The following is a 57,671-nucleotide window of genomic DNA, read 5'->3' on the forward strand; positions in this document are numbered from 1 at the left end:
TGACTTCATAGAAGCGCTGGCGGATCTTGCTGTCGTCGTGATGCTCTTCGAGCTTGACTTCCTTCGGGTTCCGAAGGAATTGCTGGCTCAGCTTCGTAATGCCTTCGGGGTAGGTCGCCGAGAAGAGCAGCGTCTGGCGCTCCTTGGGGCATTGGCGCGCCACGGTGGCGATGTCGTCGAAAAAGCCCATGTCGAGCATGCGGTCGGCTTCGTCGAGCACGAGCGTATTGAGCGCGCCGAGCGCGAGGTTGCCGCGCTCCAGATGATCCATGATGCGGCCCGGCGTGCCCACGACGATATGCGCGCCGTGTTCGAGGCTCGCCGCCTGCGGGCGCATGGGCGTGCCGCCGCACAGCGTCAGCACCTTGATGTTCTCTTCCGCGCGTGCGAGACGGCGGATTTCCTGCGTGACCTGGTCGGCCAGTTCGCGCGTGGGGCAGAGGATCATGGCCTGCACATCCTGACGTCGCGGGTCGAGGCGCGAGAGCAGCGCGAGCGAGAACGCCGCCGTTTTGCCGCTGCCGGTCTTGGCCTGGGCGATCAGGTCGTGGCCCGCGAAGGCGATGGGCAGGCTCGCGGCCTGGATCGGCGTCATGTCGACGTAGCCGAGGCGCGTGAGGTTCTCGAGCGTGGCGGGTGCGAGCGGCAACTCGCTGAAGGGCTGGGCTTGCGTAGGAGTGGCTTTGTTTGTCATGACGGGGTCTCGCGCCGGACGGGTGAGGGCGACGCGGCCGTTCGGTAGAAGTGGCGTCGATGCGGGTGGTGCGCGCGCGGTGCGCGCGCGTTCCGGGATTTTAACGGATGCGCGCGCTCGCGCCCGCGCGCGTGCCGCGCGAGGGGGCGCCCACGAGCGCCTCAAAGGACGCCGAAAATCATCGGTTTGATAATCGCGATTTCGCGCAATAATAATCGCCGCATATAGCAATAATGCACGCGCGCGATAAGACTATGATCGTGCTCATAAAGTTTCATCGGCCGCGAAGATTTTAATCTCGCGAAATCGCCTGCAATTAATCCACTTTTCACAATAATCGAATTTCCGCGCTGAAACGGGCGTCGCGTCCTTGCCACACGGCCTATCCCGGCCGATCTGCGCATTACTCCGTATTTCCCATTCGCCACAATGACTTACGGATTATTATTCCGATATTTCCAGATTTAGCAAATAACTGTTACAGCGTTTGCCAAGACGATTTAAAGCCTTTGACACGTAGACTTCGCCCGGGATTGCCGGTGTGGCTCCAATACCCGGAGCCGCGTCAGCGCGGTCTGAATGTCATAAGGAAAGTCATGAAGAATACTTTGATTATCGCGGGCGTCCTCGGCGCATTCGCAGCCTCCGCTCACGCACAAAGCAGCGTTACTCTCTACGGCGCACTGGATGCGGGTATCGTCTACGCGAACAATGCAGGCGGCCACGCCGCATGGAACCAGGGTAGCGGCACCGTCGGCGACACGTACTTCGGCCTGAAGGGCAGCGAAGACCTGGGCGGCGGTCTGCATGCGATCTTCACGTTGGAAAACGGCTTCAACCTGAACAACGGCAAGGACACCGAGAGCGGCACGATGTTCAACCGCCAGGCGTTCGTCGGTCTGCAGAGCGACCGCTTCGGTACGCTGACGCTCGGCCGCCAGTATGACTCGATGGTCGACTACCTGGCACCGCTTTCGGCAACCGGCAGCGGCTACGGCAACAACCTCGCGGCTCACCCGTTCGACAACGACAACCTCGACCACTCGTTCTCGATCAAGAACTCGGTCAAGTACCAGAGCGTCAACTACCAGGGCTTCAAATTTGGCGGCCTGTATGGCTTCAGCAATGACGCCGGCCAGTTCGCGAACAACCGCGCATGGAGCGCAGGCGCATCGTACGGCAACGGCCCGCTGAACTTCTCGGCTGCCTACCTGCAGATCAACAACACGCGCACCGGTAACACGAACGGCGCGAGCTCGGCATCGAACGGCAACAACTTCAACCTGTCGGCTCAAACGCAACGCACGTTCGGCGCAGGCGCGAACTACAACTACGGCCCGGCAACGGTTGGCTTCGTGTGGACGCACACGCAGTACCAGAACCTGATCGCCGGCGGTCAGGGCGGCACGACGTTCTCGATCCCCACGGGCACGAACCTGCACCTCGACAACTTCGAGTTGAACGGCGCCTATGCACTCACGCCGGCTCTCGCCCTGAACGCGTCGTACACGTTCACGGACGGCAAGGTCACGGGTTCGAACGGTTCGGGCGATCCGAAGTGGCACACCGTTTCGCTGACGGCTGACTACTCGCTGTCGAAGCGCACCGACGTCTACGCCGGCGCCGTGTATCAGCACGCTTCGGGCGAACTCGGCGACGCTGGCGCGAACGTTGCGATGATCAACACGCTGTCGCCGTCGACCTCGCAGAACCAGGTCGCCGCAACGGTGGGTCTGCGTCACCGCTTCTAAGCATCGTTGGCTCGCTCCCTCGCGGAGTGACGCAGCGCGGGCACCCGATCGGCCGGTCGGGTCCCGCGCTGCACGCGGGCAAGCTACCCAAGGCCCGCGGTTTCATCCGCTTTCTACCTGAAGCACGACCGGTTCGCGGTGCGTGACGCGCTCATGAGGCGCGCCACGGCTGCGAACCGGTTTTCTTTTGTGGCTCAGAATTTCGCAGCCGCAGCCGCCGGTGCTGCGCTCACAGTTGCGGCGACGTCATTCGACACGTCTTCCGACGCCCCACGCACCCGCGAAACCCACAACACCGCCACGCACGTGAGCGCTGCGGCGATCCAGCCGTTCTGCCCGAAGCCGATGATCGCGCCGTGCGCGCCATTCGTGAGCCACTGGCCGCCCAGCCACGCGCCGATGCCGGTGCCGAGCGCCTGCACCGCGCTGTTGGCGCTCAGGAAGGCGCCGCGCCGCGCGGGCTCGGGAATCGTCGTGAGCAATGCCTGCATCGGCACCATGCGGCCCGACATCGAGATCATGAACAGGGCGAAGAACGCCACGAGTGCGAGGAAAGGCAGCGTGGGCAGATGCGTGACGAACAGCACCGGCACGAGCGAAACGAGCGCCATCACGCGGAACACGCGGCGCTTGCCGTAGCGGTCCGCGAGACGGCCCACCGCGCGCGAGGTCACGAACGTCGCCGCGCCGCCCGCCATATAGAGCCACGAAAGCTGCTGCGGCGCGATGCCGTGATTGCCGACGAGCATCGGCGCGATGAACGGGATCACGAGCATATGGCCGGCCATCATCGTGAAGGTCAGTGCAAAGGCCTTCAGGTGACGCGGCAGCGTGAGCAGTCGCCAGAGGTTCGGCAGCACTTGCGCGAGCGGCGTGCGCTGGCCGAGGTGCTCGGTGAGCGAGGGCACGACGCGCGAGCCCGCGAGCCAGATCGCAACCGAGAGCACGACGAGCAGCATGAACGGCGCGCTCCAGCCGTAATGCGCGCCGAGCAGCACGCCGGCCGGCACGCCCGCGATCGCGGCGATGGAGAATGCCGTCATGATGATGCCCGTGGCCGCGCCGCGCCGCGCCGCGGGAATCACGTCGCTCACGATCGCCATCACGATCGAGCCGAGCACGCCGCCGGTGAGACCCGCGAACGCACGCGCGGCGAGCAGCAGATGAAAGTTCGTGGCGAGCGCGCAGGCGAGATTGGAAAACGCGAAAAGCGCGTAAGTCGCTTGCAGCAGGCGGCGGCGATCGAAGCGGTCGATATACGTCGCAGCAAGGAGTCCTGATAGACCCGAACAGAGCGAATACGCGGAAACGGCCGTCGCGAACGCCGCGGGCGTGATCGCGAACGCGCGCATGATCTGCGGTCCGAGCGGCATCATCACCATGAAATCCATGATGACGGTGAACTGCGTGAGCGCCAGCAGCCAGAGCAGGGTGCGTTCGCGCAGCGATGTGAGAGAAGTGGTCATGTATTGGCTTCGAGCCTGAACGTAAAAAGGCGCGGCAGTATTGCCGCGCCAGCGAGATCGATCAGTCGTCGATCGTTTCGTGGGCCCCCTGCGCGCCGCGGCGCCAGTAGGCGCAAGCGCGAATGCGCTTCTTGTCGACGCCGCGTTCGTTGCACAGATGCGCGCGCACTGCGCGGATCGCCGAGGCTTCGCCGGCAGCCCAGACGTAGCCCTCGCCCGGCGGCAGCCACACTTCGGACACGCCGTCCACGAGCGGGTGCTCCGACTCGCTTTCGTCGCGATAGCACCACGTGGCGTAAAGATCGGCTTCGGTGGGCAGCTCGATGCGGGCCGCGCGATTCGCCACTTCGACGACCACGGCTACACGCGCGCCGGCCGGCAGCTCCGTTAGGCGCCGCTGAATGGCGGGCAGCGCCGTTTCGTCGCCGATCAGCAGATGCCAGTCGAAGCCCGTGGGAATCACCATGGAGCCGCGCGGGCCGCCCACGCCGAGATACTGGCCGGCCTGCGCCTGTGCCGCCCATGCCGTTGCCGGGCCGGCTTCGTGCAGCGCGAATTCCAGATCGAGTTCGTTGGTTTGCGTATCGAAGCGGCGCGGCGTGTAATCGCGCGCGGCAGGGCGCTCGACGCCTTCGGGGAACACGATGCCGTCAGGGCCAAAAGTTGGTAGTACTGGCTTTTCTTCACCGGCGGCGGGAAAGAATACCTTGATGTGATCGTCGAACGACGCCGAGACGAAGTCGCTCAGATCACCCGTGAGCGTCACGCGGACGAGCGAGGGCGAGAGCGCCGTGACGCGCGCCACACGCAACAGTCGGAACTTCAGCGGGTGACGCACACGGACGACTTCGAGTTGGGACGGGTTCTGCATGTATGGCTCCGATGATGTTGGGGTGGCGCGGCGTGGAAGCGGGTTGTCAAATGTCGCTGTTGTCGCTGCCGGTTTCGATTTCCTGGGTGGCGCGCGCAAGAATCGCGGCGATGCGGCGCTGTTCCTCCGGCGCGGCGTCGGTGCGACGCAGCAGCGCGCGCTTGAGCGCGCGGCGCGCCTCGATCAACTCGCGCACCCAGGCGCTGCCTTCGGCCGGATCTTCGCCGGCCATGGCGCGGCGCATGACTTCCATCTTGCGGCCGAAGTGCGTGAGCTTCGCGAGGATCAGGTCCGCGCGTTCGCGGTTGGCCTCGAGGTACGTGCGGCCTTCGGGCGAAAGCTCATAGCGCTTGCGGTTGCCTTCGAGCGTCACGCTTACATAGCCCAGTTCCTCGAGGTACGTGAGGGCTGGATAGACCATGCCGGGGCTCGGGCTGTAGAAGCCGTTCGAACGTGCGTCGAGCGCCTTGATGAGTTCGTAGCCGTGGCTCGGGCGCTCGGCGAGCAGCACGAGCAGCATGAGTTGCAGGTCTTCGGACGTGAACTTGCGGCCCCGACCAAAACCGTCGCCGTCGCCGAAACCGCCGAAGCCGCGGCCGAAACCGTCGCCGAAGCGGTCGCCAAAGTCGCCGGGACCTTCGCCGCCGCGATGGCGGCCCATTGCGTGGCGCAGCGCGTGAAGCGCCTGCATGGCTGGGTGGCGGCCGCCGAAGAAGTCGCGCGGATCGCGCGCGGGATGGCCGTGACGGCCATTCTGACCAAAGTGCGAATGGTGGCGCATAGGGCCTCCTTGTCTGGTGAGTGTCTTAAAACATGTCTTAAGATATATATCGTAAGAGTGTTTGTCAAACAGAATATTTGGGGCTATTGGCGCTTGCGGATTGCCGCAGTGGCTGGCTCGCCATCCGGCGTGGCAGCGTGACGTTCGTTCCCGTTGCCAACCCGAAGGCATTTCGACAGCGGACACGGGAAGGTGAGCGCGACCTGAATCGCGATCTACGCGAGAAGAGCGCTCCTGTGGACTATGAGGACCACATCGGCAACCAGTTGTGCTCGCTGATGCGGGAGCATGACATCCTGCTCGACCTCCGCTCGTTTCGCAGCAAGGGCGAGCCGTTTATCTTTCTTGGGCCACAGAACAACGATGGCATGTTGGAACCGTTCCACCATGCGGAGGCAGAGGGTTCGTTCGCGGCAGTTTTGGGGCCGTCAATCGTCACTCACGGCTGGCTGGAGATTTACGCGGGCTTTCTCGAGGTGCGTGCACGTCATGGATATCCGCGCGGCCCTGTCTCAGAGGGCCGTGGAACGACCGAGTACATGCGCGCAGTTGGAGGGTTCGGCGTGACGGTCGAGTGCGGAACGCACGACGATCCGAAATCGATAGACATTGCCTATGCTGCGATTGTCAATGCTCTCTCCCCTGGGTATGGGTACATTGCCTGCCCATTTCGACACCTCCCGATAAAAGGTTAGGTGTCCGTTTTCACGGGTAAATCTCGGACTACCGCTCCACGTGGTCCGCAGCAGATTTCGCTTGGCTTCAGTCAATAGCGGCGGAACTCATAAAACCCGCGTTCCTGTCTCGTTCTGTTTCGCCGATACGTTGCCTGTGCTTGCCCTGCGCCCATATTGGCGAGGCGAGCAATTCATGACCCGCTTGAACGCTGTGCTGAATGAATTCTCTGATTCATACCCCAGCGCCCGCGCAATTTCGGCAACGGAGTCACGGGAATGCCTCAGCTTGTCCGCGGCGAGCGTCATTCGCCAGCGCGTCAGATAGTCCATCGGCGAGAGCCCTACGAGTTCCTTGAACTTGAGCGCGAAAGCGGTGCGTGACATGGCCGCTTGGCCGGCCAGGGTCTGCAGAGTCCATTTGGTGCCCGGTGCCTCGTGCATTGCATTGATCACCGCGCGCATGCGCTTGTCGGCGAGAGCGAAAAGCCAGCCGACTCCATCGCTCCGCGCGTTGGAAAGCTGCAGCCGCAACGCCTGCACCAGCACCATTGTGGCCAACTGCTGAGCAATAATGCCTCCCCCCGGTTGCCGCTCGCGCAATTCCTGCCTCATGCGCTCAACACACCATCGCAACGTGGAGAGGCCCGGCTCGTCCCGGACATGGATGATAAGCGGGAGCATGTTCAACAGGAGATCTGCCTGGCCATCGGCCAGCGTGAAATAGCCACCAATGCTCAGAAACTCGCCGCCCTCGTTGTAGGTCACGATACGACCGTCCTGCACGTCCGGTAGGAGCGTGCGGAAATCGATTGCTTCTACAGCCATGTCGCTTGCGATTCGAAAGGGCCTCCCTCGCGCAAGTATGAAGCACTCCCCCGCAATGACTTTCACGGGCTCAGGTTCGCCATCTACAAGGACCCAGCACTGGCCCGAAAGAACAGCGTGAAACTTGATGCCGTCGTGTGGACCGAATCGCACGGCCCAATCTCCGCTCGCATCGAAGCCGCCGGACACATAGCTGCGCAGCTTCAGCAACGACAGTACATCCGATAACGGGTCCGTCATAGACAAATTCTGAACGATTGAATGCTAATTCGGTACTTTAGAACATAGATCGTCCGGGTTCAATGCCGTAGCCTGTCCTGGAAACGAAAGAGGAGGTTTGCGATGCGAGTATTTGTTACTGAGGCGACCGGTTGGGTTGGCTCCGCCGTCGTCCGGGAACTGATTCAATGTGGGCATCAGGTCATCGGTTTGGTTCGCTCAGCAGGGGGCGTCGAGAAGCTCGCCGCCGTCGGTGCACGGTCGCTCGTCGGTGCCGTAGCCTGGGCTTACCGCTGGTTTCACCCTCTGCGGAGGAGGCCGCCGCGCATTTCGGATGGTTTGCACCATTCGTGGCAATTGACGCGCCTGCTACAAGTGATTGCACGCGGGCGCTTTTGGGCTGGACGCCTGAGCAAGCTGGCCTCCTCGCCAATCTGACGCAATCCGATTATTTCGGCATCGGATCGGCCGCGTCCTCCCACTGAATTTACACCGAAGGAGCCCGGAATGCGGGTTTTTATCACGGGAGCCACAGGCTTCATAGGCTCTGCTACCGTTCGCAGTCTTGTCGCCGCCGGCCACGACGTTACCGGACTTGTACGCTCGGCGAAGGCCGCCGCTTCGCTGGAAGCCTTGGGGGCTCGAGCTTGCCGCGGGACGATCGAGGACCTCCACGTCCTGCGCCAGGCTGCGGCAACTGCGGATGGCGTCATTCACACCGCCTTCTTTCACGCGCTATCGCAAGCCAGCCTCGGTATTCGTGCGCGCATCGTGTTCGGCGGTCGTCCAACGAATATCGTCGAGCGATTCACGACTGCGGCCGTGGGAGCAGAGCGGCGCGCCATCGAAACATTCGGTGACGCACTGGAAGCAAGAAAAGGCTCGCTAGTCATCGCGTTTCCGACGATGGCGATGGCACAGGGGCGTCGGGCACTTGAAACTGACTCCGCCGATGCCGGTGCGGTGGGCGGGCGCAGGGCGCAATCCGAAAAAGCGGCATTGGATCTCGTCCGGACCGGCGTGAGCGCCACGGTCGTTCGGTTGCCGCCGTCGGTGCATGACGAGACCAGGCTCGGGCTCGTCACGCGGTTGTTCGAGATCGCACGGAAGAAGCGGATTTCCGCCTATCCAGGGGATGGAGGCAACAGATGGGCTGCCGTGCACCGGCTCGACGCCTCGCTGCTATTCCGGCTCGCGCTCGAAAGCGGCGAGGCGGGGGCCCGCTATCACGCTGTGGCCGAGGAGGGCATCCCGTTCCGTAACATCGCCGAGGTAATTGGGCGCCATCTTGACATCCAGGTCATGCCTTTGCCAACTGAAGATGCTGCGAAGCATTTTGGTTGGCTGGCGCCCTTCGTCAGCGCAGATAACCCGGTTTCCAGTCAGGCCACACGGGAGCGACTGGGCTGGGAGCCGCGCCATCCGCAGTTGATGACAGACCTTATGGCTTTCTTGCGCGACGTACGTCGTTAACGTCTCTCGTGCTCCGGACACAGCATGGAGGCACCAACCCTTGATTGCCGTGTAGGTGCAAACGACGGGCCGCCTGACCGGGCCGCCGAAACGGGCTCCACAACAACCAGGAGTAGTTCCGATGCGTTTGACCAGACTGGCGCCGCTAGCCGCGGCTCTTTTCATCGCGTTCGCGCAGTCGGCACAGGCTGAGCGTGTCGACAGCAGCGTGCCGGGGATGCTCTTCGAGCATGACGTCCCTGTGGCCATGAACGATGGCGCAAAGCTGAGCATCAACATCTATCGTCCGGACAAGCCCGGTCGTTATCCGGTGCTGATGCTGATGGGCCCTTATGGCAAAGACACCAGCATGGCCGATGCGCCCGCGTACAAGACGTCGTGGACCAAGCTCATCGCGATGTATCCGGACCTGTGCAAAAAGTCGTCTTGCCGATATATCCGGTTCGAGGCTCCCGATCCGGAGCGCTGGATTCCGAATGGCTATGTCGTTATCCACGCCGACGTGCGGGGCGCCGGCGCATCGCCCGGTGTTCTCGATCCTTTTTCGCCGCGCGAAACGCGAGACTACGCGACACTGATTACCTGGGCCGCGCATCAGCCATGGAGCACAGGCAAGGTCGGTCTGCTCGGTACATCGTACCAGGCAATCAACCAGTATCAGGTCGCCGCTCTCAAGCCCGAAGGCCTCGCCGCGATCCTTCCCTGGGAAGGCGCATTCGATCAATATCGCGAGATCGCTTACTACGGCGGGATTCTCAACGTGGCGTGGGAGTTCTGGTGGGAACATCAGGTCGTGCCTAACCAGAACGGTAATGCCGGGACACCGCTGGTCGATTCCATCAGGGGAGGCAAGGACACCGGCTTACCGCTTTCGCAGGAGCGTCTGAAGGACAACCGCATCGATCCCGTCGGAGCCTTCGCCAGACATCCGTTCGACGACGCCTGGTATCACGAGCGCACACCGGACGGGCGCCGCATCACGGTGCCGTTGCTCGACGTCGCCAACTGGACCGACTGGAGCACTCGAGGTTATCTTGCGGCGGACAGCAACCAGAAGTGGCTGCGCATCCAGACCGGCGACCACTTGACGCCCTTCTATTCGGACGAGGCGCTGGCGCTGCAAAAGCGCTTCTTCGATCATTTCCTGAAAGGCATCGACAACGGCTGGGACCAGGAGCCGCGTGTCGCCGTGCAGGTCAGGCGCCCAGACGGCACGACATGGCGAAACGAGAAGGCGTGGCCATTGCCTGATACGAACTGGGAGCCCTACTACCTGGACGCAGCGAGCGGGTCGATGGATCCGGCGCTCGAAGCCGCGGCGCCAGCTGCGAAATCCTGGCCGGCGTTAGGTGAAGGGCTGACATTTACGACCGCGCCATTTACGAACGAAACGGAGTTCACTGGTCCAATCGCTTTGCGGCTGTGGGTCAGTTCCTCAACGGCAGATATGGACATTTTTGCGGCAGTTCGGCTCCTCGATCCCGACGGCCGTGATGTCACTTTCATGGGAAACAGCGATCCGAACGTACCGCTCGATCTTGGCTATCTGCGGGTCTCGCACCGTGCTGTAGACTTGGCGAAATCCACTGCCTGGCAGCCGGTTCATCCGCACCTTGCTGCCGCGCCGATGACTCCTGGCCAATTGTATCCGGTCGACGTGGAGTTCACGGAGCCGACGAGCATCGTAATTCCCAAGGGGTACCGCGTGGCCCTGACGATCCAGGGGAAGGACTTCGGCTATGGGCCCGGTGCGTCCACCGTGCACGCGAAAGACTACGATCTTCCGGACTACAGCCATTCCGGGCTGTTCTTCGCCGCTCATCCCAATCGCGATCCCGCACTATACGGTGGAACGGACACTGTCGTGACAGGTAGCAAACATGCATCGTACCTGTTGTTGCCTCACATCCCGCCTCGCAGCTGAGTCAATATCGTGGCGGCCTCATTCATTCCATATTTTGCCGTTTTCCTGACCCTGCTCGTCGGTGCATCCCTTTTGATTTCCACCGCGTTGACAGGCGTGCCGACGCTTTCATCAAGGAGATCGGAAGTGGACGACATTGTCGCATTGCTCAAGCATGCGCGGCTGCCAAAGCACGCGTTGATCGTCGATCTTGGAAGCGGGTGGGGCGCGCCCGTCATTGCGTTGGCGCGAGCATTCCCCGAGGCGTCCGTTCAGGGCGTGGAGATATCGTTATTCCCTTATCTCGTATCGCGCCTGAGAACACACCACTTGCCTAACGTGTCGCTGAAATGGGGGAATTTCTTTCATAGCGATCTCGACAAGTCCGATGCAATCGTCTGTTATCTAATGCCGAGCGTGATGGCGAAGCTGGGCGATTTTCTCGACAAGGCTCTGAAGCCAGGAACCTTCATCGTTTCCAACACATTTCTCTTCCGGCAGCGCCGGGTGTCGGCCGTTCGCCGGAGCGGATTACGCGGGACCGTCGCCCTCTACATTTGGCCTGGTCGTCATTGAACGGTCAAAGACGGCGACGTCAGCGCTCGGGTCTGAGATGCACGTTCAAGGCCACGGGGATACTGAAAAACACAGGCATCTTCTTCTCACTGCGCGACTTCAACTTGTCAGTCACGGATCGACACGTCATTCATCCAGGCGACACAGCAACTGAGCCGCCACGATAACGCGTCGTTGGCAACCATTTTCGAACCGGTAAGGAACCGGTAAGTCGTGTTGCTGTAGAGTCACTCCCGCCTTGGATACTGACGTTCCGTGAGCGAAACCTTTGCCTGTTCGACAAATGTTGCTCTTTGGCTGCACTCTCTCCCGGGCGGCGGGGGAAGCAGAAGTGGCCACTAGCCACGCCGATACGGAAAATCTGCTGTTGCTGCCCTAAGGCGACCAGTGCGAATCACGGGGCCTGTGTCATTGAACGCTCGCTTCAACGCCTGGTCAATGCCACAACAGCCCAGATTTTCTGGGCGCCGCTGCATCGTCAGTTGGCAGCGTCATCTCCGCGAGTAGTAAGTGATTCACCCCGGAAACCAGATTCGGCCGAACAATCAGTTCAAGTGAGTTCATTTCATGTCGCGAGTTGCAATCGTTGAAGACTCCGAACGTCTTGCGGATATGGTGAGACAGGCCCTTGCCGGCGTGGGAATCGAGGTCGACCAGTTTCGCAACATCTCCGAGGCGACCTTTGGCCTGCGCAAGGCCGACTACTCGGTGATGATTCTCGATCGAGGCCTACCGGACGGCGACGGACTGTCCTTCCTGAGTGCACTGCGTGCTGCAGGTCAGATGACGCCATGCCTGATACTGACCGCCCGCGATGCCCTGCACGATCGGGTCGACGGTCTTGAGAGTGGCGCGGACGACTACGTGACCAAACCATTCGCTATGAGCGAGCTGGTTGCGCGGGTGCGTACCCTCATGCGCCGGCCAGTGGTGCTGAGAGCGCTTGACGCGTCATTCGCGGACGTTACAGTGGATCCGCGGCAACGCGAGATGTCCTGCGGTGATCTGTCGGTCACGCTCGCGCCCGCCGAACTGCAGATCATGCTTTGTCTGATCGACGCTGCCGGGCGAACGGTTCGGCACTCGGCACTGGAGCATGCCGCATGGGGCCTGGGCGATGCCGTAACACCAAATGCGCTGGAAGTGACCGTGCACCGGTTGCGCAAGAAGCTTGCCTCGATCAATGCAAGGACACGGCTGGTGAACCATCGCGGTGCGGGATTTGCCCTCGAGAAAATCTCCGGGTGACGCCGGCTGCTGGCCGTCATTGACGCTTTGGTGCGGACTGGAAACATCGACGATGTCAGCTTCGCGCTGGTCGCGGCCTCACGAGAACCGGTGCGCTGATTTGCGTTCGCAAGAGTGATACGCGAAGGGGGTTATGTTTTCCATCCGGACGCCAGCGGCAAGCGCGCACACGTGAACCGAAAGGTTGACTGCGTCACATCGCCCTCGGAACCCACGATGTAAACATTCAGTCTGCAATCCGTCTCGCGGCATTGCATAGCCGTTCTAAATTGGGGGCTTCATGCTCAATCACTGGATCCGCAGTCTGTCAGCGCGGCTGTGGGTAACGACGATAGTCGCACTTGCACTCAGCTTGACTGCGCTCGCTGGCGTGGTTATCTATGTGTTCGATCACTATCCGGAGCAAACGCTGGGCCGACACGAGATGGCGGAGAACGTCCATAGGGTAATGAATGGAATTAGATTCGATAAAGCGGGCCATCCCCGTTCTGTAGACCTTCCTGACAATGAAGCGTGGCTGTTTGAGGTCGTGCCTACCGAGCTCAAATACCGTGTGCTGGACGGCCAGGGTCACGTCCAGCTGGCCTCAACAGGAGCAGAAAAGGATGGCCCCTGGCTGACCGATGACCTTTCTCGAGCCGTCGGCAAAACAGTCCACCTGGATATCAATGGAAGGCGGTTCTCCGTCGCCACGCAGGAGGTGCTGCGGGGACAATCTGTGTTCTATGTTCAGACCGCAACCAGCACACGTTTCATCGAAACGCTGGTCAGTTCAAAGGTCAGGCCGATTCCAGCCACGGTCAGGGTCATTTTCTTCGTTGCGGTCGTGATTTTTGGCCTGACACTGCCCCTTACCATCGGCCGGGTGCTCAAACCTCTGCGGGATGTATCTGAAGCGGCGGCGCAGATAGCGCCTCAAAATCTGAAAACTCGCCTTTCGGCCAATGGCATTCCGACCGAGATCAAGCCGTTGATCAACGCATTTAACAAGGCGCTTGACCGACTGGAGAACGGCTTCAAGGTCCAGCAGCAATTTCTTGCAGCGGCGGCGCATGAGCTCCAAACGCCGCTGACATTGATCCGCGGCCAGATCGAGCTGCAGCCGGAGATCAGGCAAAAGGAGCTTTTATTCCGCGAGATCGACCTGATGTCGCGGCAGGTTCGACAACTTTTGCATCTTGCCGAAGTCAGCGAGACACAGAATTTCGAATTCGCCGAAGTTAGCACGGCCAATGTTGCGCAGGATGTCGTCGCGTACCTGGCCCGCAAGGCTGATGGCAAGCAGGTGAGGCTGCGTATCGAGGAGTTTGACTCGCTACCGACAATCCGCGCCGACAAAAGCGCGTTGTTTATCCTCATCAAGAACGTTGTCGAAAATGCGATCAATGCGTCGCCAGCCAATGGCACTGTGTTGGTAACGATCAACGGGGTATCGATCGAGATATGTGATGAGGGTCCAGGCATACGGGTGGACTATCTTCCGTTTCTGTTCGAGCGGTTTTGGCGTGCCCCCGATGCAAGTCATGATGGCGCTGGTTTGGGGCTGGCAATATGCAAGGAAATTGCGCTGGCGCATGACTGGCGGTTGACAGTGCGCTCTCTTTCGATTGGGACCCGATTCACCGTTTGGTTATGAGCGAATTCCGCTGGAAACCGGCGTAACGGGGCGGGGTAATGGCGCCAGGTAAAACGCGGATTCGAACGGTTTCAAGATTGCGTTTTTCCCCGCCTTTGGGCAATCGCATTTTCGCTGCTTTCAGGCATCGTTGCTGGCGCTCAGCACTAGACGAGTGGTGCGGAGATGACCGCTTGGCATTCGGCACATTCGAGGCTGTTATGGCGGGTGACCAGGGCAACCGTCCGAGTCGAGCCAGTTTCTGCCGACCGCATTGGGCAGTGGCCGACATCGAGAGCGGAAAAAATGCTTCACCGGTTGCCGCGCTGACTGCTTGGCTCGGCGTCGCAACTGGCTCAAGTGATGCTTGACGAGTATTCGCTCACGCCGGTCCGGTCGTCCAAACAAGAGGCGCGCTGGAATGATGCGATGGATGCTCGAATACGCCTGCGGACAACGGGCATCCCACCGCCTGTCGAAGTTACCAGAGGCCACTTACGTTGACTGATCGGTAAGTATCCGGTAAGCGATTCCTGGCAACAATGCGCGTCAACTACTCCCTAAAGCTTCAATCCATGAAAGGCAGCACCCTGACGACGATACGTGCGAATGTTGCGCTTCTCTCGATATCGACAAGTATTGCCATGGTCCCGTGCTTCGGATTTGCGGCGATATCTGACCTCCTTGGTGACGGTATGCCGGACTGGTGGTGGCAGGCATGCACTGCTGCCGTCACTCTGGTCATCATGGCGATGTTCAGATGGGGCGCCAGACGTGCTTTCGATGCCGCAGTTCGTGCAAGGAAGGTCGGGCCGGAAAATGAAGCCGACCACGCGGTCTACGTCCCGGATGACTGTCGTTGTGCCTGGCTCGTTCAGCTGCATTTGGAGTTGCATGGAAGGCGCTGTGCAGACTGACTCGCACGTGTACAGGAAAGGCCGAGACACGATCTTTACCGTGCCGGGTCACGAATCTTCATCGCCCGCGCAAGGCATAAGAACGAGACGATAAAACGGACTGCCGTTCAGCGGCTCCTGTTCATTCTTGCCTACGAATTGGTTACGAAGTCAGTCGTGGCCCGGGTGCACTGGCAAATACCATTTCGGGCGATCACGAACAGATCACGCTGGCCAGCTTGAGACACTGCTTGGATGGTTTTTCATTTTTCCGGAATTACGGCTGGCCACGAGACACATTGTCTGCCTTCTGTATACCCGTTACCGGAAATGCTAGCGGCCGATACGGATCGCAGAACGCGCCTTATTACCCATTTTTTTTCGCATTTTCACCGAGGACGTCTTTCGCAATTGGAAACGGTGCTTTGCAGATTGTGCATGGCACGGAACACGGCAGGACTCCGGCCGCTTGAGCTATTGCGCGGCGTGAAGCAGGCGCCGCCGCGCATCGTGACGACACCGGCAATCCTGACGTCGATTCCGACTGGCCGGTTGCCAGCGGTACGGGCCAATCAAGCTCGTACCCGCTGTGGATCAAAACGAACCACTCGCACTCGGGTTGCCTGAGCGTTGTGTTGCGGGTACGCCAAGCACCCCGCGATTCTTGTGTAGCGAATGGAACGGGCCGGACTACAGCACCACGCTTAAATATCGATTCCTCATGCGGGGCGGATTCAAGTTGACTGCCGCAAAGCGATGACCATCGTTGGCGTTTCTATCTTTCTCATCGCCTTTTTTATCGCCTCCTCCCCACGGGCCCGGCAAATCCACGTTCGCACTTTTCATTGGGCGTTCTATCACTCGGCTTCCGTGTTCTGACCGGAGCGCCTGCTCGCGCAGTCAACATCTTTCGTCTAGTAAGTGATGAGTAAGTCGGCCCGTCCTACAGTCGCTTCCGTCCTGGCAATCCACTTGAGGAATGACAATGAGAAAAACGATCTTGCGTAAACGACTGTTGCTGTTGGCTATCGCATCAGCCTTTCTGTCTTCAGGCGCGGCGTGGGCAAATGGTGTCAGCGCGGAGCCACCCGAAGCGGAAGACAGCGGCTTCACCGTACTCAGCAACGCGACGAACGTGACACATTGGGGTCTGGGTGCCGCAGTAGGTATCGAGTCGTCGCCCTATAGGGGAGACAGTACCCGCGTCGCACCGATTCCGCTGATTTCCTTCGATAACAAATGGCTGCACGCCTTCGGCACCAGTGTCGATTTTAAGGTCGGTAAGTGGAGCAACGTGACCTTCACGCTGCGCGGCAAGTTCGACGTCTTCGGTGGTTACAAGGGTTCCGACGCGCCGATCCTTAATGGAATGGAGGATCGAAACGGTACATTCTGGTACGGTCCGGCACTCGCATGGAAAACCGCGTTCGGTACACTGTCAGCTGACTATCTGCTTGGGGGCAACAAGGGGCAGATGGTCGACCTTCAATACAGTAAGTCGTTCGACCTCGGGCACTGGTCGATAGAACCGCACGCGGGCTTCGATTGGCTGAGCAGCAAATACGTCAATTACTATTATGGCGTGCGACCGTCCGAGGTCCGGGTGGGACGCCCCGAATACGCAGGTAAGGCCGCCTACAACTCGTCGATCGGAACTCAGGTCAACTACAGTTTCACGTCCCATCAAATGGTAAGTTTCGATGTAGGCGTATCACACCTCAGCAGTGGTATTACTGACAGCCCGATCGTGGGAAGACGGTACATTCCAACGTTCAAGATCGGCTACCTGTACCAATTCAAATGAGCATATCCGACGAAACAAACCGCCGCGCTCGCCATTGCAACCAGTCGCAATTTACTTCCGAGGGAAACTTCGGCTGCTTCTTTCGAACGGCGCGAGGAGATCATGGGAGTCCCGGCCGGGCAACGCGCAATTTACCGCTTTACTGGTCTGGAACATGGCATGTATCAGCGCCGCTATCGGAGCAGTGCATGCATTGGTTGCACAATGAAGCCGCGATGTACGCCCAGCGATTACCGGCGGATTACGCGCTGGGAACACGAGTCGGTACTAGAAGCCGCGCAGCGAAGACTGGACAGAATGCCGAATGCGATGACAACGCGAAGGCGGACTGTTGAGCACGTGTTTGGGACGTTCAAACACTGGATGGGCTACACGCACTTCCTGACTCGCCGGTTTGCCAATGTGAGTACCGGAATGAGCCTGCATGTGCTGGCATACAACCTCAAGCGCGTAATAGCGATACTGGGGTTCTCGAAAGTCATAAAGGCCATGAGGCTGGTGGGTGCGTGAAGCACCCAAGGTTCCTCGTATAAGCTGGCGTGGTCTGCAGCGAGGCATCGAAATTACGCCAGCATTCCTGGTCTACCGATGGGTTGCGAGAAGGCAGCATGGAATATGCGCCCGCGGACTCCGTGTTTCGCGTTTCCACACAGCCTCGACCCACAACGGCCGTCCGAACTCGTGTCACAACGATGGCGGCTTTCGCATAAGGAGCGGTCACCACCGAGCTGTTCCCGAGCGGCCAGCGATAGATAGATCAACCGGAAACCGCTGGCGACCTCGGGATACAGACGGTGAAGCTTGTCCCGTGCTCGGTCGATTCAACACCGATAGTTCCGTCATGCGCTGTGGCAATGCGCCTGCAGATGTAGAGGCCAAGGCCCATGCCTGCAGCAGTCCCCTCCCGATTGTGAAGGCTCGCCCTTGTCATCGGATCAAACAGCGTAGGCAGGGCGCTTTCCGGTATCGGATTGCCTTCGTTCGAGACAACGACAGTCACGTGTCCATCGTGACCGGCAGCTTCGACGGCCACCTCGCCCGATCCATAGCGCACGCCGTTCACCAGCAGGTTGACGACCAGTTGCCCGATACGGGTTCCATCCCACGTGCCTCGCAGGTCGCCCGCGAAACGCGGCCGAATGACTGCGTTGGGGTAGGAGGCGCGCACCTCATCCACCGCATCGCTGCAGATGCGCCCCATATCCTGTGGAGAGAAACTGACCGGCAACATGCCACCCAGCCTGCCGCGTGTGAAAACGAGAAGGTCGTCAATCATCTCTTTCATGCGCATTGAGCTGCGTTGTACGTTCGCCGCAGCTCTCAGACTGGTTGGAGACAATTCGTTGTCATGCAGCAGAAGTTGCGCTGAGTTCAGGATCGCGCCAAGGGGTGAGCGCAGGTCGTGTGCAAGCACGCCGGCAAAAAGGTCCCCAATGCGCCTCGTCTGTTGCGCATACCGCCGTACCGATTCGCTGAGCATCTGATCAATGGCCTCATTGAACCGGATCATTTCCTGAAAAGCCTCGGCACCGCCGGGCGAATTTATCTGCCAGCGGCGCAGCACTGTGGCGCGCAGCGCACGGAACTCCGCCACCACGTCGTTGATCCCGAATCCGTGTGCAAGGCGCTCTTCCGCGTGCAGATAAGCCACTTGATCGAACCCGGATTCCGAGCTGCCTCCACTATGACGCGACTTGGCTTCCTGCTGCGCCGCACTTTGCATGCTGCGCATATCGGCCGCAATGCCTGCCAGGATTTGGGCGGCTGAATCACGTAACTGGCTCTCGGACAGGTGAGTGCCCTCATGGCTGATCGCAAGGGCGTATGTGGCCCAGTCGTCTATCAGTCCCTCCAGATCGGTTTCAATGAAGTCCGCCAGGCTCATTTGACCTCCATTGGGTACGCGAGTTGCTATTTCCTCTATGGCATTAGAGGCGACGCGGCCAGCTCAATGGTCACGTTGTCGACCCTATTGAGCTCAATGCATCAACCATGCCCGCTTTGAATGCCGTCGCAACTTGAAACCGCGCGCTGGACAGTGCGCAACCTCCCCCCCCCCCCCGACGACTGCGTGCGTCGCGTTCTGGTCGTGGATGATTACGGTCCCGGTGCCGAGGCCGTTTCCGCCTCGCTCACGGAGGCAGGATACGAGGTTCGATTTGTGCTTGATGGTCTGGCCGCACTGGAAACCGTCAGGTCGTGGATCCCCCAAATCGCGTTGTTGGACATCAACATGCCTGAGATGGACGGGTACGCGGTTGCGCGACGCCTGCGCGCGGAAGATCTGACGCGGCAAACGATCATTGTAGCTTTTACTGCCTTGGATGAACCTACCACGCGTCGGTCGGGCGTCGGTGCGGGCTTCGATGCATACTGCCAGAAAGGCGCCGCGCCAGGCCCTCTGTTGCGCCTGCTTGAGACGCTCGCTCACTAGACCGGTGTTGTGGTCGACCTTGTAATCGTCGGCCACCGGGTATGTCAGGGAGAACCTCTGACACCTTTGTATAAAACGACGTTGACACCCTGTCAGCGACGTCCCGGCTGCCGTATGCTTAGCCGCGAACAGGAGAGGGCCATGACTCAAAAGGCGCGAGAGCTTTATCGGAGCGCGAACGGTGACCGTTGGTCGCTCGTCCACGAATACGATTCTGGCCGGGTTTTCGTCCGACATGAGCCCAACCTCTCGTCAGGTGGCCGGCCGTCAGACATCTCAATTGGCGACTTCCTTGTTCGAGATGGCGAAGGGCCGGAGCATAGCGAACTTCTGCGCCTGATCGGGAAACTGGTGGAGACGCCAGCCGATTACTAGCGCTTACTGAGGACGAGGCGTTCTCGAATGGCCAATTCGCGGCGCATGCGTCAAGAAGTCATATCCCCGTTATTCTGTCCAGCGCTGCAAAGGGGGGGCTGGCAAGAACTCAGCCGGAGCTGTTCGCAAGCATTCCGGATAAGCCATGCCCCGCACCAAAACTGCTGGAGACTATCGAGTCGATATTCGGTGCTGATGCGCAAGACGGGGCCCAGGAATAGCTCTGTCTGAATCCGGTCTACACGGACAGAGGCGCACATAAAATGAAACGATGCATGAATCGCCCGCTGAGTATCATCGGTGTCTCGCTGTGCTCCTGACAACCGCTTTTGCTGCTTACGGACCTGATGCTCGACTAATGACCGTACTCAACATCAACATCGCGAGCGCTGAGTGCATTGGGTCGGGAAACAAATATGGAATCAGTCCACGGGACCGAGTAACACGTCGATTGCAGCTTGACCGGCGATTTCGGCTACCAGATAGGCCCATCGCTCAGTAAAAGGGCCATTGCGCAACGGGATGCGGCCTCCCCGCGCGCCGAGCACTTCGAGGTTTGTGGCGCCTTTTATCTGAAAGGTCACGTCAAAGGTGTCCTCATCAGCAGCCGGAGTCAGTTCGACCTGAATCTCGAAGCCGCGGTACGCGATCGTTCGGTGCATGAAAGCCTCCCTTTCGTCATCGGAGCCTAACATGAGTCACCATTGGACGGCTTATGCAACTATTGGGCTAGGTAGTCACGCATGCGCCACCATACGCTCGTCAAAATCTGCTTATCGGGACGTTCAGGACCGCAACTACCAATATGGTCAATCAATGCGCCCCGATTGTCGGTGATCCACGCGAATGTGCCGAACCTCCGCAAGTGGCCGTTACTGCCTTGGCAATGAGCGTATGCTTTCCACGCCTCACGAGGGACCCATCGGCAGCGCGCGACCCGAAAGGGAATTTCACATTTCTCCTGTAGCTGCCACTCCCAACCGGCCAACTCTGTCAGCTTTCCGCGTGGCGACACTCCACATCAGTTGATTTTCACGCCGGGACCAAGCTAGGCGCGTATGCTGGGAATGCCAACTTGTCACGTAACGCACCAGGAGCAATACCATGGCCAAGAGTCAATTACGCAGCACTCGCGAAGCGAAAAAGCCCAAGCAGCCCAGGAAGCCCAGGAAGCCGTCAGTGCCGGCAAAGCCGTTCAGCACGGTTCATTCGCCGGCTGCGAACGAAGTTGTCGCCAAGTAAAGGACGTAATCGCTGGGCCGCGGACAGGTGGTCCAGTGGACACACGTAACTTGTAACGTTCAACGCTGACATCTGCGCGTTGAAAGCGCAAACCGCTTCGGGAGGCGCATCATGATCCATCACAACGCAGACCCCACTTTTCGCGGGCTTCCGCTCACGGCCGAGCAAGATTCGGAAATCCGTCACTACGTGAACAGGAAGGCCAAGCTGGGCAAGCCATGGAATACTCCCGAACTGCGCGGGATGCTTGAGGACATGCTGCTGCCGCCAAGTACCGACGACGACAGCCAGAGCGATATCTCGGGCGACGCGTCGACCGCCGCAGAGCGCGCAGCCGCGTTCGTCGATCAGGACATGGAACCAATTGAGGCGTATGAGGAATTGCATGCCGCGATGGAAGCCGAAAGCATGAAAGGCGATCGGCATTAGAGGGAGCGCTCCGCGCAGGTTGAGCGGTTAAATCGGTCCATCAAAGGCGTTGAGCGAAGGATGACACATGGCACTCAGCCTTTCCAACCGCAGCCGCAGCAATGATGTGGGCCGGCATGGCGTGTGGTTCTCGGGATAAGCATGTGCAAAGGCAGATCTTACGGCTGTGGCGGCCAGGACCTTTTCAATTGTTTCCGTGACGCGCCCCGTTGAGCAGATCGGTTACGGGACTCAGAAGCTGTCCCGGCCCTCGCCATTGCCTGCCGTTCGTGTCGCGCCCGCCGAAGCAAGCTTTCATCCTCGCGGTCAATGGCGGTTGTCGGACGCGAAGCCGACATCCACACGTCCGCCTAACAATGGTTGCGAGTGACGCCTACTGGCCCGACTACTGCCTGATGCGTCTTACATCGAACGGCAGCACGTCATCGCTTCGCGAGCGGCTGGGTGCGACCCAGCTTGTGTGAAAACACTTGCTGATCGCCTAAACTGACGTAACGCGTTCGGATCGGGCGGCCACATGAAGCGATTCGTTGAAGGCGAAGACCGTAAGCAGGCTGTCCTGCTGCCCGAGTGTCTCGAAGACTATGTCTCTGAGGATAATCCGGTGCGCGTAGTCGACGTCTTCGTTGATGAACTTGATCTCCATGATCTCGGCTTCGACGGAACCGCACCCGCAGCAACCGGGCGGCCCTCGTATCATCCATCTGTATTGCTAAAGATTTATATCTACGGCTATCTGAATCGCATTCAATCCAGTCGACGCCTGGAGCGCGAGACTCAACGCAATATTGAGCTTATGTGGCTGACGGGCCGACTTTCGCCTGACTTCAAGACCATCGCCGACTTCCGCCGCAACAACGGCAAGGCGATCCGCAATGTCTGCAGCCAGTTCATCGTGCTATGCCGTAACCTGAACCTCTTCTCAAAGTCGATAGTGGCCATCGACGGCAGCAAGTTCAAGGCCGTCAACAATCGTGATCGCAACTTCACTAGCGCGAAGGTCAAGGCGCGCCTGCAGCAGATCGATGAGAGCATCGCGCGATATCTTTGCGCTATGGAGACAGCAGACCGGACTCAATCCGATATTGCCGAGGCGAAGACGAGTCGGATCGGCGACAAGATCAGTAAGCTCAGGCAGCAGATGCAGGACCTCAAGGCGATGGAGCAGCGATTGCGCGAGTCGCCAGATGGGCAGGTCTCCCTGACCGATCCAGACGCGCGCTCAATGGCTACTAGCGGTCGGGGAACGGGGATGGTTGGCTATAACGTTCAGACCGCCGTTGATGACACGCATCATTTGATCGTCGCACACGAGGTCACCAACGTTGGTAACGATCGCGGCCAGCTGACGAACATGGCCGGCCAGGCACGGGCGGCTACGGGTATCAGGGATCTGACTGTTGTTGCCGACAGGGGCTACTTCAAGAGCGAAGAAGTCCTGCAATGCCATGAGGCTGGCATTGCGACTTACGTTCCCAAACCGTTGACTTCGGGCAAGAACGCCGACGGCTATTTCGGCAAGCAGGATTTTATCTACATCGCCAAAGATAACGAGTACCTTTGCCCCGCCCAGCAGCGGCTCAACTGGCGTTTCACAAACATCGAGCATGGGATGACGCTGCATTGCTATTCGAGCTCGGCCTGTTCTACCTGCACCATCAGAAAACAATGCACATCAGGCAAGCAGGCTCGCCGGATAAAGCGCTGGGAACATGAGGCCGTCGTGGAGGCGATGCAGCAACGACTCGACCAGAAGCCGGAAATGATGCGCGTGCGCCGTCAGACCGTCGAGCACCCGTTTGGCACGCTGAAATTCTGGATGGGCGCAGCGCACTTCCTTATGAAAACACGCGAGCATGTCAGCACCGAGATGAGCCTTCATGTCCTCGCATACAACCTCAGGCGCGTCATAGCGATTCTCAGCACGGAGGCGATGATGCAAAAGATGCGAGCCTGAGGATAGGCTTGCACTACGGCGGTCGCGCCGGCGCGCATTACGGCGCCCGGGTACCCGGTCCTCTCACAAAGAGCTCAAAGCACCCGTAACCGTCACATGGCCCAAATTGGGCCGTTGACGTCTGCGGCCGATCGAGTGAAATCGCCATTGCGTCCGCCTCGCGTTTTTACACGACCTGGACCCACAACGGACCTTCGGCAAAGCGCAAAGCGGACATTCGGAGATACCGCCATCTATGTAGTCCGTCCCTCGGCCGACCGGCTCAACGACGGCGACGATCGAGCGTCGTGCTGGGTGCGGGTTGCCATGTCCGATACGGGCGCTGGATACGGCAGCGTGCACGTGCCACGGGTCGGCGAAGAAGTCCTGATCAACTGGGTTGACGGCGATTGTGACAGGCCCGTGGTTACAGGGAAGGTCTACAACGGCCAGACGCAACCGCACTGGCATTCCAACGGCTTACTCTCCGGCTACAAATCGAAGGAATATCAGGGCAGCGGCTATAACCAGATGGTGCTTGACGACTCGACGGGCCAGAACCGGCTTCAACTTTACTCGTCGAGCACGAATGCCCAGCTACAACTGGGTTACCTCATCGACCAGTCCGGCAACACGAGAGGGAGTTACCTGGGCAGCGGCTTTGACCTGAAGTCTGACGCATTTGGAGCAGTGCGCGCGGGTCAAGGCCTTTATGTCACCACCCACCCCGCGGCCAGCCAGCCGCTCGATGCTCGCGACTCCACTTCGCAGCTTGTGAATTCGAAAAGCGTGCTGGAGGCGATGTCAGGCGCCAGCACGGCACATCAGGCAGGAAGCCTGAACGACGGCTACGATTCACTCAAAATGTTCACGGACGCGACGCAGAACAGCGTATCCGGTCCATCATCGGGCGGAAAAACGGCGGGCGGTGGAACAGGCAACGCCAACGCATTCAAGGGACCAGTCATGCTGTTCGGTAGCCCGGCAGGCATCGCGCTGTCCACGCAGAAGTCTGTTCATATCGCGAGTGATGCCCAGACCAATCTCGTCAGCGGCCAGAGCACGCATATCGCAACCGGAAAATCGCTGATTGCAAGTGTTTCGGAGAGGCTGAGCCTCTTTGTGCAGAATGCGGGGATGAAGCTCTTTGCTGCGAAGGGCATGGTGGAAGTCCAGGCGCACTCGGACAACATCGAACTCACTGCTCAAAAAGCTGTAAAGCTGCTCTCAGTAACGGATAACATTGAGGCGGCGGCAAAGCAGGAAATCCTGTTGACATCTGGAGGTGCGTATATCCGCATCAAGGATGGAAACATCGAGATTCACGCACCCGGCAAGATTGACATCAAGGGCGGCCAGCATACATTCAGCGGCCCCACCGCGCAAGGGTACGTGCTGCCCGGATTGCCAAATTCTGGTGCGGCGTCTCGCTACCACGAGCAATTCCGTTTGCTCGACGATGATGAGACCACTCCGCTACCGCACACACGTTACGAGATTGAGAGTGAATCCGGTAAGAACTGGTCCGGGTACAGCGACGGTGAAGGACTGACTCAGCATGTTTATACGGACGAGCCAGAGAGCCTTTCTCTAACCATCTATAAGCTGGTGGACGATAATGACTCAACCGAAGAAGCATAAGCATCACATCCGACACGTGAAGCATGCATCGACAACATCTGCGAACGACAAATCGCTTGTCAAGGTTGTGATTCAGAACGATGCGGGCGAATGGGTTCGTCCGGCGACAGGCGATAAGTTCTATATCGACGCGATACCGAAATTCCCATCGATTTTTTTTGAGATCAAGACGGATGCCTCTCCGCCCTATCAATGGAAATGGACCATTGCGTGGGATGCGCAGGTTAGCGGTCTACGCGAAAGCGCGAAGCGCGGAAAGAAGTTAAAGACATTTACTGCTAATGGCACCTTCACGAGCAACGACAAGTCATGGCAGGCAAATCTCGACAACAAGATCGTTGGAGGTAAGTTGTCCGTCGAGGTCACGGCGGGTGGCTCGGAGTTCCGGCGCACTGTGTTCGTCTTAGGAAAGAATCCCACCAAAGAAGACGTGGTGGCCTTCGTGTCGACACTTCCCGACACCATCGGTTTCGACAAGGTCATCGATCAGGAGAGTCATTTCAAGCACTTCATTAACGCTGACAATGAACCTGTGGTCGCGGGCGATTCCGGCTATGGGCTAACACAGATGACTAATCCGGCGCCAAACTACGAACAAGTCTGGAACTGGAAGGAAAACGTTAAGGTCGGCGTGACGTTGTTCCAGGACAAGCAAGCAAAGGCAAAAGTGCTCCTCAAGGCGCATCCGTACACTCAGGAGCAGTTATCACGCGAGACTTTCGGGTTGTGGAACGGCAGCAAGTATTACGAATGGAACCCTCAAACGCAGGCATGGGACCGCAGTGGTGACATCATGTGCGACCCGTCCACCTCAAACATTGGTTGGGACATGTCAAATTCGGCAAACGCTGGGCAGACTTCCGATCAATTGCACGAACGCGACAAAGAAACTTACAAGAAAATGAAGGCTGGGCGTGATAAAGATCACGTCTGGCTCTACTCTGGGATTTGCTATGCGGATCACATTGCCGGGAATTAAACAGTTTACCTTTCTGGTGGCGTTAGGTGTAGGTAGCGCCAGCGCACTTGCGAAAGTTCCTCCACCCGCGCAAATTGACCTTGAAGGTGGTCGTTTGGTGCAACAGAAAGAGAACCGCCTTTTTACGGTCGACGCCGGGAAGCACAAGATATTGCCCATTCAAGTGCCAACTGCTCTCAGTCGAGCCCTTAAGAAGTCTTCGAGCATTGGCTTTCCGGCCGACCACTCGCGCTTGATAGACGGGAAGGAATACATTCTCATCGTTGTAAATCAGTCGTCTAGTACCAATCCCTCGGGGTACTGCGGTGCGGGTGAGGAAGGAACTCTCTACGCACTGGAATTGCACGGGAGTTCTGCGGTGCCGCGCTTTGCCTTGCAGGTACAGAGTTGTCTCAAAGATCTCGAATTGGCAAGTGATTCCAATCAAAAGTCGGAATACTTGGCAATTTCGTGGAAAGAGGCACCAGTAGGCATCCAGGTACGCTGGGACGTTTATGGAGACAAGAGTGATGTTTCGCGCTTCTACAAATACCAGGGCGGCCAGTTTATAGAGGCGACCCAGTGATTTTGCTGTGAGACGGACGCCATCTTGGGGTCGAGTAGCCGATGAAGTGTCTCCGGACACGGACTCAAATGCTGCAAGCTGGCACCAGTGTGTGTTTCGTGGGCTTAAGCGACTTTGGCGCAGTCCAATATCCACCTGGTGATTGCCGAGTGGCCGTTGTTGAGAGGGCTGCGGGTCCCCTATGGGTCGGTTATGCCTGTTCCATGAGACGTGGACCGGGGGCGAGCGGCGTGCCCGGTCGTGGGACGCAGTGCGGCCAGAAGGCGACGGTCGTGAGGGTCGGCTTTCGGATTGACTAGATGCGTATTCGGCTTAGCACGATGCATCCGAGCACCAACCCCACAAGGGACGCGATAAGTCCGCCAAGGACTGTGCTTTTCAAGGAAGCCAGGTTCACGTTTCCCTCGGCAGGGGTAACCAAAACTTCATTGCCCGCGCGCGCGAACAGCACAGCCTGATCTGGCATTCCGGAATCCGGGCCCGCTAGCCGCACCGTTAACTCAACTGGCGAGTGCTGCATTACGAAAGGGCATAGTGGAGGGAGGGGGTCGCAATTTTGCCGCTGCAAGCCGCCGTCCGGCTTTTCAAACTCAAGTCGGCTCTTACCACTCGGCAGATACCTTGCGGTTACGACATCTCTGGCGCCTTGGCGACAGCTTCAGCGTTTGGCATGTGCGTCAAGCTAATCGTGAAGATCACCAGCCATACGAGCGACATGCCGACAATCACGGCGCCCAAAAGAGTTTGACGGAAGCGGCGCGGCTCTAACTTGCGGCCCGTGTGGGCTTGAGATCCGGCCTGACTTGACGTTCCTGACTGAGGATCCGCTTGACTCATTGAAGCCTTCTCCTTTCGACGAAGTGCATCATCATCCCAGCGGCCAATTCTACATACGTGTCATCCGGGACGGCTGCGCCGACGACCGCTTTCGGGCGTCGAATCTGAGGAGGCGAATGTCGCTAGTGGGTCGGTTATGCCTGTTCCATGAGACGTGGGCCGGGGGCGAGCGGCGTGCCCGGTCGTGGGACGCAGTGCGGCCAATTTCGGCCGTTCGACACCGGTCTGCAGATCGTCGACAATGACGCCTCCTCAGACCAAACAAAGACCTGTGAAAGACGAAGAATTTGACGCGTTCGTGGAACGCACTCTGGCTGAACTCCGCACCAAGCAGACGGTTCTGTCTGATTCGTTCGGCATTGGAGGCAATGAGCGTTTCGTCGTGGATTTTTCGTCGTGTCTGCTGACATTCTTCGTCGGCGAAACTCCAACCGCCGAGGCCTCCATATTGCCTTTGGGAACGCATTCCCTCGACAAACAGCGCTTTCGTTGGTCATGGGCGGATGAGGGTCTGCCAATGGACGTTCGGGATGCGTCCAGAAAGACACAGGCTTTATATGACTTAACGGGCCTTGAGATTTTCAAACAAGCAACAATCCAATGCGACCAGACGATGGCATGGGAAATTGCCGCATTGTCATGTTCTGTTCTCGCAGCGGACGGCGCTTACCGAATCCCGAATGGATCGAACCAGCATTACGTCCTGATCCTCTCTGTCCGCCGGTTTCCTAATTCCTAGGATCGACTCGCGTATCCAAGGCAACCCATTACGCTAAAGAACGCAATTGCCGTCAGGAACAAGCCCAGCAAGAGGTGCACAAGGAGAAACTGGATAGGCGATTTGGATTTGTATATGACGCCGCCGCGAGTATGCGCCTTCTCTTCTGTCTGGTAAGCAGATATTGTCGCGAGTATTCCCGCGGCTGATGCGAGTAGGGTTCCAAGCCAGCCAAAGTGAATGGGGCTGGATACGTACACATAGCAGATCCCCCACGAGATTACGGCGAGCACGAGAAGAAGCCAAACCGATCTTTTCATGGGCTTGATAGTGTGCGTAAGGCGGCGCCATGCGGGAAGTTTTCGCCGGTCCATTCAGACGCGACTTATGCCTCGGCATGAGACGCGCGTCCAGTTGATTGTGCCATATCCCCGCGGATGTCCGAATTGGGTTTTCGCGACCGTCTCTTCAGGGTCGGTTATGCCTGTTGCATGAGTCGTGGGCCGGGGGCGAGCGGCGTGCCCGGTCGTGGGACGCAGTGCGGCCAGAATCGGCCGCTCAACATCTTGCCGAAGATTGTCGACAATCCGTAAGCTTCATACCCAATTTTCACCTTTGACTCGTCGCTTCCGTAACATGCAGCGATTTTCCGTTTGAGTCTATTCGACGGCGGATCAGTTGCCGCCATTAAGGAGCAGCAAGCGAGTTTGAAAGTAGGCAAGAAGAGCACAACGGCATACCGGAATTGCGACGAGTAACAGTATTAGTGCCGATGCAATCTTGAGAAAACTGGATGGGGGGCGAGCTGGACCAAAATCGTTTGTCCAGCGCTGCCCCGACAAGAAGCACAGTAGAGGGAGTACGACGACACCGATGATCGGGAACGCAAGTACCTTGACAGTCCAGCCTGGAAAGTTAAGGTCCATCAGACGCCTTGCCGATGCGCTGTAAAAAACACTGCCCATCGCTACACCCAGCGCAGAGACAAAGAAGTTCAGTTCACTAAGCCCGACGCGCCCTTTGGCGGCGAATTCGGTGCACGCGAGCGCGGTAAGCAGCGACCACACGATGACACTGAGCGACATGCACAGAAGATAGCTACCAGCGCCGAGACGACGGTTCATTTGGTCTAACGTCAATTATTGGAGATTCGCAGAGCACGTGTGCACTCAGCGCCACCCGGAATATCGGCTGGCTTTCGGAAATCTATAGGTTTGCCCCGGGGTGCTCCATGCCTGTTGCATGAGATGCGCACTGGCGACGATCATCGTCGTACTCGTCCGAGGGCGCCGGCAGGTTGAATCCACAGTCAGTTACGGGCATTCGAGGCTGATACTGGAATTGCCAACAAATGGGGCGACCTACCCGGGGGTCGCCGGCGTCATTTCCACTGGAAGGATGCTGCTAGCACGAACTGCGCGCGCGCATCGTGAGGCAACCATGAAAATCCGTTCCTAAGTCCGCGATCGCACGCATCGCAGCACTTGGAAATATCGACGTCTCGCCAGTATTCGGGGCGACACGCTTCGGCCCAGACACGCTCTAAAGCGGCCCGGTCATCGGATTCTAGCGAGAGGTGGTTCAATACAGCCGAATAAAATGTCCATGGCTTTTCCCAATCCGCGAACTCAATCGCAGCCCCTATGAGGTCAGACTTTGCCATGATGCAGGTGGTCTAGAAGTGTGGAGAACCGACGATACCACCCCCAATGGCTGCTTTCGGCACGATCACTGCCGAGGAACTGAAGGAGTTGCTCGCCGCACGCGACGCACTTGGTGCCGTTCAGCAGGAGCGTGACGAGCTGCGCGGCACGCTACGGCTGGTGACGGCGGAGCGGGATCTGGCGGAAGAGCGGTGCGAGCGTACAAGCGCGAGCTGTTTGGCGCGTCTAGCGAATCGCGCGAATCGGACTAGCTTGGCCTGTTCAATGAAGCCGAAGCGCTCACGGTCTCCGGCGGACAGCCCGCGCAGGAAGACACGGCGGATACGGCGGTGTCTGCCCACACACGCAAGAAGCGCGGCCGCAAGCCGCTCGATCCGCGCCTGCCGCGTGAGGTGGTCCGGCACGAGTTGCCCGAGTCCGAGCGCTTCTGTAGTCACGATGGCCACGCGCTCGTGGAAATCGGCGTTAAGACCAGCGAGCAACTCGACGTGATTCCAGAACAGATCCGCGTGATCCAGCATCAACGCGTCAAGTACGCATGTCCGTGTTGCGATCTGGGCATCAAGGTAACGCCGCCACCACCGCGAATCATTCCGCGCGGCCTGTTTACCGAATCGGCGCTGGCGTGGATCATCACCGGCAAATACCAGTTCGGCATACCAATCTATCGTCAGGCCGGGCTCTTGCGACGCTTCGGCGGCGACATCTCGTCGAACACGGTTGCCGTCAGCGTTGTGCGGGTTGGGCTTGCGACCCAGTCGGTGATCAACCTGATGCGCGATACGTTGCTCGAAGCAGATCTGATCTATGGCGACGAGACGACCTTCCAGGTGCTCAAGGAGCCTGGGCGCCGACCGCAAACAAAGAGCTGCGTCTGGGCGCAAATGAACGGTTCGGGACCACCCATCCGATTGTTCACTTACACGCCCGGTCGCGGTGCAAAACACGCCGCGCAGCTCTACGCCGGCGTCAAACCGGGCGCTGCGTTGATGACCGATGGATATGAGCTGTATAGCGGCATCGCGCACGACCATCAGCTCGTCCATCTTGGTTGTTGGGCTCATTCAAGGCGCGCGTTCGTCAAGGCGGAGGATACGGTGCCGAAAGCCGCTCGCACTCCGGACCTGCTGTCAAAGCGCTTCATCAACCTCATCGGCAAGCTGTTCGCGGCTGAGGCGCGAAGTGCGAAGTGGAACGCCGCTCGCCGGCTGCGATTACGCCGCCGTTATAGCGCCCGCGTGCTCGCCGTCATCGAGCAACTGTTGATTGAGCATCCGCCTGCCGTCGTGCCGGGTAGCATGCTGGGCAAAGCGCTGCAATATCTGAATCGGCAGTGGCACAAGCTGAGCCGCTACATTGAGAACGGCGACTATCCAATCTCGAACAACGCCTGTGAAAACGAGATCAGGCCGTTCGTGGTTGCACGCAAGGGCTTCCTGTTTGCTGATACTGTTGCTGGCGCACATGCGAGCGCGAATCTTTACTCGCTTGTCCAGTCGGCAAAAGCCAACGGTATCGATCCGTATCGGTACCTCGTCTGGCTGTTCGCGAAGTTGCCCTTGGCGAGCACCGCTGAAGACTATGCAGCGCTAACGCCGTGGAACATGACGTAAATCCCGATCAGCGCCCTTTGGTACACTGCCGCCAGGGCGGGGCCGGTGTCCACGCCGAGCGAACTCACACTGTAGAGAAGAAGCCCATGCTCAAGAATGTCACACGGACATGTATCCTACGGACGATATTAGGCCTGTTGAGCCTGCACATTATGCATCCAGCGTTGGCTGATGGCCCGTCATCCTATGACGACTGCATGCTCGTCGGTTTGCGCGACGCCCGCAGTCAGGTTGCATCGAACTATATCCAGCGCTCATGCTACGCACTGTATCGGAACAGCGAAATGCTGCTGCCGCGCGAGAAGGCGTACTACGAGTGCATACTGCAAAATATGCCCGGTGCCAGGGAGCAGTTCGCCATCATGCGGATCAATGCGATTTGCGAACGGCGCGGGCAGTTGTAAGTCCACGGCGACGCGAGATGATCACGACCGATTCACCCGATCGACACGCTGGATCTCCGGCACAACTGAACAGTTCGTCGCGAGCGGCTTCGTGCGTCGGTCGTCGCGTTTCTCGCCAATCACCGGCCGGCTCTTGAGGTCCTTGATCTCTGTCATCAGTGTCAGTGTGCAGGTGTCCACGCGGACACCTAGCTTCTGACCTTCTGCATCTCGACCGAAGGACGTCTTTTACTGACCGCTTACGGTCGTTAGACATACCGACGCGAAGAGTCGACAATTGAGTTTGATATGACGACGCAGGGGTTTACATCCGGCCAACAGCGCAGCCGGCCATCACAGGCTCCGACTGTGGATTTCCTGTGCCCATAGAATGATTCTGCGCAGACCGAGCGTAATGACCAACATTTGAGATACGGACAGTGTGGACTGAAAGAGCCGATTCGAAAGGTGCGCGCTGCTTCCAAACCGCTGTCACATGCCTCATTGCTGCGGCGTGGACCTACGGAGCGGTGAACGCCTATCTGACATCGCGAGCGTTCGAGAATGACTCGGCAGTTGTCGAGGGCCGCGTCCTACGGTTGGAGCCAGGCTCAAACGGTAATCTGAGTCCTCTCGTCGAGTATTCATACGGTGGCCGAAAGTACGAACGACTAATCCGAGACAAGGACGGCCGCTACAATCGCCACGCGTTGTTGAGCCTCAAGCTGCAAGTCCGACTAGTAAAATCATCGCCGGCCACCGCAATCGTCACTCGTTGGGAACGCCCTCCGATGGTTTGGCCAATGGCGCTGGGAGCCTTCATTTTATTAAATGTCGCTCTAGGCCTGACCGTAGCCATATGGCGGCGAAGGCGGTTAAGCCCGACGACATGCAAGTGACACTCGCCATAGCCGCACACGTTGAACGGCCGCTTTGGGGAAGTGCGAAGGACCGCTCCTGGTCGGTTATGCCTGTTGCATGAGTCGTGGGCCGGGGGCGAGCGGCGTGCCCGGTCGTGGGACGCAGTGCGGTCAATTTGAGCCGCTCGTGACGACTGCCTGAATCGCTAACAATTTCCGAATCGCTATTGACAGCTACGCTCCAGAACGGCAACTTCCGGTCATGAACTACGACGCGCGAAATTTCATGATGTGCACCATGACCGCCAATGGCGAGTCGTGGGAATCGTGACGTTCATACACCGTACACAGACTTCCTCAACGGCCCCGCCAGTCATGACGGGGCCGTGTCTTTTCCGCCGCTCCGAATTGCGTTGGCGCAAATAGGAGTGATTGCATGCAACACAGAGTACGTGTTTCCGTTCTTGGTGACATTGCCGACGTGCCGACTTCGCCGCTCGAACCGAGGAGCGCTGCATGCTGACGATACGAAAAGCCAACTGTGATGACGTGTTCGACTCGTGGGATATCCGTAAAACGTCGGTGCATGCTGCGTGCGCTAAACACTATCCCAAAGCAGCCCTTTCGGCGTGGGTTGACGGCACGCCGACCGACAAATGGGCCGGCGTTGTCGAATCTGACTTCTATGTTGCCGTCGATCAGGGATCGGTCGTCGGAACAGGGATGCTTACGCTCGAAAGCGGGCAAGTCGACGCGATCTTCGTCCGACCGTCTCATATGGGTCGCGGCATTGGACGCAAGATGCTGGATTTTCTTGAAGCGTTGGCCGCCGATCAAGGCCTTGGCGCAATGCGGCTCGATGCGACGCTGAACGCGGCCCCGTTCTATCGCAGTTGTGGTTGGTCAGGCGATTCGGCTTCGACGTACCGTACCGCGCGCGGACTGGAATTGGCGTGCGTGCCGATGACGAAGCTTGTCATCGTCGGCGGCTAATCGGCGCACTCCGTAGTGGGACGTAGTGCGGCCAAGAAGGCTTCGTGGCTCTGTAGTATTTTTTTCGGGGAAGAGAATCAGGTATCTTTCCTCTCGACTGACGAGCTAAACGACCCTTCCCGATATATTCATGCCTTTGGTCCAACTCAGTCGTGTAGTCCGCGCCGACGCTGCCGACTTAATCTCCGCCAATCGCGCGAATCAGGACTACCACCTACCGTGGGTCACCTCCTTCACGGACCAAGCGGGCTTTGATAACTGGTTTGCGCGGTGTCTAACTGGGCCAAACGTCGGTCTTGTGGCCCGAGAACAGTCTTCTGGGCAGATCGTCGGCGTCGTCAATATTAACGAAATTGTCGCGGGTGCTTTTCAAAGCGCTTATGTCGGCTACTACGGAATGTCGAGCTTTAGCCGGAAAGGGTTGATGACCGACGCGCTCGGAACCGCAGTTGACTACGCCTTCAATGACCTTGGACTGCATCGCCTCGAAGCAAACATACAGCCCGGAAACCAAACGTCGATAGCTTTGGTGCGCCGACTGGGATTTGAGAAAGAAGGCTTCTCACGACGCTATCTTCGCATCAACGGTGAATGGCGAGATCACGAGCGATGGGCGTTGCTTGCCGACATGGTAATCCACTAGCCCAATCTCTTTTCGCGACGTGTGCCACGAGCGGTCGCCGGTCTCGCCGCAAAAATCGGCGACAAATCGTGTCAATCATTCAAGGCACCGAGGATGCTAAAAATCATTTCGCTAACGCCTGCCGACTTCACGCGTTGGACAGAACATCTGAACCGGCAGATCGCTGAATCGGGGCGCGGCGGACGCCCCTTTTTCTCGCCTCTGGAAGCCGTTGACTTCGAATCACCTGACCGCCGCGCTCGCTTCGAAAAAGGTCTGACGACCGCTTTGCCTCAGCCGGCGTGGATGAGGGTGTGGGCGGTGGAAAGTTCCGATTCACGCTTCGTCGCACATCTTGACCTGACCGGCTCCAGCATACCGTCAGAGAAACATCGAGCTAGCCTCGGCATCGGCGTCGAGGAGAGCTTTTATCGGAGAGGCTTGGGGCGGCGGTTGATGCAGGGAGCCATTGAATTCGCTACGCGTAATGAAATCGAATGGATAGACCTATCTGTCTTCACCGACAACCACGCTGCGATCGGCCTCTATCAATCCTTGGGCTTTGAAGAAGTTGGACGACGCAATGACCGGTTTCGCATCTCGGGGCGCTCAGTTGACGACCTCACGATGACCCTACGGATCAAGAGCTAGATAACGGACAAGCGAGAATGGATAAGCGTGTACAGTCGTTAATCGACAGGTTGGCCGAACGGGACATACAGCTACCGCATGGTGACGTTCGAATTGGTGGCTTCGGTGACTCAAAAGCACTTTCAGATTCGCTCATCGGTCTTATTCTCACGGGCGCGAAGCATGGCACATCCAGCCTACTCTGGTCGTGGCAGTTCGACGGTGAGGAGGTTCCGAAGGTCGGAGATATCGAGATTGTGCTTGACTGGAGTGGTCGACCGACTCTGATTCGTCGAGCAACGAACGTGGAGATCATTCCGTTCGATTGCGTGCCCCCTGATTTCGCAGCAAGCGAAGGAGAAGGCGATCGCTCGCTGACGTATTGGCAACGGGAGCATTGGAGATTCTTCGTCGAAGAGTGCCAGCGAATCGGACGGACTGCCGATGTTGATAAATCCATGCCGATCGTGTGCGAACGATTCGAGGTTCTTTGTAAGCTATGGTGGCAACTTTAATATGGGAGCCTACAAGGCTCTCGAGAACGACTACGCGCGATTCGTTAATCGGGGTTATCAAGTAGATTTTGAACACACTCTAAGTGATTTCGATCCAGTGAACGGACGGCCTGCTTCAATCAGCGTCGACTATACTGTCAAGGATTCAACGGGGAACGTTTTGCGATCTTTCAATCAGAAATTTGATGATGCAGCAGGGCAAACTTACGTCAGAGGTGCGTATTGATGACAAATGATACGACAACCCCATTGGTCCTGGATGTGGCAAAGAGCGTTGTTTTGCTTATGCGTCAAATCGCACCAGCCTGGACGACAGCCTACTTGCGATTTTCGCTGCGAGACCATGTATCGCGGATTGCAAGCTCTTACGCGACTGCAGACGCGATCACGATCATCGAGGCCGGCAGGAACAAGGGAGCTTTTCGTGTCATCGGAGATCAAGGGCGACGGTTGCTGGAGTCGCTGGGGAAGGATCAGGGCACTTTCTTGTTCGTTGTTGATGCAAATCTCGACTACGATATCAAATTCGATTATGTCGATGAAAATCGATGGGAGATCAGCAAGCTGAATGGCGGAACTGGTATTCCAGAAGGGCTCTAGAAAACTGACTTGCGACTTCTGATTGGCTGCAAACGTTTTACCGACAACGTGATAGTCGCGGCTGTCCATGACAGGCTGGGTCATCGCTTGGAACCTTATCGCCAAACGGTTGCGCGCACTTCCTTGTCCTCAATGCCGGCAGCCGGCGATAAAACAACCATACTTCTTCATGCGAGATGCGAAGTGCCAACATTGCGGTCTTGCGCACCGCCTGCGATAGGAGTGCCTGCCGCCCGAATGTCCACTATGGATTAATCAGAATGTCGCTTCCGGGTCGGTTATGCCTGTTGCATAAGATGAGGACCGGGGACGAGAGGCGTGCCCGGTCGTGGGACGCAGTGCGGCCACTAAGCGTCATTCGCTTGTCTCGCGAGGTGGACAATTATGCGTCGCGTACGCCTCGGCTACCGGTCATTCGAGTTTATGCAATGCGAATGGAAGCTTCGCACGACACGCTAGCCGCCGCGACCGCCCCGCAATGCATGACTTCGGTTAACCGGAGATAGGTAAGAGGCCACGCCGTCAAGATTTGACGTTCGGTGGGGAGGCGACCCCTCCCGGTTAGTGCTGTTCGGCCATTGCGATGATTCGCAATTCGGTGCCGACGGCCACTCGGAGCGCGCGCCGGATACGTAAGCGTTCGCCGTTACTCGATACCGCCGTAACTGCTGCTGTCTGTACGTTAGCGCACGTAAGACCATATAGTTCGTTAAGCGTAAACGTTAATGCTTCTGTATGTAACGCGTTAACTATGCTTCCATCGTCACTCAGCTCCTATCTGAATTTGTTGGAATCCGTTTTTGGCAAATTTCTGGAAATTTGGCGCGACGGCGTATGCATATCAAATATCCGATGGACTGGGAGGGCAATATGAAGAAGATTGCGACTATCGGACTCTTTACGATTCTGTTGACCGCAAAAGCATTCGGTGGAAATTCGAATTCGCACGGCAACAGAATGGTCTTGCTTACTTACTGGGGAGACGACAAGATTGCCTTAGTCGATATTCAAGGGGATCCCGGGCACGAAGAGGTCTGGGCGATTGACACACTCAAAACCGCAGGCTGCGCGAAACCTTATGATATCCGTTCAAATCAGAAAGGCGACGAAGCCTACGTAAGTTGCAGTGGGTCCGACAAAATCGCGGTAGTAGATGTTCTCGCGCAGCAAGTGAAGTACACAGTAAAGACCGGACTTTCTCCTAGGGACTTGGCCCTGTTCAATTCAGATTCAAAACTACTAGTCGCAAACTCTGGCAGCGACACCGCAACTGTGGTCGATTTGAAGGCGCAAAAAAAGCTTTATGATTTCGATGTATCTTCTCAACCTTACGGCGTCGCCGTTACTAAAGATGGCAAAACGGCTCTCATAACAGGATGGGCCAGTGGCGATTTACACACCTTTCAATTGGGGGATTCATCTGCAAAAGAGATCGGTAAAGTTGATGTGGGCCTCCTGCCTTACACGGTCGTAATTCCGAATGATGGGGATAAGGCATATGTCGCAGCAAATGCTAGTCACGCAGTATCGATAGTCGATGTGCCCTCGACCAAATTACTCGCTCGGGTATCAGTCGGCAGAAACCCTTGGAGTCTAGCAGCGAGCCCGGATGGAAAACAGGTTTTGGTAACCAATAATCGATCAAATAACTTATCTCTGCTCAAGACCGGTTTGGCGCCGATGGCGGTTGGTAAGGAGCAGACGTTCATTGCTGCAGGAGCGCAGGAGCAACCGAACGGTGAAAGCGTTAATCGTGCCGCGAAGAATGCGTCCATCAGCTCAGACGGAAAAACCGGTGCTTTCACTGACCTGGCTAACAATCAACTCTGCATCGTGGACTTGGCATCCGGAAAAATAACGAAGGTTATAAATGTGGGAAAGGCGCCATATGGCATAGAATTCTTAAAATAAGAAGTAGACGTGGCGATCAGAGATATGAGACTGGCATTCGCATGGCACCGGCGAAGCGGCTACGTATTCTTAGTAAGCGTCTTAGCTGGCTTGCTTTCCTGTGAACCAAGTGGCAGAGGCGAGCCAGTGTACGCCAGAGGTTACTTTGGCGAGGCAATGTGCGGCTTGACAGAGGCGCAACGCGAGGCATTCGACAGAGGATCTCGACTTTTTGCGCAAAGTTGGAAAGCCCGTGCGAGCGGAATTTCAAACGCTATCAGTTGCGTCGCCTGCCACAGTGTGCCGGCTCCAGGCGGAGCCGGCATGAGTCTCAAGGCCTTAGTATCGACCACAGTGATAGCGGGTCAAACGCGAGTATTGCATAATCCTACCCCGTCGGATACACACATCGCTAAACGGAGAACACCGCCGTTGATGGGTATAGGGCTAATCGAAAATGCCGAAAATCTGAATAGCCTCGGTCACCGACGGCCTATCTTTGGACAACTTGCTGAGCGCACGACCCTTCGTTCGGTTGTTGCGCATGCTTTTGCTGCAGAACTTGGAGTATCGTCGATCGATGAGTGCGCGACTCAAATCGTTACAGATAAAAGCAAAAATTGTCGTGTGGATATCTCCGAGCGCGAATTAGAGGATGTAGTTAGCTTTGTTCGGTTTCTGGCCGCTCCTCCGCATCACGAACAACCGACAGCTGGATTGAGGCTGTTCGAAAAGAGCCAGTGTATTGCGTGTCATACAGCGACTTTTAACACTGGGAGGGACGCGCCGCCCCCCCTTCGGAGCCAAATTGTGACCGCATATACAGACCTTCGGGTACATGATATTGGATCTGGACTGAAAATTCGCACTAGTCCGCTGTGGGGATTAAATTCTTTCGGTCCTCCCTATATGCATGACGCGTCCGCCGATACAATTATCGATGCAATCTCACGCCATCTGGGTGAGGCCACTGAATCTCGAAGCCTCTTTTTCAACCTTTCGTCTAGTGATCAACGAACTTTAATTGCGTGGTTGAAAGGACTGTGAGTCGTATGGCGAGGCAATGAGGTCAATTAAAAAGAAAAGATCGACACAGCAAGGGGCGTTTATAACAGAGAAAAACGCTTAATTTCTTATTGTCGATCTACGTATTGCAGTGCCACAGAGAGTTGGGCCGGCCGCGTAGGTTTGCATTCTTGGTCGGTGCAGCGACGCCGCAAGTTGAAGCGACTACGTTCGCGAAGCACTCTGCAAATGCGTGGTCCACTGCTCTGCTGGAGGGATCGTCGCAGGAGGGTTGCAGAGCCAGCGGCGGTCTGTTGTGCGCACAAAGCGGCCATAGAGTTGAGAGACGACGGCCGACCGTTGCGGGTCGAGCTGAGCCGTCCACGGCCGGCGGCGGTCGGGCCATGAAGCGACGCTCGCCCGACAGTGACGGATGGCAGAAACTCGCCGCGTTTCGGCCATTTGCCCCTTTCAAAGACGGTCCGCAAATTGAGTTCATGTGCGGCGGCCATTATCGACCGTCGCGACCTCGCTACGCCGGCTTGCCGTGACCCTGGAATAAACCACGTCGACGTTTCATAACGCTCGAGTCTCGTCATTTTCGGCGTCCTTCGCTCAACCTGCGGCTCCAACGCAAAAGTAGGCGCGATGAACTAAAACGTAGACGTGGTTGCTCAGGCGGCGTTGTTGACCCAACGTTGAAGTTCCGCTCCGACAAAGCCGTTCTGACGCACGCGTCCCGTCATCCGTTCACTGGAGTGCGCATTATGAACTACGATCCCGCCGACACCGCGGTGGTGTTCACCGATCCACAAAACGACGTACTCAGCCCAAACGGGAAGAACTGGGGCGTCCTGGGCACAAGCGTGACGGAAAACCGGACCGTCGAAAATATGCTGGCAATCTTCAAGGCGGCGAAAACGGGAAAGTTCAGTGTTTTCATCTCCCCCCATTACTTCTATCCGACTGACCGTCGATGGCAATTTAATGGCCCGCTCGAGGCGGGCGAGTTCGAGACGGGAACGTTCGCACGCACAGGAGCGCTAAACCTGAGCGGGTTCGAAAAATCGGGTGCCGACTGGCTGGAAGAATTCAAGCCGTTCATCGACGATGGCGAAACTATCGTCGTGAGCCCACACAAGGTTTTCGGTCCACAGACCAACGACCTTACGCTGCAACTTCGGAAGCACAATGTGCAGAAAGTCGTACTGGGCGGCATGCTGGCCAACATGTGTGTCGAGGCTCATCTGCGCGATCTGATCGAGCAGGGTTTCGAGGTAGCCGTCGTCGCCGATGCCACAGCTGGGCCCCGCCATCCGACGTGGGGCGACGGTTATAGAGCCGCGCTGGTCAACTACGCGTTTCTCGCACATGCCGTCGTCACGACGCAGGACGTCGTGAAAGCCATGACGCAAAAATAGTTTCGATAGCGTTCTGGCCCTGCTGACATCGGCCTTTTCCGACGGCACATTTAATCGCAGCCACCGGTCACCTGGGCGAACGAAAGGGGCGGTTCGGCTGAAGCAACCAACCTCCGACCAGATTCGCGAGGCGTTCCATGGACTAATATCGACTGAACCCCCGATTAGAGCTACTCGAGGGGCCATTCTCGAAAGAGCAGGTTTTTGTCGAGTATCCAGCCGGAACAGACCGTTTGAGAGCGTTTTGGTGGAACTGGTTGAATCCCGTCCGGCCTATCTTGAACGGGTCATTTCTTGGCTTGTCACCTTGGCGTCGGAGCAACGGTTGGGTGACTGCGATGAAGCTATACGGACAGCTGAGAGCGAATTCGGGGAATCGAATTCATGAGCTCTGTTGATGGTTAGTCCATACGAGCTGCACCTGCAAGGGAGCAACGTGCGAACGGGAGACGTTCGCGGTGCGCTTTGCTCCCTAGTGAAACAGTTCACACGGCGCGCATCGAGTTTGTTGTCGTTTTAATAGTTATTGGCGATTGACTGGTGAAATCGATTGCGTGGAGGTATTTAGAAGAGTGTCGGGGACCTGGTTGCGGACGCAATGGTTTATGACGGAGATCGAAAACCGGCTCCAATCGGATACATCCCATACTTGACCTGGACGCATAGTGAGTTCTTGCGATGCAGCGCAAGCACTATTTGACCCTTTGCAATGGTGCTGGTGTAACGCCCACGGGGCGGGCTTTCCGCACACTCAGAGTGGCTGCATCCGTTCGAGCAGTATTGGGAGCAGCGCCTCGATGCACTCACTGAAATACTCGGCAAGGACACGCAATGACAGAACCCGGACTCATCCAGCTCACTCGCTTCATTCCGCACTCGCCGGCCAAGGTCTGGACTGCACTGACCGACCCTGCGATTCACGCCAGATGGTGGGCTGCTGGCGATGTGCGCGCGGTTGTCGGGCATCGCTTCATGCTGGATATGGGACCGTGGGGCCTGCAGCCCTGCGAGGTCGTCGCCGTCGAGCATGAACGGCTGTTGTACTATTCGTTCGCACCCGGCACGCTGAACACGACGATCACCTGGCGGCTCGAACCCGAAGGAAGCGGTACCCGCCTGTCACTCGAGCACAAGGGCTTCGACCTCGATTCGCCGCTCGGCAAGGCAGCCTTCCAGGGCATGGGCAAAGGATGGCCGGAGGTGATTCAGCGGCTTCAGGACGTTCTGGGCGTATGAGGCGCGATGGCGCGGGCGTTTGCCGCTAGTGCAGCGCCCATTATTGCCGCTGCGTATTACCTGGTAGTCCTACCAGCGACTTCGATTTGCCGGACAGGCCTGAGGCATCGATTGCCCCGCCGTTCGAACGGCAATGAAGTCACCCTTCGCGGGGTGCGTCACAGCGGATCGTCTTGGCATTGGCCCTTTCCACCGTCAGGTTGATCGAGCGTGCACCGGCCGGGCGCGTGCGGTGGCGCACGCCTGCGGGGATGGTCAGCAACTGACCCGCGCGCAACTCCGTTGTCCCTTCTTCAAAGTCAATGAGCAATACGCCCTCGATTCCGATGAACGTCTCATCGGAGTCGGGATGAAAATGCCAGAAGTACGGCACCTCCATCGCGCTGACATGAATGTCGTGATCGTTGACCGTCGTGACGACCTCATTGCGATAACCGTCGCGTAGGGCAGTCGTCATGGCCAGAAAGTCAGTAGGTTCAATCATGTGCTCGCTCCTGCCTTTGGGGTTGATGAGAACGCCACGCATCGAGTGTTCCTGCCACCGTTCCGGCACTTTTAGCGAAGATGCGCGGTTGCGTGAAAATATGACACGCCTGAACTCAGTCGTCGTCGCATGTGAACATGCTCCTGCATGTTGGACCGATTATGCGCAGCGACTAACACGTGAAGTTGCGTCATGAATTCACTTGTTTAGTAATTTCTGATAAACACAAAACGCCAACAGATAATCAATTGACGCGATTCAAATGTCTCGTATAGCATGACTTCCAGCCAGATACCACATGCCACATGGATAAACAGGATAACTAAACAAAACCAGATACGCGTAGTGATACTCAGGAGACAGCCATGATAGATTTACGCCGTCTTGCGGCCGCCACGATCATCATTGGTTCTTTGGCGGGTTGTGGAGGAGATAGTCCAGGCCAGTCCGGCTCCGCCGCTGTCGCGGCTGACCAGCTTAAGGCAGCAGCTCAGGTTAGTTCCAGTACCGGCTCCAGCAGTGCGAACGCGGCTGTCGCTGCCGCCGAGCAAATTCCCGTTTCCGATCATGGCACCATGCAATTGACGCGGTATGTCATCCCGCTGATCGGCACGTTGGCCAGCAACTCTCCCAACCCCGTGCCAGCAGGGCAGGCTGGCAGTGTCGTACCCGCGGCGGGCCTGCCGAACGGCATGGTGCAGTGGGCACCCGATACGAATACCACCTCGGCTCCCTCGAACAGCGCGGAGCCCGGTTCGCCGGCCGGTTACTACTACGACATCGGCTCGATCCAGAGTTTCAGTCTCACACATATGAGCGGTGCCGGTTGTTCGGGAAATGACGGCGAATTCCCCGTCATGCCGACGCTCGATGCCACCAGGCCGCTCGCGCAGACGTTTAGCCATACCAACGAGAAGTCGGTAGCGGGCGCCTATGCGGTACTGCTCGATAACCAGGTGAAGGTCGAGTTGACTGCAACCCTGCGTACCGGCTTTGGCCGCTTCACGTATCCTGACAATCAGCCTTCGACGCTCGTGCTCAACACGACGTATACAAACACGCAGACGAGCGTAGCCGGTTCGGTCGCGCAGGTCGACGCGAGAACCATTTCGGGCAGTACCACGGGAGGCCACTTTTGCGGTAATTCAACGAATGTTCCGGTGTACTTTTATGCGGAGTTCAGTCAGCCATTTGTAAAGACATCATCCTTTAACAATGGCGTTGCCGTGATGAATTTCGGAAAAGGCGCCACAGTATTGATGAAAATCGGCATTTCATATGTGAGCGTCGCAAACGCCAAAAATAATCTCCAGGCAGAAAATCCTTCATGGGATTTTGATGGCGTCAAGAAGGTTGCCGATGCGATATGGAATCAGCGCCTCAACACCATTCAGGTGAGCAGTAGCGATACCACGGCGTTGACGAAGTTCTACACGGCCTTCTATCACGCATCATGGGCACCGAGCGTATTCAGCGATGTGAATGGCCAATATATCGGCTTCGACCAGAAGGTCCATCAGGTCAGCGCTGGCCATGCTGCGCAGTACACCAGCTTTTCGGGTTGGGACATCTATCGTTCGCTGATACCGCTCAAAGCCACGCTGTTTCCTGAGGAAACGAGCGATATGGCGCAGTCGCTCGTCAACGATGCGGATCAGTGCGGGGCCATTCCACATTGGGTGAATGACAACGTCGAAGACGGCGTGATGCCGGGCGACGCCGGCTCGATTATCGTGGCGGGCGCGTATGCCTTCGGTGCGCGCAAGTTCGATACGGCGGGCGCCTTGAGGCATATGATCCAGATGGCCAACATTCCCGGCACCGCCTGCAACGGCGTGACGACCAACGGCGGGCGCGCCAGCTATCTACAGTTCGGCTACATCACGAACGGTGAATGGGGGCAGGCTTCGTCCACGCTGGAGTACGGCAGCAGCGATTTCGCGATCTCACAGTTTGCCGGAGCACTGGGCAACACGGCGATCCAGAAAATGCTGCGTAGCCGCTCGGGCTACTGGCAGAACCTGCTCAACACTTCCCTGACGCCGCCTCTTATTGCCGGACGCAACTCCGACGGCACGTGGATTCCGGAGAACCAGGGCAGCACCGACAACTACGTGGAGGGCAACGCTGAGCAGTACACATGGATGGTGCCGTTCAACCCGACTGGCTTGTTCGCGCAATTGGGCGGAAATACGCCGGTGGTGTCGCGGCTGAACACGTTCTTTACCGTGCTGAATGCGGGGACGACGCTGCCCAACTTCTATATGGGCAACGAGCCGACCTTCGAGGTGCCCTGGCTGTATAACTGGGCGGGTTCGCCATCGGGCACGCAGAATGTCGTCCAGCAGATCATGGCGAGCGCCTTTGGCACGGGGCCGAACGGTTTGCCCGGCAATGACGACCTGGGCGCCGTGTCGGGCTGGTATGTGTGGGGCGCGCTGGGCCTTTATCCGGAGATCCCGGGCGTCGGGGGCTTTGCGATCGGCAGCCCGCAATTCTCCTCGATCGTCGTTCATCTCGGCAACGGCAAGACGTTGCGCATCAATGCACCCGGCGCGCCCAGCGCGAATTATGTGCAGGGGCTCACCGTCAATGGCAGCGCTCACAATCGTTCCTGGCTGGACGTTGACGCACTCGCCAATGGCGCGACGCTGAACTTTGCGATGGGTTCGTCACCTTCGCAGTGGGGCGCGAACCCGGCCGATGCGCCTCCGTCCTACGGGGTGCCGGTCGCGCGCAACGTGGCGGATGCTTTCAACAACCACGGCATCAGCGCCGACGGCAGCACCGACACCGACGGCCTCGGTTCGGATTTCGACGGCTCTCTGTTCAGCTACTCGTCGACTGCATTGGCTGCGGCCGGCGCCGCGCCGGGCAAGCCGTTCGTTGTCGGCGGAGCAAGCTTCGTTCTGTCGAATGGACCGCTCGATAACGCGGTGGCGGTAGGACAGACGATTGCGATGCCGCCCGGCACGACCGGTCACTCGCTGGTTCTGCTGGGTTCGGCCAACAACGGCCCAGGCTCGGGAGCCGCGCTCGTGACCTATACAGACGGGACGACCACGCCGTTCACGCTCGCCCTTGACGACTGGACTCTCAATGGAGGCAGCGCGGCGCCGGTGGACCCGATCGCGTTGACCACCGGGTATCGCAATGGCGGCAACGGTTCGACCGACGGCGTCAAGACTTATCTGTTTGCGCAGTCGGTGCCGCTGACACCCGGCAAGCTGGTGGCGAGCGTGACATTGCCAAGGCAGTCCAGCGAAGGCAAGTTGCACGTGTTCGGTATCGCGGCAGCGCCTTGAATACGTTGGGCGTCGCGCAGGCGGCGCCCAACGTGAATCTTCCAGATGTCTGGTCGCCGTTCGGTGCGTTACAGGTGCGCAAGGTTCTCGAGAATATTCGCGACGTGCTGGCGGCGATGGGTGGGCAAATGACTGACGTGATTTCGCTCGTTTACTACGCGACGGCTACTGACGCTTTCGTGGCAGGCGCAGCGAAGAATTCATTTCGAATGTCTCCAGCCCGCGGAGACCGCAATGTGGCGGCTCGTGCAACGCTATACAGGGCGAGGTCCTTTCGCCAGACGCACGCACGAGACGGGCAACGACATCGGAATCCGCGAACGAGGGCAGCTCATCGCGATGGCAGGCGAGCGCATGCACATCGATGGTTACGTCGAGATTGTCACACGCCTTCGACAAGAACGGCGCGATAGCGCGCGCCCTTGAAGCGGTGCTGCGCGGCTTCCTGATACGCCGGGCTGTCGTACCACGCACGCGCAGCCTCAGTCGACGGAAACTCTACTATCACGACACCCTCGGGCGCTTCGCCCTCGAGAACCTGCTGTGGTCCGTAGGCAGCGAGAATCTTGACCGGATGACCTTTGAAGGTCGCACCCACATTGCTTTGGTAGATATCGAGCTCACTCTGATCCTGCGTGCTTTCCTTCGTGAAGACAATATAGGTCGCCATCGTGTCGCTCCTCAGGTTGTGTGAAGGTCCGCACGATGATGCCATGAAATCGTATCGGGCCTCGATACGCCGTGTCGGCACAGATGTCGTCCCATCACGGGTCGAGAGAGCCGCCGGATCGACGGCGCCTTAGTGTCATTTTCACGGCGACACTCCAAACAGCTGAAGAACCACGCCACGCAGCCAGCGATTCCCGGCCTCGTGATGATACCGGGCATGCCAATGTTGCCGGACGGCGAAACCATCCACGGGAATCGGGCACGAATGGACTGCCAGATCGTTGGCCTGCGCCAGGGTTTCGCCAATGTGGCGAGGCAGCGTGGCAATCAGATCGGTTGTCTGGACGATCGTGCCGAGCCCCAGGAACCCGGGCAGCTGCAGCACGACGTCACGCTCGACCCGCTCGCGCGCCAGCGCCTGTTCGAGCAATTGCGCACCCGTGCCCGATTCGATCGCGACGTGTCCCTCCGAGCGGTACTGCTTCAAATCGAGCCGCGCGCGAACGCGCGGATGGTGCCGATTCGTCAGACACACCCAATTCTGTTGATAAAGCTGTTGCTGGTAGATGCCGCCGCTTAGCCAGGGCACATAGCCGATAGCCAGATCGGCTTCGCCCGACTCCAGCGCCCGTTCCGTGTTGCCGTCGATTCCCGCTGCCTCGAGCCGGATGCCGGGCGCCTGGGCGCGTACGTGCGCGAGCAGTCTCGGCAGCAGCGTGATGTGGCTCGCGTCCGTCATGCAGATGCGAAAGCGCCGCTGCGCGGTCGCCGGATCGAACGTGATCTCCCACGCGGCGAAGCGCCTGAGCGATTCGAGAATCTCGCGGCAAGGCCCGATCAGCGCATCGGCCTGCGGGGTCGGCGCCATGCCGCCGGGGGTGCGGATGAAAAGCGGGTCCTGCAGATACTCACGCAGGCGCCCGAGCCAGATGCTGATGGTGGGTTGGCTTTGCCCCAGTTGCCCGGCAACGCGCGTGACGCTGCGCGCGTCATACAGAAGGTCGAACAGCTGTAGCAGCTTCAGATCAGGCAAATCGGTCGGCATCATGGCGTAGCGAGCATTATTGTCTGGTGCAATGACGTCATTGTAGTCATTGCATTGTCGATATGAGCGGCGACTCCTATCGTGTGCCTATACGTCAAGGAGAAACCCTGTGAAGATTGCAATTCTCGGCGCCGGTGCACTAGGTTGCGCGATCGGCGCCGCACTCACGGAAGGTGGCCACGAAACCTGGCTGCTGGACCGTTCGCCCGTCCATGTCGAAACGATGCTCCGCGACGGTCTGCAGGTCGACGACGACAAAGGCACGCGGCGCATCGCAGTGCGCGCCGCGACCCAGGCGAGCGAAATCGGCGCAGCCGACGTGGTGATCGTGCTGGTCAAGTCCTTCCACACCGACGCGGCGATGCGCGGCGCACTCGCGCTGATCGGGCCCGATACGCTCGTGCTGTCGCTGCAGAACGGCCTCGGGCATGAAGACGTGCTCGCCGATATCGTGGGCCGCGAGCGCGTGCTGGCGGGCAAGACGTATGTGGGCGGCGTGTTGCGCGGTCCGGGGCGTATCCAGTCGGGTGTCACCGGCAAGGCGACGTATATCGGCGAACTGGATGGCCAACTCACGCGCCGTGCGAAGACGATCGCCGAGGCCTTCAACGCAGCGGGGCTGCTGACCATCGTCAGCGACAACATCATGGGCACGATGTGGGACAAGCTGCTCGTCAACGTCGCTACGGGCGCGATTACCGGCATTACGCGCCTCACTTACGGCCAGCTCTATGACGAGCCGCTGCTGAAAGCGACGGCCCTCGCGGCCGTATCCGAGGCAATCGCGGCGGCACAGGCGGCCGGCATCAGGCTCTCGATGACGGACCCCGAGCAGGCCTGGACACTCGCGGCCGCAGGTCTGTCTCCTGCGTTCAAGACGTCGATGCTGCAAAGCCTCGAAAAAGCCTCGGTCACCGAGATCGATTTCATTAACGGTTCGGTGGTGCGCTGGGGACAACGGCTCGGCGTGCCGACGCCCGTCAACGCGACGCTGGTGGCCTGCATCAAGGGCATCGAGCGCGCGATGGCCGATGAAGCGCGCAAGGAGGCGACGGCATGAGCGGCTCGAAGGCTTACCTGGAGCATGTCGCGATCTGGGTGAACGACATCCGTTGGCATATCCGCTTCTTCGAAGACGTGCTCGGCATGACCATGCGCGAAGTCGACGGCACCGTCGACGCGCCGCGCCAGTATTGGACGCTCGGCGGTCTTCAGTTCATTCATGCGCCGCAACACGATGGCCCCGAAGGGCGCCTCGCGCATCTGGGCGTCATGTGCGAAGACCTCGAAGCCGCTTTGGCAGCGGCCCATGCCTTTGGCGTCAGCGAATTGCCGCAAGGGCGCAACTGGCTGCGTCTGCCCGGCGGCCTCGCCGTCGAACTGATTCAAGCCAAACCCGCGTCCTGTGTTGCGCAGGCGCTGATCATCAACCCGCGCGCGGAGGCGTAAGCATGACGATCATCGAGAAGTACTGGGACGACGCCCGCGAAGGCGACGAGTGCGTGAGCCCGAGCTACACCGTGACGAAGGAACGCATCCTCGCCTACGCCGACCTCACGGGCGACCATACGCCCGTGCATGTGAACGAGGCATACGCCAAAGCGAGCCACTTCGGCTGCCTGGTCGCGCATGGGCTTTTCGGTCTGTCGATTGCCGACGGCCTCAAGACACAGAGCGACTATCGCTTTCTGCCCGGTATGTCGCTCGGGTGGACGTGGGATTTTCTGCTGCCAATCAAGGTCGACGATGTGTTGCACGTGAAATTTCGCGTCGGCGCCATGCGGCCGAGCAACAGCCGCCCTGGCTGGGGCATCGCCGTGCTGCCCTCCGAACTGATCAATCAGGATAACCAGGTGGTTCAGCGCGGCGAACATCGTCTGATGGTGCTGCGTCGGCCGGGAGCGTACTGATGCAGGGCCGTCCTCTCGAAGGCATTCGCGTGGTCGACTACAGCCACTTCCTCGCCGGTCCCTACGTAGGCCGCTGTCTCGCTGCGCTCGGCGCCGAAGTCATCAAGGTCGAGCGTCCGGGCAGCGGTGACCCAGGACGCCAGCACGCGACCGTGCTGGACGGCCAGCAAAGCGGCTATTTCCTGCAACTGAACATGGGCAAGCGCGGCGTCAGCGTCAACATGAAAGATGCGCGCGGCAAGGAGTTCATGCGCCGCTTGTGCGATTCGGCGGATGTGTTCGTCGAGAATTACCGTCCCGGCGCGCTGGACAAGCTCGGACTGGGCTATGCCGAGTTATCCGCACGCAATCCGCGCCTCGTCTATTGCTCGATCTCGGCATACGGCCATACGGGCCCCGACGCGCATCGCGCCGGATTCGGGCTGATCGCGGAGGCGAAGAGCGGCATCATGCAGATGGTGGGCACGCCGGGCGAGCCGCCGCCGTTGCTGCGCATTTCGCTCGGCGACATGTACACGGGCATTCACGCGGTGGCGGCGATCAACGCGGCGCTGCTCGGACGCGCGAAGAGCGGCCGCGGCCAGCACATCGACATGGCGCTCTACGACACGCTCGTCTCGATGCACGAATACGCGGTGCAGTGCTACACGCTTCGAGGCGTGCTGCCGGAGCAGACGGGGCAAGACATGCCGACCTCGACGCTCTATGGCGTGTTTCGCGCCGCGGACGGCGACCTCGTGATCGCGGCACAGGTGGACGACGCGTGGAAGCGCTTCGCCGCGCTGATCGAAACGCACGGCGGGCCCGCCGGATTCGGCAGCGATATGCGCTTCTACGATAGCGTCGGCCGCAACACGCACCGGCAAGCGATTCTGTCTGTCGTGCAGCCGTGGGTCGCCGCGCGGCCCGTCGCGCAGGTGCTCGAACTGCTGGATGGCATCGATGTGCCTTGCGCAAAGGTGCAGCGCATCGACGAGGTGCTCGACGATCCGCAGATCCAGGCGCGCGGCATGGTGGTCGAGCAGCATCACCCGCGCTATGGAACGCTGCGTTTGCCCAACCTGCCTTTCCGCTTTTCTGATTGCGACACGACCATTCGCGACGTCGCGCCGGATCTCGGACAGCACAACACGGAGGTCGCGCAATCGCTCGGCTTTTCCGCTGCCGAGATCGACGCGATGCAATGCGAAGGCGTTCTCTACGCGAAGTGAGACACCATGACTGACCCGTATGCAGTGATCGGCCACCCGATCGGACACACGAAATCACCCTTGATTCACCGCCTGTTTGCCGAAGCGACGCAACAGGCGATGTCCTACGTCGCAATCGAAGGTCCGCTCGACCCTGACGATGGCTTCGCGAGGGCCGTGCGCCAGTTCGCTGCGGATGGCGGCAAGGGCATGAACGTCACCGCACCGTTCAAGCTCAAGGCCTTCGCGCTCGCCGACGCGCGCAGCGAGCGCGCGACACTGGCGGGTGCCGCCAATGCGCTCAAGTTCGAGAGCGGCCGGATCGTTGCCGAGAATTTCGACGGCATTGGCTTGTTGCGCGATATCGAAGTCAATCTTGGCGTCCCGCTTGCCGGCAAACGCGTGCTGATGCTCGGCGCGGGCGGCGCAGCGCGCGGCGCGCTGCTGCCGTTTCTCGCCGCGGGGCCCGCCGAACTGGTCGTCGCCAACCGCGATGTGTCCAAAGGCTGCGCGCTGGTCGCCCAGGTCGGCTCGCGCGGTACGGGCTTACGCGTCTGCGGCTATGGTGATCTCGCGACGCGAGGCCGCTTCGACCTTGTGGTCAACGCGACGTCCGCAAGCTTGACGGGCGACCTGCCACCCGTCCCTCCGGGCGTGTTCAGCCCGGAGGGCACTGCCTACGAACTTGCGTACGGAAAGCGGCTCACGCCGTTCCTGCGGCTCGCGCGCAACGCCGGCGTACACGGTGTCGCCGACGGCGTGGGCATGCTGGTCGAACAGGCGGCCGAAGCCTTTGCATGGTGGCGCGGCGTGCGGCCGTTGACGGCCGCGGTCATCGACCGCCTCACCGTGCCGCTCGACTGAGTGCCCTGTAATCCGCCGGATTCGCAACATCTGGGGGAAGAGAATCCAGCGGGGACAGCTCGGTGCCGTTGGGGAGGATGCCCCTGGCGATCACGCGTTGCAGCACCCGGGAGCGGTAGGGCTCGTCACCATCGTCGAACTTGCCTGCGCGGTTGTGGTGGATTGCGCAGGACTAGCCCGACTGATCCGGGTGGGATGCCGGTGGTGAAAGGCCGAGTGCTGAAACTGACGGGTCGGGAAAGCTAGTTCTCCACCTTTTCCGATTCAACCACTATGTCCAGCACGTACGCAATCGCTGGTCCGTCGGCGGGCGGGTTCTTGATGGTATAGCGCTTGACGCGCAGTACATCGCGCATTCCAGGCGTATGGGCATAGCCTTCGATTTCCTGATACAGCGGTTGCCATGCGCCAGGTGTTCCGGTTGGCAAACCGTGCTCGTCGAAGTGGCGCTCACGCACCAGCAGACATTGCTTGTCCGGAATGAGCGGATGGTGGCACTGCACCGATTGCGCGGCCACTTCGAGGAAGGTCGTTTCACCCGGTCCGCCGAAACGGGTCTGAGCAGTGGGCACGCCGATAAATGTCAGCGTGTCGCCGCTATCCGTAACCAGTTGCATGCGGGGGGTATCGCCACGGGCCAGCAGGCTCACGTCGAGGCTGCCATGCAGGCGCCTGGCAATGGCGTCGTCGAGGGCGGCGCGAGCGGCGTCAGGGCAAGCCATCATGGTGCTCACCATCTGGCCAATCTGCAGCCGTCCTTTCTTGACACTGTAACTGGCGCCCATATTGTTGCAGCTATTGACTACGTTTAGCCGGTCGGCGCTGAAGTCCAGTTGCACGGGCTTTTCTGCACGGGCAAACAACGCATCAATGCGCATGCCTTTGCTGTCAAACGCGTCGCCGAGTTGCCAGTGATACTGACTGAGGATCCCAGGTTCGATCGCCGGTACCGCGCTCGCGCCGGCAGCAGTCGACGCGCTCGTTGAAGGCGCCGGGCTTTGCGCGTCGGGTATTTGCGAGCATGCGGCAAGGGCGAGGAGCAGAAATAGCAGGTTGCATTTCACGGCGGTACCTCAGCTGGTTCGGTGGATGTTTCAGGCAGCTTGTCGCGTTGAAAAAGCTAGCGACGTAGTCCGATTGCCAATGGGGAGACCAGAAGAGCTAGTGAATGATACAACCACGGGGCGTGGCGCATTGGATCGGGCGTGGCTCGCCACGCCCGGGCGAACGCGGCGACGGTCAGTGCATGACGGGCGCGTTTCGTGGCTGTTGACGGTGGCGCGAACGTCGGCCCGATCAACTCAACGATGCCAGCAAGATCGACAGCTTGCGGATATGCGCCTTGAACGCTTCGGTCATCTCGCGGTGATGGCCGTCACTCAGATGCGGCGCTTCGGCTAGCTCGACCTGGCGGTGGAACTCCTCGGAAACTTTGCGCCGCTCGTCGGGCGGGAGTACGCGGATGAGGGACACCATCAGTAGTTCCTGCGCATGGATGATACCGAGCACGGATTGTTCGTTCATGTCGACCTCCGTCTGAACGCGGCGATGCTAGCGGCTGAATAGCAGGGCAAAGCGGGCAGGTGACGTCAGCACCGGGCCGGCGCGCTGTCTTCGATCCATCTTTTTGCCCTTCCATACTAGCGCAAGGATCGAGTCATCTGCACGCCGGCTGACCCGATGAGCCGCGAATCCAGCAAGGGCGTTTCCATCCCCGGTTTTGCCTGTCTGGACCCTCTCGGTGAGATATCGCACCGACAGTCAGCCACCGCTATTCCATTCCATTTTCTGCACGCTGATGCCGGGCTGATTGGCTAGCGCTTCTCGTTCGGGCAAGAACTGGAAACCATGTCGGCGATAGAGACCTACAGCGCGGGCGTTGTCTGGTGAGACTCTCAACACGACTCTTCGCTGTCCGCGTTCAATCGCGCGCGCCTGGATTGCATTGACCAGGCGACTTGCAATTCCCAAACCCCGGCACTTCGAATGAACCCACATGGCAATCAGGTTGTATTCGCGCGTGCGGCTTATCGCATCGCCGATAAGACCGACTGCTTGCCCTTGCACCATGGCTACCAGATATTGCGGCTGCGTCTGACCTGAAGCGCATTCGCGCCATTGCTGCTCGCTATACGCAGCCGCGGTGGCGTAATTCAGACCGAACGCCGTTGGGCTGTCAAGCAGCGCGGCAAGGAGGACCGTCTTCAAGATTTGCCAGTCTTCTTCCGAGGTCGGGCGAATTAGAACGGGGCTCGACTCTGTGGCCATCAGGATGCTCGGGAGTGGGAGCCCGCGCGGCGCGAAAGTATGAAGCCATGCCGGCTCAACACTGCTGATGATTGTCTGCGGTTTACTCACGTCCGGCCCCGTTTCTTGCGCGAGCCGTACTGGCTGCTGGTTGACGCTTGAGTGCGTCGACATGACCCTGAAAGAAGAAGGGGCCGTGCCCTTCGGTTTGCTGCACCGTTATAACGGCAGGCTCGCCCGGAAGTTGATGGTGACCGGGCAAGCAGGCGTCATCGTCGCCCGCAACCGCTACGCTATCCTGTTTCGGATGCAGAATGCCAAAAAGCCCGCAACACCGGTGCGCAAGATCGAGGAGTTCATCGGCATGCTGAATCGCGGCGAAACCATTTATCCTCAGACCGGGAAGTTCGACAGCCTCGGATAATGCCGCGCTCCCGACCTGGATGGCGATCGATGCTGACCGACGCCCTGATGGTCGTCGTAATCGAACTGTTTTGGCAATGGAGGTTCCAGATGGAATCCGATGAACGCGCTATTCGTGAGGTGCACACAACCTGGATTGATGCAGTCAACGCGGGCGATCTTTTCCGCTTGCTCACCTTGATGGCGGACGATGTCGTGTTTTTAAATCCGGGTCGAGCGCCCATCGGCCGGGAGCGATTCCACGTCGGCTTCTCGGCCGCCCACCAACAATCCCGGATCCGCTGCATCAGCGAGTTGGAAGAGGTCGTGATCGTCGGCGAAGTCGCCTACACACTGTGCCGGGATTCCTTATCTGTGACACCGCGCGCCGGCGGAGAAGCAACGGAGCTGGCCGGTCATCGGATGACCCTGTACCGCAAACAGCCCGATGGCCGCTGGCTTCTGGCCCGCGACGCCAACACGCTGTCCCCGGTGGCACGCTGAGGTCGCAGGAATCGTCTCACTCGATCTGGCAATTCCATCGAGCATGCAGTGCAACGGTCGCTGAGCGACTCTGTGCCGCCGCTCATTCGTCGGGCGATGGCCAAAGATTGGCAAAGCCAGTAAGTCCAACCGGAATCGGGGCATCGGCTTAAGGCCACCAGGCGTACTATCATGATCGGGAGATGTATTCATCAGCGCAGGAGCACATCATGACGTCGAATCCATCCAGTGAGCCGACCGGCACCCCCCTCAACCCCGCGCCAACCTCCGCCGGCACAACGCGGCAGCCCGATCCAAAGGGCCTGAAAAATCCGGCCCCGGACGACCTTCCTGACGCCGACGCGGCAGAGCCCGAGCCTCACGAGCATCTCCCGTCCAGAAGCGACGACAACTGATTCAACACCTCAGGTACCGACACTTGCGTGCCGGGAGCGATGGCACTGTCCCGACAGACTCCGGCCCCTCGCTTGCTCGGCCTCTCAACGACCGCTCGCAAGGTATTACCTCCGCGTCACGGATAGTCCTGACTCTGTCTGCAAATTGTCGGGGCCCACGGCTGCGGGTGTGCCGCACGACGACCGTCACGCCTGAGCTGCGGCGGGCAGCGGAGATCCGCCAGGAGCGGACACTGGAAGTCGCGACAGAAATCCTGCGACAATCAGCCAATATTCGAATATTGAGAGCGTCGAAAATGCTGATTGCCTTCGGGGGACTACCGGGCACCGGAAAAACAACCATAGCGCAAACACTTGCTCGCAAACTGGCCGCGGTCTATCTGCGCATCGATACGTTGGAACAGGCATTCATCGAGGCCGCGGGCGCAGCGGCGGATATCGGACCTGCCGGATATCTGGCCGGATATGGAGTTGCGAAAGATAATTTGCGCCTTGGTTTGACCGTCGTCGCCGACTCGGTCAACGCGTTGCATATGACGCGCAGCGCCTGGCGAAGTGTCGCGCTCGAAGCCGGTGTTCAAATCTTCGAGATTGAGTTGGTTTGTTCTGATACGACGACGCACCGTTTGAGGGTCGAGGGACGGCGAGCCGATATTCCGGGCCACAAGCTGCCGACGTGGAAGAGCGTGCTTGAACGCCAATATGAAGCATGGGCATCTGAGCATCTCGTTGTCGACACAGCTAACGTTTCTGTCGAGCAGGCCGTCGACGCCATCATCCACCGCCTTTCGATGTCATCTCCAGAGGGGCGATTGCTTTAGCGTTCGAGAAAATACATTTCTCCTGGACATCAGGGGATCGCACGAGGGCTTCAACGACCGCTTGGACGCAACGCAGCTGTTTTTTGTGCGTCGAGACTACGCATGCGCGAGCAGCGCGGGGAATGCGCACATCTTCATCTTCCGTGCACCGCACTATCAGTTTCCTTAATGATAGCCCGTGCCTGATTTGATTTCCTGAATGTGTCACTACACTCGTCTTCAGCGATACGCCAATCTCGATGGCTATCCAGAGTTTCACTCTTCCAATCTGGAGACATCCCGTGAAACACAACCGCGCTCATATGAGCAACGACTTAGGCCGGCTTCTAGCCGGGCTTGCACTCTGCCTGTTCTCAGTGGCCCCGGCCATGGCGCAATCCACATCCCCCGATAAACTGCCCCACGTAGCGGTGCTGGCAACCGGCGGCACGATCGCAGGTACCGCGGGCAGTGAGACGCAGACGACGGGCTACAAGCCCGGCGTCCTGACGGCCGATGCGCTTCTCAGATCAGTCCCGTCACTGGGCAAGATTGCACAGGTGTCCGGCGAACAGATTTCGAATGTCGGGAGTGAGAACATCACCAACGATATCCTCCTGAAACTGGCGAAGCGCGTGAATCAGCTTCTCGCTCAGCCGGACATCGCAGGTGTCGTGGTGACTCACGGCACCGATACCCTCGAGGAAACGGCCTATTTTCTCGATCTCGTCGTCAAGAGCGACAAGCCCGTGGTAGTCACCGGATCGATGCGTCCGTCGACGGCCATCAGCGCCGATGGTCCGAGCAACCTCCTGCAGGCAGTCACGGTTGCGGCCTCGCCGGAGGCGCGTGGCCACGGCGTCATGATCGTGCTGAACGACCGGATCGGCTCGGCTCGCTACACCACGAAGACCAACGGCACGACACCGGATACGTTCAAGGGAAACGACGCCGGCTACCTGGGCACGCTGGTGGACGAGGTTCCTCACTTCGAAACGTCCGTGCTGAAACGCAATACCACTGCAACGCCATTTGACGTGTCGAAGCTCGATTCTCTGCCGGAAGTCGATATTGTCTACGGCTATCAGAATGACGGCGGCTACATCTACGACGCCGCAGTCGCGCACGGAGCAAAGGGCATTGTCGTCGCAGGCGTTGGAGCAGGCAGCGAATCGCTTCTCACTCTTCCGTCCATCAAGAAGGCGATCGCCCAGGGGGTGATTGTGGTCCGCTCTTCCCGCACCGGGGGCGGCTTCATACCGGAAGATCCGGCCTATGTGGGTCTTCTCGGTGACGATCTGAACCCCCAAAAGGCCCGCATTCTGCTGATGCTCGCGCTGACGACGACCAAAGATCCGGCGAGTATCCAGGCAATGCTCCACGAGTTTTGAATGGCTTTTGCCGGCTCAGGGCCGGTGAAGATGATTCGTTCAGGCGCGACGGTGCTGCCAAAGCACACCGCCGCGCCGCATGTCGTTCCATGAGGCCCGAAGCCGGACCCGGCTCGAGCCTCGACCGGTTGGCGTACGTTGAACTGCCCCACTTCAACCTCCGCGTGACATAGTATTAGAGTTGCTGATACTGACACCGGATATGCTGTTTTCTTGAATCCGAGTCCCTACACTGGTTTCAGAAGGCGCAGGCAGGCGCCTCGCTGACAACCAGAGTCCAGGAGACGAAAGTGAGCAAGCCGATATTGATGGAGGACGTTCCGCTGCGCGGTTTCCACTTGCGCGTGGCGTTCAGCGGCACAGGCGGACAGTTCAGCGACGGTTTCGTGCTGGGCATCATCGGCATCGCGGTGAGCATGGCGGCGGGAGCTCTGCACCTGAACGCGCTCTGGATGGGCGCACTCGGTGCGGCGTCCCTTGCCGGCTTGTTTTTTGGCAGCATGTTTGCCGGGCCCGTGGCGGACAGATATGGCCGGCGCACCATTTTCGCCTTCGACATGCTGCTGTTTGCGGCGATTTCTGCAGCGCAATTCTTTGTGACGTCGCCGACCCAGCTGCTGGTGTTGCGCGTGCTGCTTGGTTTGATTCTCGGCGCCGACTACGTCGTAAGCAAATCGCTCGTCACGGAGTTTTCCCCACGCCGCTATCGCGGCCGTCTCCTGAGTGTGCTCGCAGCAGCCTGGGCAGCGGGTTACGTCTGCGCGTATCTCGCGGGCTTTGCCATTCGCGATATCGGCCCCGACGCCTGGCGGATCATGCTGGCTGCGAGTGGACTGCCGGCACTGCTCATTCTCCCGTTCCGGCTCGGCGTACCCGAGTCGCCCATGTGGCTGATGAAGCGCGGCCGGAAGGACGAGGCACTGAAGATCATCCGTGCAAAGTTCGGTCCGGAGACCATTCTGCCCGCACCGACAGCCGCGCCCGAGCGACGTCGTGGTGCGTGGTCGGAACTGCTCTCGACCCGTTGGAGAAAGAACACCCTGGTCGGCTGCGTTTTCTACACGTGCCAGGTCATTCC

General features: G+C 58.9%; 50 protein-coding genes and 5 pseudogenes (2 of these 55 only partly in view). 40 read left to right on the forward strand and 15 right to left on the reverse strand.

Features of this window, described 5'->3' with window-relative positions:
- Window positions 1-694, reverse strand: the 5' end (the start) of a protein-coding gene (dbpA, locus tag AB3X99_RS19240; protein WP_069266004.1) for an ATP-dependent RNA helicase DbpA. 713 nt of this gene lie to the left of the window's left edge; the window shows 694 of its 1,407 coding nt (coding positions 1-694); the start codon lies at window positions 692-694; its stop codon lies beyond the left edge, outside the window.
- A 596-nt stretch (window positions 695-1,290) separates the two neighbouring features.
- On the opposite strand from dbpA, the gene AB3X99_RS19245 reads away from it, so the two are divergent.
- Window positions 1,291-2,445, forward strand: coding sequence for a porin (locus AB3X99_RS19245; RefSeq protein ID WP_069266003.1), 1,155 nt, complete (start codon window positions 1,291-1,293; stop codon window positions 2,443-2,445).
- A gap of 194 nt (window positions 2,446-2,639) precedes the next feature.
- On the opposite strand, the gene AB3X99_RS19250 is transcribed toward AB3X99_RS19245, so the two are convergent.
- The 3 genes from AB3X99_RS19250 to AB3X99_RS19260 all read right to left on the reverse strand — a co-directional run bounded on the left by AB3X99_RS19250 (window position 2,640) and on the right by AB3X99_RS19260 (window position 5,473).
- Window positions 2,640-3,911 (reverse strand): MFS transporter, encoded by a 1,272-nt coding sequence (locus tag AB3X99_RS19250; protein ID WP_342950160.1) that lies wholly within the window; start codon window positions 3,909-3,911, stop codon window positions 2,640-2,642.
- A gap of 61 nt (window positions 3,912-3,972) precedes the next feature.
- On the reverse strand, window positions 3,973-4,782 hold the full coding sequence (locus AB3X99_RS19255) for a siderophore-interacting protein (RefSeq protein WP_069269396.1): 810 nt from the start codon (window positions 4,780-4,782) through the stop codon (window positions 3,973-3,975).
- Between the two features lie 46 nt (window positions 4,783-4,828).
- Window positions 4,829-5,473, reverse strand: coding sequence for a PadR family transcriptional regulator (locus AB3X99_RS19260; RefSeq protein ID WP_256095117.1), 645 nt, complete (start codon window positions 5,471-5,473; stop codon window positions 4,829-4,831).
- Window positions 5,474-5,700: 227 nt separating this feature from the next.
- Here AB3X99_RS19260 and AB3X99_RS19265 point away from each other — a divergent pair, with 227 nt between their 5' ends.
- Window positions 5,701-6,258 (forward strand): hypothetical protein, encoded by a 558-nt coding sequence (locus AB3X99_RS19265; RefSeq protein WP_368617803.1) that lies wholly within the window; start codon window positions 5,701-5,703, stop codon window positions 6,256-6,258.
- A gap of 87 nt (window positions 6,259-6,345) precedes the next feature.
- Here AB3X99_RS19265 and AB3X99_RS19270 read toward each other — a convergent pair whose 3' ends face one another.
- Window positions 6,346-7,305 carry an AraC family transcriptional regulator gene (locus AB3X99_RS19270; RefSeq protein ID WP_368617804.1) on the reverse strand — a complete coding sequence of 320 codons (960 nt, stop codon included), beginning with the start codon at window positions 7,303-7,305 and terminating at the stop codon, window positions 6,346-6,348.
- A 486-nt stretch (window positions 7,306-7,791) separates the two neighbouring features.
- Here AB3X99_RS19270 and AB3X99_RS19275 point away from each other — a divergent pair, with 486 nt between their 5' ends.
- From AB3X99_RS19275 to AB3X99_RS19305, 7 genes and pseudogenes are all read left to right on the forward strand, one after another.
- Entirely contained in the window at window positions 7,792-8,757 is a 966-nt protein-coding gene (locus AB3X99_RS19275; protein WP_368617805.1) for an SDR family oxidoreductase, read from the forward strand.
- 121 nt (window positions 8,758-8,878) lie between these two features.
- Window positions 8,879-10,681 carry a CocE/NonD family hydrolase gene (locus AB3X99_RS19280; RefSeq protein ID WP_368617806.1) on the forward strand — a complete coding sequence of 601 codons (1,803 nt, stop codon included), beginning with the start codon at window positions 8,879-8,881 and terminating at the stop codon, window positions 10,679-10,681.
- Between the two features lie 9 nt (window positions 10,682-10,690).
- The gene (locus AB3X99_RS19285; protein ID WP_368617807.1) at window positions 10,691-11,236 is read left to right on the forward strand and encodes a methyltransferase; all 546 of its coding nucleotides are present in this window, start codon (window positions 10,691-10,693) and stop codon (window positions 11,234-11,236) included.
- A gap of 567 nt (window positions 11,237-11,803) precedes the next feature.
- Complete coding sequence (locus tag AB3X99_RS19290; RefSeq protein ID WP_368617808.1) at window positions 11,804-12,484, forward strand: response regulator transcription factor; 681 nt, start codon at window positions 11,804-11,806, stop codon at window positions 12,482-12,484.
- A 280-nt stretch (window positions 12,485-12,764) separates the two neighbouring features.
- Window positions 12,765-14,120: a sensor histidine kinase gene (locus tag AB3X99_RS19295; protein WP_368617809.1), complete on the forward strand. Its 1,356-nt coding sequence runs from the start codon at window positions 12,765-12,767 to the stop codon at window positions 14,118-14,120.
- 1,860 nt (window positions 14,121-15,980) lie between these two features.
- Window positions 15,981-16,799, forward strand: a complete 819-nt coding sequence (locus AB3X99_RS19300; protein WP_069269373.1) for a MipA/OmpV family protein — start codon at window positions 15,981-15,983, stop codon at window positions 16,797-16,799.
- A 90-nt stretch (window positions 16,800-16,889) separates the two neighbouring features.
- Window positions 16,890-17,309, forward strand: a pseudogene (locus AB3X99_RS19305) (transposase); the annotation flags it as partial.
- A 247-nt stretch (window positions 17,310-17,556) separates the two neighbouring features.
- Here AB3X99_RS19305 and AB3X99_RS19310 read toward each other — a convergent pair.
- Window positions 17,557-18,684, reverse strand: a complete 1,128-nt coding sequence (locus AB3X99_RS19310) for an ATP-binding protein (protein WP_368617810.1) — start codon at window positions 18,682-18,684, stop codon at window positions 17,557-17,559.
- 186 nt (window positions 18,685-18,870) lie between these two features.
- Between AB3X99_RS19310 and AB3X99_RS19315 the strand changes: the two genes are divergently transcribed.
- Together AB3X99_RS19315 and AB3X99_RS19320 are read left to right on the forward strand one after the other, a co-directional pair.
- Window positions 18,871-19,233, forward strand: coding sequence for a response regulator (locus AB3X99_RS19315; protein WP_069262047.1), 363 nt, complete (start codon window positions 18,871-18,873; stop codon window positions 19,231-19,233).
- A gap of 141 nt (window positions 19,234-19,374) precedes the next feature.
- Entirely contained in the window at window positions 19,375-19,608 is a 234-nt protein-coding gene (locus AB3X99_RS19320; protein WP_069262046.1) for a hypothetical protein, read from the forward strand.
- A 422-nt stretch (window positions 19,609-20,030) separates the two neighbouring features.
- On the opposite strand, the gene AB3X99_RS19325 is transcribed toward AB3X99_RS19320, so the two are convergent.
- Complete coding sequence (locus tag AB3X99_RS19325; protein WP_069262402.1) at window positions 20,031-20,270, reverse strand: hypothetical protein; 240 nt, start codon at window positions 20,268-20,270, stop codon at window positions 20,031-20,033.
- 691 nt (window positions 20,271-20,961) lie between these two features.
- Here AB3X99_RS19325 and AB3X99_RS19330 point away from each other — a divergent pair.
- The 5 genes and pseudogenes from AB3X99_RS19330 (at window position 20,962) to AB3X99_RS19350 (ending at window position 26,400) form a co-directional block, all read left to right on the forward strand.
- On the forward strand, window positions 20,962-21,279 hold the full coding sequence (locus AB3X99_RS19330) for a hypothetical protein (RefSeq protein WP_069262045.1): 318 nt from the start codon (window positions 20,962-20,964) through the stop codon (window positions 21,277-21,279).
- 517 nt (window positions 21,280-21,796) lie between these two features.
- Window positions 21,797-23,236, forward strand: coding sequence for an IS1182 family transposase (locus tag AB3X99_RS19335; RefSeq protein ID WP_368617811.1), 1,440 nt, complete (start codon window positions 21,797-21,799; stop codon window positions 23,234-23,236).
- Window positions 23,237-23,491: 255 nt separating this feature from the next.
- Window positions 23,492-24,856 (forward strand): annotated as a pseudogene (locus AB3X99_RS19340) (DUF2345 domain-containing protein); the annotation flags it as partial.
- Window positions 24,834-25,835, forward strand: a complete 1,002-nt coding sequence (locus AB3X99_RS19345) for a hypothetical protein (protein ID WP_368617812.1) — start codon at window positions 24,834-24,836, stop codon at window positions 25,833-25,835. The pseudogene AB3X99_RS19340 and the gene AB3X99_RS19345, both read left to right, overlap by 23 nt.
- Window positions 25,810-26,400 carry a hypothetical protein gene (locus AB3X99_RS19350; protein WP_368617813.1) on the forward strand — a complete coding sequence of 197 codons (591 nt, stop codon included), beginning with the start codon at window positions 25,810-25,812 and terminating at the stop codon, window positions 26,398-26,400. Before AB3X99_RS19345 ends, AB3X99_RS19350 begins: the two co-directional genes overlap by 26 nt.
- A 627-nt stretch (window positions 26,401-27,027) precedes the next feature.
- On the opposite strand, the gene AB3X99_RS19355 is transcribed toward AB3X99_RS19350, so the two are convergent.
- Window positions 27,028-27,237 (reverse strand): hypothetical protein, encoded by a 210-nt coding sequence (locus tag AB3X99_RS19355; protein ID WP_368617814.1) that lies wholly within the window; start codon window positions 27,235-27,237, stop codon window positions 27,028-27,030.
- 271 nt (window positions 27,238-27,508) lie between these two features.
- Between AB3X99_RS19355 and AB3X99_RS19360 the strand changes: the two genes are divergently transcribed.
- Window positions 27,509-27,976, forward strand: coding sequence for a DUF6882 domain-containing protein (locus tag AB3X99_RS19360; RefSeq protein WP_368617815.1), 468 nt, complete (start codon window positions 27,509-27,511; stop codon window positions 27,974-27,976).
- Window positions 27,977-28,629: 653 nt separating this feature from the next.
- Here AB3X99_RS19360 and AB3X99_RS19365 read toward each other — a convergent pair.
- Window positions 28,630-29,079, reverse strand: a complete 450-nt coding sequence (locus AB3X99_RS19365) for a DUF805 domain-containing protein (protein WP_368617816.1) — start codon at window positions 29,077-29,079, stop codon at window positions 28,630-28,632.
- Window positions 29,080-29,664: 585 nt separating this feature from the next.
- On the opposite strand from AB3X99_RS19365, the pseudogene AB3X99_RS19370 reads away from it, so the two are divergent.
- From AB3X99_RS19370 to AB3X99_RS19420, 11 genes and pseudogenes are all read left to right on the forward strand, one after another.
- Window positions 29,665-31,232 (forward strand): annotated as a pseudogene (locus tag AB3X99_RS19370) (IS66 family transposase).
- An 86-nt stretch (window positions 31,233-31,318) separates the two neighbouring features.
- Window positions 31,319-31,636, forward strand: coding sequence for a VF_A0006 family four-cysteine protein (locus tag AB3X99_RS19375; protein WP_368617817.1), 318 nt, complete (start codon window positions 31,319-31,321; stop codon window positions 31,634-31,636).
- Window positions 31,637-32,991: 1,355 nt separating this feature from the next.
- Complete coding sequence (locus tag AB3X99_RS19380) at window positions 32,992-33,468, forward strand: GNAT family N-acetyltransferase (protein WP_368617818.1); 477 nt, start codon at window positions 32,992-32,994, stop codon at window positions 33,466-33,468.
- Between the two features lie 130 nt (window positions 33,469-33,598).
- Complete coding sequence (locus AB3X99_RS19385) at window positions 33,599-34,111, forward strand: GNAT family N-acetyltransferase (protein ID WP_368617819.1); 513 nt, start codon at window positions 33,599-33,601, stop codon at window positions 34,109-34,111.
- 93 nt (window positions 34,112-34,204) lie between these two features.
- The gene (locus AB3X99_RS19390) at window positions 34,205-34,741 is read left to right on the forward strand and encodes an N-acetyltransferase family protein (RefSeq protein WP_368617820.1); all 537 of its coding nucleotides are present in this window, start codon (window positions 34,205-34,207) and stop codon (window positions 34,739-34,741) included.
- A gap of 17 nt (window positions 34,742-34,758) precedes the next feature.
- Window positions 34,759-35,235, forward strand: a complete 477-nt coding sequence (locus AB3X99_RS19395) for an ASCH domain-containing protein (RefSeq protein WP_368617821.1) — start codon at window positions 34,759-34,761, stop codon at window positions 35,233-35,235.
- Window positions 35,236-35,460: 225 nt separating this feature from the next.
- Window positions 35,461-35,835, forward strand: coding sequence for a hypothetical protein (locus tag AB3X99_RS19400; protein ID WP_368617822.1), 375 nt, complete (start codon window positions 35,461-35,463; stop codon window positions 35,833-35,835).
- Between the two features lie 870 nt (window positions 35,836-36,705).
- Entirely contained in the window at window positions 36,706-37,746 is a 1,041-nt protein-coding gene (locus AB3X99_RS19405; protein ID WP_368617823.1) for a YncE family protein, read from the forward strand.
- 414 nt (window positions 37,747-38,160) lie between these two features.
- Window positions 38,161-38,772 (forward strand): di-heme oxidoredictase family protein, encoded by a 612-nt coding sequence (locus AB3X99_RS19410; RefSeq protein WP_368617983.1) that lies wholly within the window; start codon window positions 38,161-38,163, stop codon window positions 38,770-38,772.
- A gap of 725 nt (window positions 38,773-39,497) precedes the next feature.
- Entirely contained in the window at window positions 39,498-40,151 is a 654-nt protein-coding gene (locus AB3X99_RS19415) for an isochorismatase family protein (protein ID WP_368617824.1), read from the forward strand.
- Window positions 40,152-40,982: 831 nt separating this feature from the next.
- Window positions 40,983-41,387 carry an SRPBCC domain-containing protein gene (locus tag AB3X99_RS19420; RefSeq protein ID WP_368617825.1) on the forward strand — a complete coding sequence of 135 codons (405 nt, stop codon included), beginning with the start codon at window positions 40,983-40,985 and terminating at the stop codon, window positions 41,385-41,387.
- 139 nt (window positions 41,388-41,526) lie between these two features.
- Here AB3X99_RS19420 and AB3X99_RS19425 read toward each other — a convergent pair whose 3' ends face one another.
- Window positions 41,527-41,871 (reverse strand): cupin domain-containing protein, encoded by a 345-nt coding sequence (locus AB3X99_RS19425; RefSeq protein WP_368617826.1) that lies wholly within the window; start codon window positions 41,869-41,871, stop codon window positions 41,527-41,529.
- 365 nt (window positions 41,872-42,236) lie between these two features.
- On the opposite strand from AB3X99_RS19425, the gene AB3X99_RS19430 reads away from it, so the two are divergent.
- Complete coding sequence (locus tag AB3X99_RS19430) at window positions 42,237-45,176, forward strand: GH92 family glycosyl hydrolase (RefSeq protein ID WP_368617827.1); 2,940 nt, start codon at window positions 42,237-42,239, stop codon at window positions 45,174-45,176.
- A gap of 71 nt (window positions 45,177-45,247) precedes the next feature.
- A pseudogene (locus AB3X99_RS19435) lies at window positions 45,248-45,382 on the forward strand (RidA family protein); the annotation flags it as partial.
- A gap of 176 nt (window positions 45,383-45,558) precedes the next feature.
- Here the strand turns inward: AB3X99_RS19435 and AB3X99_RS19440 are convergent.
- Both AB3X99_RS19440 and AB3X99_RS19445 read right to left on the reverse strand, forming a co-directional pair.
- Window positions 45,559-45,846: a DUF1330 domain-containing protein gene (locus tag AB3X99_RS19440; RefSeq protein WP_069262035.1), complete on the reverse strand. Its 288-nt coding sequence runs from the start codon at window positions 45,844-45,846 to the stop codon at window positions 45,559-45,561.
- 141 nt (window positions 45,847-45,987) lie between these two features.
- On the reverse strand, window positions 45,988-46,893 hold the full coding sequence (locus AB3X99_RS19445; protein WP_368617828.1) for a LysR family transcriptional regulator: 906 nt from the start codon (window positions 46,891-46,893) through the stop codon (window positions 45,988-45,990).
- A 106-nt stretch (window positions 46,894-46,999) separates the two neighbouring features.
- Between AB3X99_RS19445 and AB3X99_RS19450 the strand changes: the two genes are divergently transcribed.
- Genes AB3X99_RS19450 through aroE form a run of 5 tightly spaced genes read left to right on the forward strand, consistent with a single transcriptional unit; the run spans window position 47,000 to window position 50,854 of the window.
- The gene (locus AB3X99_RS19450) at window positions 47,000-47,950 is read left to right on the forward strand and encodes a ketopantoate reductase family protein (RefSeq protein ID WP_368617829.1); all 951 of its coding nucleotides are present in this window, start codon (window positions 47,000-47,002) and stop codon (window positions 47,948-47,950) included.
- Window positions 47,947-48,339 (forward strand): VOC family protein, encoded by a 393-nt coding sequence (locus tag AB3X99_RS19455; protein WP_368604775.1) that lies wholly within the window; start codon window positions 47,947-47,949, stop codon window positions 48,337-48,339. The genes AB3X99_RS19450 and AB3X99_RS19455 overlap by 4 nt, the downstream gene beginning before the upstream one ends.
- Window positions 48,340-48,341: 2 nt before the next feature.
- A complete protein-coding gene (locus AB3X99_RS19460) occupies window positions 48,342-48,800 on the forward strand; it encodes a MaoC family dehydratase (RefSeq protein ID WP_368604776.1) in 459 nt (152 codons plus the stop codon).
- Window positions 48,800-50,011 (forward strand): CaiB/BaiF CoA transferase family protein, encoded by a 1,212-nt coding sequence (locus tag AB3X99_RS19465; RefSeq protein WP_368617830.1) that lies wholly within the window; start codon window positions 48,800-48,802, stop codon window positions 50,009-50,011. Before AB3X99_RS19460 ends, AB3X99_RS19465 begins: the two co-directional genes overlap by 1 nt.
- A gap of 6 nt (window positions 50,012-50,017) precedes the next feature.
- Window positions 50,018-50,854, forward strand: coding sequence for a shikimate dehydrogenase (gene aroE, locus AB3X99_RS19470; RefSeq protein WP_368617831.1), 837 nt, complete (start codon window positions 50,018-50,020; stop codon window positions 50,852-50,854).
- A 242-nt stretch (window positions 50,855-51,096) separates the two neighbouring features.
- Here aroE and AB3X99_RS19475 read toward each other — a convergent pair whose 3' ends face one another.
- The 3 genes from AB3X99_RS19475 to AB3X99_RS19485 all read right to left on the reverse strand — a co-directional run bounded on the left by AB3X99_RS19475 (window position 51,097) and on the right by AB3X99_RS19485 (window position 53,122).
- Window positions 51,097-51,918 (reverse strand): DUF4377 domain-containing protein, encoded by an 822-nt coding sequence (locus AB3X99_RS19475; protein ID WP_368617832.1) that lies wholly within the window; start codon window positions 51,916-51,918, stop codon window positions 51,097-51,099.
- A 232-nt stretch (window positions 51,919-52,150) separates the two neighbouring features.
- On the reverse strand, window positions 52,151-52,378 hold the full coding sequence (locus AB3X99_RS19480) for a hypothetical protein (RefSeq protein ID WP_069262027.1): 228 nt from the start codon (window positions 52,376-52,378) through the stop codon (window positions 52,151-52,153).
- A gap of 237 nt (window positions 52,379-52,615) precedes the next feature.
- Window positions 52,616-53,122, reverse strand: coding sequence for an N-acetyltransferase family protein (locus tag AB3X99_RS19485; protein ID WP_368617833.1), 507 nt, complete (start codon window positions 53,120-53,122; stop codon window positions 52,616-52,618).
- Between the two features lie 259 nt (window positions 53,123-53,381).
- Between AB3X99_RS19485 and AB3X99_RS19490 the strand changes: the two are divergent.
- From AB3X99_RS19490 to AB3X99_RS19510, 5 genes and pseudogenes are all read left to right on the forward strand, one after another.
- A pseudogene (locus AB3X99_RS19490) lies at window positions 53,382-53,525 on the forward strand (YdeI/OmpD-associated family protein); the annotation flags it as partial.
- 29 nt (window positions 53,526-53,554) lie between these two features.
- Window positions 53,555-54,007 (forward strand): SgcJ/EcaC family oxidoreductase, encoded by a 453-nt coding sequence (locus AB3X99_RS19495; RefSeq protein ID WP_368617834.1) that lies wholly within the window; start codon window positions 53,555-53,557, stop codon window positions 54,005-54,007.
- A gap of 691 nt (window positions 54,008-54,698) precedes the next feature.
- Window positions 54,699-55,223 carry an AAA family ATPase gene (locus tag AB3X99_RS19500; RefSeq protein WP_368617835.1) on the forward strand — a complete coding sequence of 175 codons (525 nt, stop codon included), beginning with the start codon at window positions 54,699-54,701 and terminating at the stop codon, window positions 55,221-55,223.
- 281 nt (window positions 55,224-55,504) lie between these two features.
- A complete protein-coding gene (locus tag AB3X99_RS19505) occupies window positions 55,505-56,593 on the forward strand; it encodes an asparaginase (protein ID WP_342946025.1) in 1,089 nt (362 codons plus the stop codon).
- A 290-nt stretch (window positions 56,594-56,883) separates the two neighbouring features.
- Window positions 56,884-57,671 carry the 5' portion of an MFS transporter gene (locus AB3X99_RS19510; protein ID WP_368617836.1) on the forward strand. The gene runs 592 nt beyond the window's last position, so 788 of the gene's 1,380 nt are visible here — the first part of the coding sequence; the start codon lies at window positions 56,884-56,886; its stop codon lies beyond the right edge, outside the window.

Source organism: Paraburkholderia sp. BR10882, from assembly GCF_040948855.1.
Taxonomy (GTDB): domain Bacteria; phylum Pseudomonadota; class Gammaproteobacteria; order Burkholderiales; family Burkholderiaceae; genus Paraburkholderia; species Paraburkholderia nodosa_A.

Bases quoted from the DNA above. Each gene is read 5' to 3' on its own strand.
- AB3X99_RS19385 (WP_368617819.1), top strand. From the start codon at position 33,599: ATGCCTTTGGTCCAACTCAGTCGTGTAGTCCGCGCCGACGCTGCCGAC.
- AB3X99_RS19375 (WP_368617817.1), top strand. From the start codon at position 31,319: ATGCTCAAGAATGTCACACGGACATGTATCCTACGGACGATATTAGGC.
- AB3X99_RS19300 (WP_069269373.1), top strand. From the start codon at position 15,981: ATGAGAAAAACGATCTTGCGTAAACGACTGTTGCTGTTGGCTATCGCA.
- AB3X99_RS19325 (WP_069262402.1), bottom strand. From the start codon at position 20,270: ATGCACCGAACGATCGCGTACCGCGGCTTCGAGATTCAGGTCGAACTG.
- AB3X99_RS19330 (WP_069262045.1), top strand. From the start codon at position 20,962: ATGATCCATCACAACGCAGACCCCACTTTTCGCGGGCTTCCGCTCACG.
- AB3X99_RS19345 (WP_368617812.1), top strand. From the start codon at position 24,834: ATGACTCAACCGAAGAAGCATAAGCATCACATCCGACACGTGAAGCAT.
- AB3X99_RS19270 (WP_368617804.1), bottom strand. From the start codon at position 7,305: ATGACGGACCCGTTATCGGATGTACTGTCGTTGCTGAAGCTGCGCAGC.
- AB3X99_RS19425 (WP_368617826.1), bottom strand. From the start codon at position 41,871: ATGATTGAACCTACTGACTTTCTGGCCATGACGACTGCCCTACGCGAC.
- AB3X99_RS19410 (WP_368617983.1), top strand. From the start codon at position 38,161: ATGGGTATAGGGCTAATCGAAAATGCCGAAAATCTGAATAGCCTCGGT.
- AB3X99_RS19390 (WP_368617820.1), top strand. From the start codon at position 34,205: ATGCTAAAAATCATTTCGCTAACGCCTGCCGACTTCACGCGTTGGACA.
- AB3X99_RS19405 (WP_368617823.1), top strand. From the start codon at position 36,706: ATGAAGAAGATTGCGACTATCGGACTCTTTACGATTCTGTTGACCGCA.
- AB3X99_RS19260 (WP_256095117.1), bottom strand. From the start codon at position 5,473: ATGCAGGCGCTTCACGCGCTGCGCCACGCAATGGGCCGCCATCGCGGC.
- AB3X99_RS19455 (WP_368604775.1), top strand. From the start codon at position 47,947: ATGAGCGGCTCGAAGGCTTACCTGGAGCATGTCGCGATCTGGGTGAAC.
- AB3X99_RS19350 (WP_368617813.1), top strand. From the start codon at position 25,810: ATGCGGATCACATTGCCGGGAATTAAACAGTTTACCTTTCTGGTGGCG.
- AB3X99_RS19445 (WP_368617828.1), bottom strand. From the start codon at position 46,893: ATGATGCCGACCGATTTGCCTGATCTGAAGCTGCTACAGCTGTTCGAC.
- AB3X99_RS19290 (WP_368617808.1), top strand. From the start codon at position 11,804: ATGTCGCGAGTTGCAATCGTTGAAGACTCCGAACGTCTTGCGGATATG.
- AB3X99_RS19400 (WP_368617822.1), top strand. From the start codon at position 35,461: ATGACAAATGATACGACAACCCCATTGGTCCTGGATGTGGCAAAGAGC.
- AB3X99_RS19320 (WP_069262046.1), top strand. From the start codon at position 19,375: ATGACTCAAAAGGCGCGAGAGCTTTATCGGAGCGCGAACGGTGACCGT.
- AB3X99_RS19335 (WP_368617811.1), top strand. From the start codon at position 21,797: ATGAAGCGATTCGTTGAAGGCGAAGACCGTAAGCAGGCTGTCCTGCTG.
- AB3X99_RS19365 (WP_368617816.1), bottom strand. From the start codon at position 29,079: ATGAACCGTCGTCTCGGCGCTGGTAGCTATCTTCTGTGCATGTCGCTC.
- AB3X99_RS19380 (WP_368617818.1), top strand. From the start codon at position 32,992: ATGCTGACGATACGAAAAGCCAACTGTGATGACGTGTTCGACTCGTGG.
- AB3X99_RS19430 (WP_368617827.1), top strand. From the start codon at position 42,237: ATGATAGATTTACGCCGTCTTGCGGCCGCCACGATCATCATTGGTTCT.
- AB3X99_RS19250 (WP_342950160.1), bottom strand. From the start codon at position 3,911: ATGACCACTTCTCTCACATCGCTGCGCGAACGCACCCTGCTCTGGCTG.
- AB3X99_RS19500 (WP_368617835.1), top strand. From the start codon at position 54,699: ATGCTGATTGCCTTCGGGGGACTACCGGGCACCGGAAAAACAACCATA.
- AB3X99_RS19465 (WP_368617830.1), top strand. From the start codon at position 48,800: ATGCAGGGCCGTCCTCTCGAAGGCATTCGCGTGGTCGACTACAGCCAC.
- AB3X99_RS19480 (WP_069262027.1), bottom strand. From the start codon at position 52,378: ATGAACGAACAATCCGTGCTCGGTATCATCCATGCGCAGGAACTACTG.
- AB3X99_RS19275 (WP_368617805.1), top strand. From the start codon at position 7,792: ATGCGGGTTTTTATCACGGGAGCCACAGGCTTCATAGGCTCTGCTACC.
- AB3X99_RS19440 (WP_069262035.1), bottom strand. From the start codon at position 45,846: ATGGCGACCTATATTGTCTTCACGAAGGAAAGCACGCAGGATCAGAGT.
- AB3X99_RS19280 (WP_368617806.1), top strand. From the start codon at position 8,879: ATGCGTTTGACCAGACTGGCGCCGCTAGCCGCGGCTCTTTTCATCGCG.
- aroE (WP_368617831.1), top strand. From the start codon at position 50,018: ATGACTGACCCGTATGCAGTGATCGGCCACCCGATCGGACACACGAAA.
- AB3X99_RS19460 (WP_368604776.1), top strand. From the start codon at position 48,342: ATGACGATCATCGAGAAGTACTGGGACGACGCCCGCGAAGGCGACGAG.
- AB3X99_RS19395 (WP_368617821.1), top strand. From the start codon at position 34,759: ATGGATAAGCGTGTACAGTCGTTAATCGACAGGTTGGCCGAACGGGAC.
- AB3X99_RS19485 (WP_368617833.1), bottom strand. From the start codon at position 53,122: ATGGCCACAGAGTCGAGCCCCGTTCTAATTCGCCCGACCTCGGAAGAA.
- AB3X99_RS19420 (WP_368617825.1), top strand. From the start codon at position 40,983: ATGACAGAACCCGGACTCATCCAGCTCACTCGCTTCATTCCGCACTCG.
- AB3X99_RS19255 (WP_069269396.1), bottom strand. From the start codon at position 4,782: ATGCAGAACCCGTCCCAACTCGAAGTCGTCCGTGTGCGTCACCCGCTG.
- AB3X99_RS19495 (WP_368617834.1), top strand. From the start codon at position 53,555: ATGCTGACCGACGCCCTGATGGTCGTCGTAATCGAACTGTTTTGGCAA.
- AB3X99_RS19245 (WP_069266003.1), top strand. From the start codon at position 1,291: ATGAAGAATACTTTGATTATCGCGGGCGTCCTCGGCGCATTCGCAGCC.
- AB3X99_RS19310 (WP_368617810.1), bottom strand. From the start codon at position 18,684: ATGAGCCTGGCGGACTTCATTGAAACCGATCTGGAGGGACTGATAGAC.
- AB3X99_RS19415 (WP_368617824.1), top strand. From the start codon at position 39,498: ATGAACTACGATCCCGCCGACACCGCGGTGGTGTTCACCGATCCACAA.
- AB3X99_RS19355 (WP_368617814.1), bottom strand. From the start codon at position 27,237: ATGAGTCAAGCGGATCCTCAGTCAGGAACGTCAAGTCAGGCCGGATCT.
- AB3X99_RS19295 (WP_368617809.1), top strand. From the start codon at position 12,765: ATGCTCAATCACTGGATCCGCAGTCTGTCAGCGCGGCTGTGGGTAACG.